Raw genomic sequence first — 57,671 nt, 5'->3', positions numbered from 1 at the left:
TGTAAAAATTGCTCTCTAAAATCAGGTTGTATTTCTGATAATTATAGTAATAGAGGACGATTTATTTATCGTAATCCTTATCAGGATGAAATAGATGAGGTAAAGGTCAGACAGAATAGAATTGATTTTAAGAAAAAACTAATTGAGAGAAAGTGGAAAATAGAAGGTCTATTTGGTGAAGCTAAGGAGAATCATGGTTTACGAGGAGCAAAATTTAGAAGTGTACAGAAAACACAGATTCAAATACTGATGATTGCGATAGTACAAAATTTTAAACGGATACTTAAAATTATTTTTTGGTTTTTTTATCTACTGCTATTAAAGATAAAAAAATATTAAAGTATTTGCAACCTTGTTGATTTTTTCAACAGCCCGTACACGGGCTGTTGAAAAAGTTATAAAAAGAAGTAGAAAAGAGTTAATCTAAGGAATAAGCTGTATTTTTATGCTTAAATGAAGGTGTAAAGATGCAGGGTTATAAGCTTGATCAAAGTGTGAGATGTAATAGCCTTAGCTTAAGGCACATGATACCTAATGATCATTTATTAGTGAGGATTCATGAAGCTAAAGAATTAGAGTTTTCTTTTATCTATGAAATAACTAAGAATCGTTATTGTGCTAATTACGGACGTCCATCAATTGATCCTGTATTATTTTTTAGGATGCAAATAATAAGTTACTTATATGGTATAAAGTCAAATAGACGATTATGTAAAGAAATTCAGTTAAATATAGCATATAGGTGGTTTTGTGGTTTAAGTTTAGAGGATAAAGTACCGGATCATTCATCATTAAGTAGGATAAGAGATAGATTTGGGGTAGAACTATTTCAAGAAATATTTATAAGCTTGATTAAGCAATGGTATGAACTAGATATTATAAAAGGAGAAACAATTATTTCAGATGCCTCTTTAGTTGAATCTAATGCCTCTATGAATAGCCTAATATTAAGAAAAGATCAAGGTGATTCACAAAAGAGAGAATTAAAAAAATATGAACGTCGTTATCATGATTTCCGAGAAGGGAAAAAAGTAAGGAAAATATCTAATCAAACTCATGTCAGTAGGACAGATCCTGATTGTAGTCTTGTATCAAGAACTAATGGTTATAAAAAGCTATGTTATAAGACCCACTACTCAATTGATTCAGATTCACGTATTATAATAGATTGTTATGTAAGTACAGGATCACAACATGAGTGTATTGTACTTCCAAGTAGAGTTTGGAATATATTAAATAATTTTTCTTTTAGAGTAAAAGAATGGATAGCAGACAAAGGTTATGGTAGAGGTCCAACCTATGGATATTTTAAATTACTTGGAATTACAACTTATATACCTTTACATGTAGATAATCTTGGTGAAGGAAAAATAAGTAGGGGGGAATTTCAATATGATAGAGAACAGGATAGATATAAGTGTCCACAGGGACATTATCTTTATCCGTATGATAAATTAGATAAAAAACAAATAAAACGTTATCGTATTACAGGAGGGCATTGTAAAAATTGCTCTCTAAAATCAGGTTGTATTTCTGATAATTATAGTAATAGAGGACGATTTATTTATCGTAATCCTTATCAGGATGAAATAGATGAGGTAAAGGTCAGACAGAATAGAATTGATTTTAAGAAAAAACTAATTGAGAGAAAGTGGAAAATAGAAGGTCTATTTGGTGAAGCTAAGGAGAATCATGGTTTACGAGGAGCAAAATTTAGAAGTGTACAGAAAACACAGATTCAAATACTGATGATTGCGATAGTACAAAATTTTAAACGGATACTTAAAATTATTTTTTGGTTTTTTTATCTACTGCTATTAAAGATAAAAAAATATTAAAGTATTTGCAACCTTGTTGATTTTTTCAACAGCCCGTACACTTGATCTGACAGGTAGAGATTGATTAAGCAGCAAAAGTGCTGTCAGATAAGTAAGAATTAATAGACTTATCTTGAGCAATTTTAATGCTATCCTTGAAAGTTTGCATAGGAGTTTTTCCATAACAGAACTTTCCAGAATGCGGTCTAGTATTGTTATATTTGTTTAAATATTGATCTAAGTCAATCTGTAAATCCTCTAATGAGCTATAAATCTTTTTACGGAAAGCTATATCATAAAATTCATCTTTTAAAGTTCTATGTAATCTTTCGCATATTCCATTAGTTTGAGGAGAACGTGCCTTAGTTTTAGTATGATCAATATTTTCTATAGCCAAATATAACTCAAAAGCATGATGTTCTACCTTACCACAATATTCCGTTCCTCTATCTGTAAGGATTCTCAGTAGTGGTACATCATGATTATTAAAGAAAGGTATTACCTTATCATTTAAAATATCAGCGGATGTTATTGCAGATTTATCAGTATAGAGTTTGCAAATAGCCACTCTAGAATAAGTGTCAATAAAGGTTTGTTGGTATATTCTACCTACTCCTTTCATATTACCGACATAATAGGTGTCTTGTGCACCAAGATAACCGGGATGCTGAGTATCAATTTCTCCATGAGCCTCTTTAATTTGTTTTGCTTTTTTTAAAGCAGATATCTGCTCTTCTGTCAGTAAGATACCGTCCTGTGCAGATTTAGCTTCTAAAGCTTTGAGTCGTTTCTTTAGAGTTTCAAGATCGTTGCGTAGCCAGATAGAACGTACACCACTGGATGACACTATAATACCTTGCTTTATTAGTGCTTGGCTCGCACGAAGCTGACCAAGAGCAGGATTCTCTATAGCAAGATTTATTACTGCTTGTTCTATATGTTCTGATACACGATTCTTTACTATAGGTTTCTTACGACTCATATCCACAAGAGCCGCTTCTCCGCCCATCTCATATAGTTCCTTGAAACGGTAAAAGCTATCTCTTGAATAGCCCATTACTTTACACGCAGTACTAACACTACCTAGTTGTTTTGCAAGTTCTAATAATCCTAATTTAGGTTTGATTATTTTTTGATCATAATTTGACATATTGTTCCTATTAATTGAGTTTTATATTTAGTTCGTGGATATGATAGATAACTCCTTAGTTATCTACATACCCACAAACTCGTCTAATTTCAATCTTAATATGTCAGATCAAATCTGAAGGTTTACAATTTAGACGTCGATCCGGTACTCGTATCCTCACGTACCAAAGCGTACGCTGCGGTACTGCGTTTCGTGTCTCCTTTAAATTCCTCTCTATAAGCTGGTTTGAAAAGATGTCTATTATCTGCAGTTATAATGAAAGGAGCATTACCGCCAAGTTCTAAAGATAAACGTTTTATAGTATTATCTGAATTTTGATATAGAATTTTACCGACATTTGTAGAACCGGTAAATGATAATTTACGAAGCCTAAAATCTTCACAAAAAGCCTTACCTATAATATCCGAATCACCGGTAATTACGTTAAATACTCCGGCAGGCAACCCGGCATCGCTTGCCAATTTTGCAAGCACTAAAGCCGATAAAGGCGTAAGGCTTGACGGTTTTAATATAACGCTGCAACCCGCAGCTATTGCAGGTACTACCTTGCGAGTAATCATTGCATTTGGAAAATTCCAAGGAGTTATAGCCGCAGAAGGTCCAACCGGCTCATATTGCGTAACAATTTTATGAGTTTTACTATTACCGGGTTTGATAGTTGAATGAATATTATGTATAGCATATGTATACCAATCAATAAAAGAGGCTCCGTATAGAATTTCTTTTTTTGATTCGGCAAGTACTTTACCCTGCTCTAGCGTTAATATATGACTTAGCTCATCAATATTTTCGATTACTAAATTATACCATTTTCTAAGAATCGCTATTCTTTCTTCAAATGAACTTTGTGACCATGAAGAAAAACTAGTCACCGTATTATTAATTGCTGAATTAATCTCAGATAATCCCAAATTCGGAACTGTAGCAATTTCTTTTAAGGTCGAAGGATTAATAACGGATATTTGCTTCCCGAACTCTATAAATTCACCGTTTATATAATTCTTTCCCGTAATGTTTTTAAGTAAGTTCATATATTTCTCATGGCATTATTGGGTGGATACTAAAATCGTCATTGCGAGGAAAATTACGAAGTAATTGACGAAGCAATCCAGTTAAAAATGCTAATATTTAGCATTTTTTTAATTTTTTCTAGATTGCCACGCTCCTTTCAGTCGCTCGCAATGACGAAAAAACTATTACAAACTTATCTTAAAATTATCCGGTAATACTAGCAAGAGAAATATAATAATTAAGCTACTTCATCGTAACAACTTCTTACCACGCCGGTAATATCTGTATCAGTCTCCTCTGTTCCAATTGTGAAATGTAATTTCTTTATCGGTATCTACCTTATCTCCAATAAAAACATCACCTTCTTGTACTCGTATTATCAAAATGTCTCAAGTTTGGATTCATCCATTTTATGTTTTATTGGATTTCCACAAGAGAGTTGAATCTCAGCAGTTAATAATTCTTTATTAAATTCAGCTTCTAATCTTATTGTTTCTAAAATTTTAGACAAACCATACTCTGTTATAAGGTCACCATCTACTAACTTATAAAATAACTCTCCTATTGCTATATCTGAAGTATCCGCATTATATAGTTCAGATTCTACTATATTCTCCTTATTATCCTTAAATCAACCACTTTCATCTGAAAGATGAAAGTTTGTTTTATAGCGACTAGAAGTCGCATATGAAGCTAAAGCTTATGCGACCCGTATGTGCAAAATCATGTCTGGCTCATGTGTACCAATATGCCTATTAATCATATAATCGTTACATTACCACTATTAGACCTACAGTAACTTCCTTGCACACACAATGTCTACCACACTGTATAATAGCGACTATAGTAAACAGTACGTAATTTCCTGACGTATTGAACTCATGGTGCTTGTGATGCTAACGCATCATGGCGCACATGGCAAGCTAAAGCTTTTCCATCTGGAAGATGGAGGTTTTAACCACCAAAGGGACTATAAAGCATGTATCACATTCTTCTTTAATTCATCAGGGGATGCTAATAATGTACGAAAATGTTCTAAGTCATTAGAAGTTGTTTTAAAAATGACTTTATTATCAGTTACCTTTGTAACTCCTATCTCTGCTCCTATAGCTTTTAAAAAAATTTCCCATTTTTTCTCTGAAGTTAAGTGCTGGATAGGTATAATTCCTCTCTATTTTATAAAATTAGAAAGAAAAATTATATTGCTATAATTTTCAATACAAAAAAAATTAATAAATTTTTATATGATTATGTCTTTTTTTTTAGGAAATTTATTATTTATTCAAAAATTTCTCTGCCTCAAGAGCCGCCATACAGCCACTACCTGCAGCAGTTACTGCTTGTCTATAAATTTTATCCTGAACGTCACCGGCAGCAAAAACCCCTTCTACGCTAGTTTTAGTCGTACCTGACTTCGTGATGATATAATTATCGTTATCCATTGCAATTTGTCCGGTAAATAGCCCCGTATTCGGTGCATGCCCGATAGCTATAAATACACCACTACAATTCACTAAACTAATCTCTTTGGTGTGAACATTTTGAATTTTAACTCCGGTAACGGATTTTGGTTTATCGCTACCTACAATCTCATCTACTACATGATCCCAAATTACCGATATTTTAGGGTTTTTAAATAATCGATCCTGTAATATTTTCTCAGCTCTAAAACTATCTCTTCTATGCACTATAGTAACTTTACTAGCATGATTGGTTAAGTATAAAGCTTCTTCTACTGCACTATTTCCTCCCCCTACTACCACTATTTCTTGATTCTTAAAAAAGAAACCATCGCAAGTAGCACATGCCGAAACACCAAAACCACGAAATTCCTGCTCTGAAGCTATACCAAGCCATTTTGCTTCTGCACCGGTACAAATGATTATACTTTCTGCTTCATACTCATTTCCTGATCCTGTAAATACTTTAAAAGGCCTTTTTGATAAATCTACCTTTTCTACGTAATCACTAACAATTTCTGTACCGACATTTTTAGCCTGCATAGACATCTGCTCCATAAGCCAAGGTCCTTGCACCGTTTCCGCAAATCCAGGATAATTCTCAACATCGGTGGTAATTGTAAGCTGCCCGCCTGGCTGCATACCATTAATTAATATTGGTTTTAGAGCGGCTCTAGCCGTATAAATAGCGGCACTTAAGCCCGCAGGTCCTGAACCTATTATTAGTACTTTAGTAGTAATTTTCATAATTATTATTTATTAATTTAAATGATTCCTATATCATTCCTGCGAAAGCAGGAATCCAAATTTTTTGCTGTCACCCCGTTGGCTTGACCACGGGGTCCATAAAAACAATAAAAAATACTAATAATTTAGTATTTTAACTGGATCCCGCGATCAAGTCGTGGGATGACAATGAACAAATGACACCTAAGACTTCTTCTCTAACCAAGATTTGACATAGTTAATTTCTTCAGGGTTCATTAGAGAAGGAGCATGACCAGCATATTTTATTTCATAAAGATCAAAAGTTTTTGTTTCTTTCATCTTTTTAACAGTAGATTTTGTTAAAATTTGAGATTTCATCCCATGAATTACTAATATTCTACTACATTTTATTTTATTCCATACGGACCATAGTTTAACACCTTCTTGGTTACTAGCATTTTTCATTCCTTTTGTTATAGCAGGATCATAATTCATTTTATATTTTCCGCCAAATGTAGAAATTACGCTATATTTTGTTAAATAATCCCAATCTTCTTCATCTTTAATACCTATTTGGGCATAAATAAGTTTTAAATGTTCTTTTGCACTAGCCAAATCATCTAAAAGTACCGTTTTTTTAGCATAGCCTCCAATTTTAATTAAAGGAGCAGCATCAATAAATGCCCCTATATCATTTAATATTAAGGCTTTAAAAATATTTTTATATTTACTGGCAAGTACCATGCCTATAATACCTCCCATTGAAGTACCGAGCCAAATAGGTTTTTTAATATTTAGTCTTTTAAAAAAGAATAACGTATCCTTAATATAGGTAGTATAATTATAATGATTAGCTTTTTTAAAATTTTCGCTATCACTGCGACCAGGATAATTTATTGAAATTACTCTATAATTTTTACTCAACTCTTTAGCTATTTTATCAAAATCATGAGCATTTCTAGTTAAGCCGTGAGCACATACTATTATATTTTTATTTTTAGGATCACCGAATTCTACATAAGAAATTTTATGTTTCGGTATATATTGAAGAGGTAATAAATTAATATAGGGACCAATTTTTATTGAATTAATTTTCATATGAACCTATTAATACCAATTTAGAATAAATTTTAAAAAAATCATTGTCATCATGTTATTAATTTAAGTCACTTAAAAATATACTGACCATTGTCGGCATATATATAACTACAAAAAGCAAAGATAAAAACACGGTAGCTGCAACTTTCTCAGGATAAAATTTCTGTAAATTCGCTATAACTATAGTATTTGCTGCGAGTGGTGCCGTAGAAAGTAGTTTTAGGGCATTATAGTAATCATTGTTATACCATTTTGTTACAAAATGATCAAACATGATAAATAACCCTACTCCCAAAGGATAGAATAGAAATTTAGCAGCAAAAGTAGCAAAAGTAAATTTTATATCGACTTCAAATTTTTGTAGAGACGAAAGAGCAAGACCCACCATCACCATACCGAGTATTGAAAAAGAACCTTTCATATTATATATAAAATCATCTAAAAAATCCGGTAAAGTAAAACCGCAAAAACTAAATAAACATCCCAAGAAAAAAGCGTTTAAAATCGGTAATTTTACTACTTTTAATATACTATCGGTGGTATTAGCAAAACTTCGCATACAAATATAAAAGCCGACGGAACATTCATAAATATTAACTCCTATCACCGCCATCATGTAAATACTTAATGTATAATCATCGAAAAGTGCTGCAGCTATAGGCAACATAAAATATCCGCCGTTTGCCGTACCTGCAGATAAAGCTATAATATTACGTGTATGATCCTGCCAAAATTTACCAAAAAAATAATAAGAAAAAAGCGATAAGAGTGTTGCAATTACAAATGTTACGACCGTAACGCTTAATGCCGAAAGTGTTAAGGTTGTACTAGCAGGTATCGTAAAAAATACTATAGGCGATATAAAATAAAATAGTAACGAAGAGATACTATCTCTTTCAACATTTGAATATTTACCTGCTAAAAATCCTATTACTACACTTAATAATACCGAAACGGTTTTAAAAAAAACTATACTAAAGATTATCATGTAATGAGCTAAAGATATAATTACTTATAATATATGAGGTTTTATTTTTTTCACTAAATTTTGTAAAGATTTTTACTTCATCGGACAAAAATAAATTTTTAATTGAAATTTAAAAAATCTTATGTTATTTAAGGTATTTAATATAATATTTTCATATTATTTATGCAAAATCTATTATCCTTATTCATTATATTTTTTTGTTTAAATACCTATTCTAATCCTATGCCCCTTGGTCTTGAATTAAATAAAACTACCAATATAGATCTAACAAAAAAATACAAAATCATCAATAAAGAACCTAATTATTGGCAAGGATATAATTATTATATAGAACCAAATGAAAAAACTATATCTAAAGCTTTAGTGATATGTAATGATTTTAATGTAATAGAAGCCGTTATTTTAAAAATAAATATAGTTTAGAAGAAGAAAATGATAAAGTGGTTACTTTCAAGGATGGTGAATGTTTAATCATACTTGAATCTTCTGAATTAAATCCCGAAATGGAACTTGTATATATAACAAACGGTTTTTATAAAGAATTTTTAAATAAACTAGATAAAGAAGAAAAATTAGAGCAGGAACAGATGAAGAGATTATTGTAGCTACAATCAATCGTCATTGCGAGGAGGCATTGTTACGTGGACCGGTAAAACCCACTGTGTCATACCGTGGCTTGACCACGGGGTCCATAAAAACAATAAAAAATACTAATAATTTAGTATTTTTAACTGGATCCCATGGTCAAGCCACGGTATGACAGAGGTGAAATTGATCCACGCAACAATGCCTTGCGAGGACGATTTATGCAACAATACTTATGCAAGGATAATATAATGAAAAATATGTAGACGAAGTTTAATTTGGAAAAGAGCAAGGACTTAATACGTGAGCACCGCAGTACTTATAGGACGACGTAGCCAATTTTTCAAATTAAACGAGTATACACGAAGCCACTTCGGAAATTATAGGCATCCGTAAATTATATTTTTTTATCAAATCCAAAACTAATTTTAATGCTTCTTTTCCCTCTACTAACTCTTTATATTCTTGTAAAAATTTCTTTTTATCTTTACTAATTCCAAGCTCATAACCGAATTTTGTATTACGTGATCCTAAAGAATAGCAAGTAAGAACTAAATCACCTACTACTCCCGCCTCTAATAATATATTCCCCTCCTCTTGCATACAGCTTAAAGCTTTCGATAAAGTAGCAATTTCTTTTAAGGCAGCTACTATAAGCATTGCTCTTGCATTTTCGCCCTGCTCTCTTGCTAAATCAATCCCGCTTTTAATAGCAAAAATATTTTTTAATACTCCTGCTACCTGTAATGTCACAATATCGCTTGTCACATTAGTAGTAAAAATTTTTGAACTTAGGTTATAAGCTATTTTATTTGCTATATCTATATCTAAACTTGCAATACTTGCTGAAGCCGGTAAATTTTTAGCAAGTTCTCTTGCTAGATTCGGACCTGCAAAAAACGCTGTAGGGCTATGCGGTAATAGAGTTTTAAGTCTATCAGAAAATAGTTCAGTAGGATTACGGGCAAAGCCTTTTGTTGCAATTAGAAGAGTATTAGCTGTAGAAATACCGTGAGTTTTTAATAATTTTATTGAGTAATCAAAAGCGTAAGACGGCACTGCAATAATAATTAGTTCAAAATTCTTAATTATATCTAAGTTTGTAGTAGCCTGTAAATGAGCAGGTAATTTAATATCCCCTAAATATTTTACGTTAGTTTTGTTATGTAAAATTTCTTTTGCTATTTCCTCGTCACGTAAAAATAAAGTAACGTTATTATAGTTTTGTGCTGCTAAAGAAGCAAGGCTAGTACCGAAACTCCCTCCCCCATAAACCGCAATATTTTTAAATTTATTCATGTGCTTATTTTTTCTTTGTCACTTGCAGGCTTGTAGGTATCGTTGCTTGGCTCAGATTCTTCGGTGTCACCCCGTGGCTTGACCACGGGGTCCATAAAAAAATTAAAAAGACTAGATCCCGTGGTCAAGCCACAGGATGACAGTCAAGAAAAAATAACACTACTCCATAGCTTTCTCAAGATTTACTATTATAACGGGTGACTTATTAATTTCTTGTTTTAAGGTTTTACGGATTGTTCCTTTTATTGCCTCGATTACTTGTTCATCCGACAATGCTTTTTTAGCCTGTTTATTTTGAATGGTAACAAGTTCTTTAATGTCGTTTTTAATGAGATTAACTAATGCCATATCCTCTTTCGGATCAAGCAGCCCAGGCATAGACAGCATTGGGTTTGCAGCAAGCAGCCCTTTTTTATTAATTACTACTGATGCTAACACGATACCCGACTCACGCATATGTCTTCTAGCTTTGAAAATCGGGGATTCAACGGGCAGTAAATAATTACCGTCTACAGCTAAATAACCGTTTTCAACCTTTGAAATTACTTTTGCATTATTAGGTTCAAGCAGTACTACACTACCGTTTTCAACCTCTACTGCCTGTTTTATGCCGTTTTTCTTAGCAAGCTTAACATGTTCATGAATATGTACCGGCTCGCCGTGAACAGGTATACAAATATTCGGTCTAATTAGAGAATACATTTTTTGCAGCTCGTCAATCGATGGATGTCCTGAAACATGCACAAAATGGTCTCGCTCGGTAATAACTTCTACACTGGCTTTAACAAATATATTAAATAGCCTGAATATTTTCTTTTCATTACCCGGAATAATTTTTGAAGAAAAAATCATTGTATCCTTAGGAGCAAGCTTTATAGACGGGTGAGAATTACTAGCCAGTTTTGCGGTGGCAGCCATAGGCTCACCTTGACAACCGGTAGCAATTACTAATAATTCTTCTCTTCTAAATCTGCTAACATCACGTTCACTAATTAGAGGAGCAATATCTTTAAAATAGCCGCTTTCCTGAGCAGCAAGCATCATACGATGCAAACTTCTACCGGTTAAAACTACTTTTCTACCAGCAAGCCCTGCTGCATGAATTATTGTATCAAGCCGTGCTAAATTAGAGGCAAAGGTTGAAACTACTACCATTTGAGGACAGCCGGCTATAATATCTACTAAACTTTTTCTAACATCCCCCTCAGAACCCGAGCTTCCTTTATTAAACACGTTAGTTGAATCACAAACAAGTGCAAGAACCCCTTCATCTCCGTAAGATTCTAAAAGCTCCTCATCGGCTTTTTTCCCAAGTACCGGGTCATTATCAAATTTCCAATCTCCCGTGTGTAAAATATTACCTGCATCCGTACGGATCATAATTGCTTGCATTTCAGGAGCCGAGTGAGTCAGCGGCACCATCTCTAAGGAAAAAGGATCTAGATTTATTTTACTACCGGGTTTTACTTCATGAATTTTTATATTTTTAGCAAAATCATATTCATTTAAACGAATCTTTAAAAAATTTGCCGTGAAAGTAGTAGTATAAATAGGACATTTAAGACTATTCCATAAATATTGTACCCCGCCTAAATGATCCTCGTGAGCATGAGTTAAAATCAGACCTACTATATCTTTTTTATATTTCTCGATAAAGCTGCTATCGGCAATTATCATATCAACACCGGGTAAATAATCATCAGCAAAACCGCTACCGCAATCAATCATTAACCATTTACCTTTATAATGGTAAAGATTAAGATTCATACCTATTTCATTAGATCCTCCTAGCGGTACAAATAGCAGATCATTTTTATGATTTTTGATGTTGAATGATGACATAATTTAACTTAATATTTATTTTATTACTTATATTCTTATAACTTATTATTAGCTAAGCGTCTATATATTAAAAAAGAAATTCATATAATGAATATAAATAAAATAGCATTGATTTATAACCAAAATTCCAAACATCTAGCTATTATAGAGGAAATAAGAAAACTCTATAATTATTGTAAAATAGAGGAAGCAGAAGCAATTATCGTAATAGGCGGCGATGGAGAATTACTACATAATATTCACCGCTATATGCATCTTAATATCCCTTTTTATGGAGTTAATTTAGGGAACCTTGGCTTTTTAATGAATCCTTTAGATACCAAGAATTTATTACAAAATATACATGAAAGTACGGTTTCTATCCTAAATCCTCTTCTTATGGAAGTTGAAGATACGAGCGGTCAAATATATACGGCACTTGCTATTAACGAAGTATCGATATTTCGTAAAACTAATCAAGCTGCTAAATTTAGAATAGACGTAAACGGGATAGAGAGAATGAGCGAATTAGTAGCAGACGGAGCTTTAGTTGCAACACCTGCCGGAAGTAGTGCTTATAATTTATCTGCCGGCGGTCCTATTTTACCGCTTGAGTCAAACATGTTATGCCTAACCCCTATCTGCTCGTTTAGACCGCGTAGATGGCACGGCGCTTTACTGCTTTCATCTGCTACGATTAAATTTGAAATACTTAATACAAATAAACGACCGGTAAATGCTACTGCCGACTTTCAGGAGTTTAATAATATCACAAATGTTACCGTTAAATCTACTAAGGATAAGCCTATCAAACTGCTCTTTAATAAAAACCATACGCTGGAAGATAGAATTATTAAAGAGCAATTCGGTGAGTAATTATTAAAAAATATTAATAATTTTTTGACTAAGAATTAAATTAATGTATGATGCCTTGTTAAAAATAACTAGGCATTATATATGAAATCAAAAAAGTCTTCTATTAACTTTTCTGAAAATAACCATATTTTATGGTTACCGCTCGAAACTCGCAATATTCCTTAAATACAAGACCCCTCTTTAGAATTACATAGAGGTCAGAAATTAACAATTTTTAAATATTGTATTAATAAAATATTAATTTTACTTAAAATTATTTTAAAAAAGTAGACTTGTATTATATAGCTAGACCATAGTAAATAGGTACATACTATGCTAATATATATGTTATAAATGATAATAAATAAATTATGGCAAGCAGTTACAGTTACGATTTAAGAATGAAACTATTCAAAGCTCTAGATGATGGGCTCTCAATTGTTAAAGCATGTAAAATATTCAATATAGGTCGTAACACTATATATAGATGGAAAACTCTTAAATGGGAAACAGGAGATATAAAAGCAAAACCTTATGGTCCAGCAAAGGGTTATAATGCAAAAATAAATCTCAAAGAATTTGAAGAATTAATTATCAATAATCATGATAAAACAGCTAAAGAATTAAGTATTATACTAGGTAATAGATTACAAAGAACTAGAATAAATTACTATAGAAAACTACTAGGGTACACTTATAAAAAAAAGTCATCTTCATCCCAGAAGGGATATTGGTTTAAGGAATGAATTTATAGAAAAGATACAGCAAATTTCTAAAGAAACTCTAGTATTCATTGATGAGTCAGGAATAGAAGATAATGCTTGTAGAGAATATGGATGGAGTATAAAAGGTACTAGATGTTATGGAAACAAAGTGTATCAACATAAATCCAGGATCAGTATGATAGCGGGGCTTCGTAATAATCAAATTATAGCGCCAGTAATATTTGAAGGAAATTGTAATAAAGAAATATTTACAACCTATGTAGAGACTATATTAACTAAAGAATTACATCCTGGACAAACAGTAATTATGGATAATATCAACTTCCATAAGAATAATATAATAAGAGAATTAATCGAGTCGGTTGGGTGCAGAATTTTATTCTTACCTACATATAGCCCAGACTTAAATCCTATAGAACATTATTGGTTTAAGATTAAGAACGAAATAAGAAAAGTTACGGGGCAATTCAAGATATCAGTATGGCTGTAGAACACGTACTAAAGTTTATTTAACTGTACCTATTTACTATGGTCTAACTATACATCTCAGTTTACTATAGCTCTACATATTTTGCATCTATCTTAATTTAAAAGATTACTTAAGGATATAGACTCACTTAATGGTTCTAAATTTGAACGTAAAATATAAGCAGCATATTTATCATCACTCAAATTATCATAATAAATTCCACCACCCAATATTTTTTCTCTTTCTCTATCTATATCTCTAGCAAATTGTAATGTGGTTATACTTTTTTCTAAGATATTTGCAATTATTCCTACATGAGGCTTATCTTTATAAAGGCAAATATCTCCTGGCTTTACTAATTCTAATTTACTATCATTTATACTACCATCTAATTTGACAACTAACTCATAACCATATTGACTCCAGTCTTCTTTCATTTTTTGAGTTGATATATCTTTTATTTGTTCAGCCTTTACATAAGTCGCTTTACCTACTGAACTTGAGCAATCCTCTGGAGCGAATACTGACCAATTTTCAAAGTAGTTATGACCGCCAAATTGGTAATCTCCAAAAAGTAATATTCCTTCTTCATTAGCAAAAGGATAATGTTTTGGTACTAAATCTTTTGGTAATTTATATTTAGGATTATAAAATAGATAAAATGTAGCAGCACCTATCATAGTAGGTGTTTCAGCTTTAAGTATTTTAGCAATACTCTTTAATAATACTAAACTAACAGAAGAATTTTCATTACCCCAATACGAGATCCTACTATCCGATTGTAAAACAGGTAATTCATTAGGAGATATGCCATTTGATAGACCATGATAAAATTTCTTTTTTATTATTTGGTCTATTAAATTACCTTTTTGTTGTTTCACATATTCATAAACCATTTTGAGCTGTATATCAGTTTTATTGTATTTTATAGGATATTCTACATCATCTATACTTTGATCTTTTAAGTAATTATTTATTGCTTTACTAGTTTCTAAATATTGCTGTATTTTGTCCTATATTTCTTGCACTAACTCTTCGTTGCTTTTATTAAACTTCTTTCCTCTTTCTTCAACTATAATTTTTTGAATTTTATTTTGTGAATCTCTAATAGCTAATTGTTTTACTCTAATCTGTGCTACCATATTAGCAACCGATTTTGAATTAATTTTAAAATTCTGCATAAAACCTCTTTTGTGATATAGAAGCTTCAGATTAAACATTTTTTAATAAAATTGTCAATTTTTATTAATATTTTACTCAAAAGGTTGGCGTAGGTTAATAGCGGCAGATAAAGTACCTTCGTCTAAATAATCAAGTTCACCTCCGATAGGTATACCACTAGCAAGGCGAGAAATTTTAGCAGGATGCTCTTTTAAATATTCTGTAATAAAATAAGCAGTAGTCTGACCTTCTAAAGTAGAATTAGTAGCAATAATAACTTCTTTAATATTTTCTGCAAAACATCTTTTAAGTAGTTCAGGTAACCGAAGTATGCTAGGGTTTTGTCTACTAGCTGCCGATAAATTATGACCGAGTACATGATATAAACCTTTAAAATTACCGCTACGCTCCATTGCCCATAATTCAGCCACAGTTTCGACAATAGCAATAATTGATTTATCTCTATATTCAGAAGAACAAATATGGCAAATATTTTCCGTATCCATATTACCGCAAATCTTGCATTTTACTATTTTCTTATCTATCTCTACAAGATTATTAATCAGGCTTTTTAACCTTATATCTTTATCTTGTAGTAAGTATAATACTATACGTCTTGCCGACCTACTACCAAGACCGGGTAATTTTGAAAAAAGATACATTAGCTGATCTATATCATTATCATTTGTTTCATTCATAAATATACTCGTTTAATTTGAAAAATTGGCTACGTCGTCTAATAAGTTCGCAGGTAGCCACGTATTAAGTATACGCTCCGCTCCTCGCCTTATAAACTCCTTGCTCTTTTCCAAATTAAACTTCGTCTATTACTTAGGAGTATATTTAAGACTTAATAACGACGGTTCCGGCTATTTTATCATGTAATGCTTGTTTTTTAGAAGAAAAAAGTATGAAAAAAATACCTATAGGCAAAGTCATATATCCTAAAAATCTTTTAATTAACTGCTTTAAAGTCGGACGATTTAATGTTACGGCATCTACGATTTTCATACGTAAAAACATTTTACTAAGCGTTGCACCTTTATAATACCAAAGTGTTATGAAATATGAGCCTATTACTAATATATTAGTAGCAAAAATTGAAATATTAAACAAAATATATTTATTAAAATTTCCTGCTTTAAGATATTCATAAAATTCCTGACTCATAACAGAGTTAAACATTTCATTGGGATTATGAAGATTAATGTTATTGCTAAGGAAATAATCATTAAAGAACAACCATAATAAATTAAAAGAACAAAATTGTGATATTGGGATTGCTATAAAGGCAAATAATGATAAATCAAGTGCCGTAGAAAAAATTCGTGCTATAAAATCAGGATAAATAATTTGCTTTTTCATTGCCGGTTACTTTATTTTGGTGTTAGATAGTAAGGGTTGCCGAAATCGTCATTGCGAGGAGATGCGTAGCATCGACATGACAATCTCAGGAATTTTATATTACTTCATGAGAATTGCCACGCTCCTTATAGTCGCTCGCAATGACGATTAATGCCCCTAATTAAAATTCAATATATTACATTTATGAATCAATTTGAAGCATATAGTTTACTATTTGTTGATAGTTTTGTCTCAAATCTTGTTATCGGTTTTCAGAATGAATTAATATTTCATTCTATGAAAATGTTTGGGGGCTATAATAGTTTAATAATGCTGCTAGTAGCTATTTGTGCTTCTCTTAGCGGTAATGCAGTCAATTATATTTTTGGAAGAATAGTTTTAAATATCTTTTATGCTTCCAAAAATGAACAAAATATCTTAAGACATAAAAATTTAACAAAATTATATTATAAATATGAGATATTTATAATTTTCTTAATGGCCTTTCCTTTTTGGGGATGCTTTATTTCATTATTTTCCGGTTTTTTTAAAACAAAATTTCTAAAATTTTTAGGTATTGGTTGTTTGGCAAAAGCATGCTATTATGCTCTAGAATTGTATATATTTTAACTCATGAAAAAATTAACCAAAACTAATTCTTATAGACAACAAAAATTAGCAAGCATTATAAATGAAGCATTAATCGAAATTCTAAGGCGTGGTAAAATGCTGGATAGCAGACTTTTTGATTGTCCTCTTACTATTACGAAAGTTATAGTTACTGCCGACCTAAAAATAGCTAATTGTTATTTCTTGCCTTTTAATACTAAACTAACAATAGATGAAATTATGGATGCATTAAATAATTCTAAAAATGCTATCAGAAATTTTATTACTAATAAAATAAATATGAAATTCTCGCCTGATATAAGATTTCATTACGATTACGGATTTGATAATGCTATAAAAGTGGAAGAGTTACTAAAAAATATATAGGTGCAGGGGATAAACTCAATCATTGAAAACAATAATTATCCGTTATACTAAAAACGCTTAAAAATTAAGCTTTAGTACAACAACCCCCTAGCATAAATGGACTAAAGGCTATAAATGTTTTGCAATGATGGAGTTTAAACATCATTTACAAAATGATAATATCATAATAATTGAAATAATCAAGATATTTTAGCTATTTTTTAATATTTTTTAAACTTTAAGTATAACTAAAATAAAAATAAATCCTTATTTTTATTAAATAACTTTAAAAGATTATTTTTTTATATTAAGATATAAGAATAATCTTTATAATAAAAATAAATAGAAAATGTCTCCTCAAATAATAGAGTTATTAATTTTTGCCGTTATTGCCTTTTTTATTATTAACAAATTAATTACGACTCTCGGTTCTACTTCAGAAGAGGAACAGACAAAGCAAAAATCTTATTTTGGCGAACCGGTTATTAAGGACGTAACTTACAATACAGTTAAATCTAATAAAGAAGAAAAAAATATTCCAGCCCAAGATATTAAAACTTTTAAAGATATAATAGTGGAACACAATATAACTGCGGTCGTAGATGGAATGGAACAAGTCCATAAACGCCTTTATTCCTTTGATCCGGTTAAATTTATAAATAATGCTAAAACTGCTTTTCAAATGATTATAGAAGCTGCTTATAAAAAAGACACTCAAGAATTATCTGAGCTAATAGATAAAAGATACTTGGAAGAATTTGAAAAAATAACGCCGTCTTACGGTGATTTTTTTGACTCATCGGCTTTAAGTGCAAAATATTCAGAAATTTACATGTTCGGTAATAACATATTTATTAAATTACTATTTCAAGGTAAAAATGTAGTTGACAAAATCGAAGATTTAAAAGAAGAATGGACATTTACACGTAATGCTAATGCCAAAGAAGTTGATTGGTTTTTAAGCAATATTGAGAGAGTGTAAATAAAATTCTAGGTCATTACGAGGAGATGCTACTTGCGTGAACACCAAGTCGTCATTGCGAGGAAATTACGAAGTAATCTCAGGATATTTGACGAGATTGCCACGCAGCCTACGGCTGCAAGGCATTGTTGCGTGAATCGAAAAACGCATTCGGTGTCATACCGTGGCTTGACCACGGTATCCAAAAAACAATAAAAAATATTTAGTATTTTAAACTGGATCCCGCGATCAAGTCGCAGGATGACAGCGGTGGAATTGATACACGCAACAATGCCTGCTCGCAATGACAACTCTAGATCCACGGCATGACACTTAATAAATAACATAACAAACCATTAGTAATGAGCAAAATTTTCTATATTATAGCTACTATATTAATAATAAGTGTCGGTATTTTTATGTTTCAAAAGCAAACGATAATGGATAACAATCAAATAATCCCAAGAAAAGTTTTATTCGGTAACCCTGATAAAGCAAGGGTTTCTCTAACCCACGACGGCAAATATATTCTATATGTTGCACCCAAAGACGGCGTCTTGAATATTTGGCTAGCACCATCAGACGATATTAGTAAAGCAGAATCTATAACTCATGATAAAGATCGGGGAATAAGAGGCTATATGATAGCTTATAATAATAAGAATATTATATATTCTCAAGATCATAAGGGTGATGAAAATTTTAGGCTTTATAGCTATAACCTAGAGACTAAAGAAACAAAGTTACTCACTCCTGAGCGTGATGTTAGAGCTGGTATAGTTGCGATAAGTTATAAAAGCTCTAATGAAATATTAATAGATTTAAATGAGCGTGATCCTAAATATTTTGATGTTTATAAATTAAATCTAGATACTTTAGAAAAAGAGCTAGTATTAAAAAATGAGAAATTTACAGGTTTTATCATAGATAATAATTTACAAATAAGATACGCTGCTGCACCTGATAAAGACGGAGGTACGGAATACTATGAACTAAAAAATGATAAGTGGAAATTATTTACTAAAATATCAATGGAAGATTCAGCGAATACTTCTATTTTAGGCTTTGATGCTAGTGATGAAATTCTTTATATGGTTGATGGACGCAATCGCAATACTTCTGCACTTAAAGCTATAACACTTATAAACGGTAAAGAAAAAATATTAGCCGAAGATGCAAAAGCCGATATAGGCTTATTTACCGTGCATCCTACCAAACAAACTCCTCAAGCGGTATCTATAGATTATGATAGAGTATCATACAAAATATTAGATACAGACATTGAAGATGATGTTAAATATTTGCAAGCTCTTGATCGTGGGGATTTAATTATTAATAGCAGAACACTGGATGATAAAACTTGGATTGTAGCTTATGATAGTGATAATGCACCGGTGAAATATTATAAATATGATAGGGCAAATAAAAAAGCCGAATTTTTATTTACTAACCGTAAAGAACTTGAGCAATATAATCTTGCTAAGATGATTCCGGTAATTATCAAGTCACGTGACGGACTTAATTTAGTTAGCTATATAACTTTCCCAAATGATGTAAAGCTTGATGAAAATAATATACCCGATAGAAAAGTACCTCTAATCTTAAATATTCATGGTGGTCCGTGGGTACGTGATAGTTGGGGATATGATCCTGAGCATCAATGGCTTGCAAACCGTGGCTACGCAGTTTTAACTGTTAATTACCGTGGTTCTAAAGGCTTTGGTAAGGATTTTGTTAATGCTAGTAACCTCGAATGGGGAAGAAAGATGCATTATGATTTACTTGATGGAGTCAACTGGGCAGTTAAGAATAATATCACTGACCCTGATAAAATTTGTATTATGGGCGGTAGTTACGGTGGTTATGCAACTTTAGTCGGTCTTACTATGACGCCGGACGTATTTGCTTGCGGTGTTGATGTGGTAGGACCTTCAAATTTATTAACCTTAATTAAAAGTGTGCCGCCTTATTGGGAACCGGCTTTAAATGAATTTAAAAAAAGAATTGGACCTTGGGGCAACGAAAAAGATATAGAATTTTTAAACGAACGCTCTCCTTTAACATTTGTTGATAATATTAAAAAACCACTTTTTATTGCTCAAGGAGCTAACGATCCTCGTGTAAAACAAACAGAATCCGATCAAATTGTAAATAGCATGAAAGCAAAGCATATACCGGTAGTTTATGCACTTTACAAAGATGAAGGACACGGCTTTGCAAAACCAGGTAACAGAATCTCATATTACGCTCTTGCCGAACAATTTTTAGCCAAGATTTTAAAAGGAAGAGCAGAGCATATAGGAGATGACTTAAAAAATGCTAATCTCATCCTGAATGATAAAGAAAAAATTACCGGTGAAGAGGCAGAAAAGATTATAGATAAGGTGGTTGGGAATTGATATACTACGTCATTGCGAGCGGGGATTGTTGTACGTGGATCAAAAAACGCGTTCGGTGTCATACCGTGGCTTGACCACGGGATCTAGTAAAAATACTAACATGTTCACAAGTTGTTTTCTAGATACCGTGGACAAGCCACGGTATGACAATGCAACCAATTTTGGGGGTATCATGCTAACTTACAAACACTGAAAATTCTTACAGCTTAATTACAAAACTTTTTCACTGGATCATGAGTATTATAGTTATAGTAATGCTCGTTGTCGGTTTCTCAATGGATAATTTCGTAGAGCCTCCTTTAAAATGGCAACTATACGGGATACATGAAGCAACCGGCATAGTTGTTTTATCTTTAGTAATAATAGGCTTTTATGGAAATTCTATAAGCTAAGTTTTGCTACCGGAAAATATGCCGAATTGGCAGAAAAAAACCGCTAATATTAATATAAATTAATGTTATTAATGCTGATAAGCGGCTTTCTAATGACTATTTTATCAAACCATCATATTGATTTTTATGGTTTGTTTACTATAAATTCTTTTGCTCAAGATTTACAATTTGCCAAAATCTTTAAAAAAATCCATAAAAAGGCTGCTTTGTTATTTACTGCTTTAATTATTTTGCATATACTAGCTGCGTTATATCATCACTTTATTAGGAAAGATAACGTACTTAAAAGAGGATGTTGAATGAGTAGCACAATGGTCACCCCGTGGCTTAACCACGGGGTCTCAGGATACAGCCTGTGATACAAGATACCGTGGTCAAGCCACAGTATGACATTAAATAACAAAGAACTCTCTTCTTTACAGCTTAAAGATTAGTTATTATACTGTGCTTTTATTATTTAAATAAATTATTTAAAATGAATATTCATGAATATCAAGCAAAAGAGATTTTAAGAAAATACGGCGTACCTACTTCCACCGGGCTAGTTGTTACGAAAACCGAAAGGATTAATGAAACCATAGATAAATTAAATACGGGAGTATATGTGGTTAAAGCACAAATACATGCCGGCGGTAGAGGTAAAGCAGGCGGTGTTAAGGTTGTTAAGAGTAAAGAAGAAGCCAAAAAAGTTGCTCATGACATGTTTGGTATTAATTTAGTAACGCATCAAACAGGGCCTCAAGGACAAAAAGTAAACCGTCTTTATATCGAATCAGGTTGTGATATTTTAAAAGAATATTATTTCAGTATAGTATTTGATAGATCGGCTAGCTGTATTACTTTCATAGCTTCTACTGAAGGAGGAGTTGATATTGAAGAAGTAGCAGAAAAAACTCCGGAAAAAATTATTAAATTTTCCGTTGATCCTGCAACCGGTTTACAAGATTTTCATATGCGAGGCATAGCTTATGAGTTAGGCTTTAAGGATAACCAAGTCAAACAGATGAAAGAAATAGTAAAATCAGTCTATAATGCTTTTATTGAAACCGATGCAGCACAAATTGAAATCAACCCGTTAATTGTAAATAGCGACGGGAACTTATTAGCTTTAGATGCAAAAATTACTTTTGACGATAATGGCTTATTTAAGCATCCGAATATTACGGCAATGCGTGATCACGATGAGGAAGATCCTTTAGAAACTAGAGCAGCAAATGCAGGACTTAGCTATGTAAAAATGGACGGTAATATCGGCTGTATGGTTAACGGGGCCGGTCTTGCCATGGCTACTATGGATATTATTAAACTTTACGGTGCTTCGCCTGCTAATTTCTTGGATGTCGGTGGCGGGGCCGATCGTGAGCGTGTAAAAGAAGCTTTAAAAATAATTCTATCCGATAAAGAAGTACAAGGGATTTTAGTTAATATTTTCGGCGGTATCATGCGTTGTGATATTATAGCCGAAGGAATTATTGCAGCTGTAAAAGAAATAGACATAAAAGTACCGTTAGTGGTTCGTTTAGCCGGTACAAACGTTGAAAAAGGCAAAGAAATTTTATCAAATTCCGGTTTAGAAATAATACCGGCACATGATTTAGCAGATGCTGCAAGCAAGATAGTTGAAGCGATAAGGTAATACTGCTTGTATTTCAAGAATTGAATTTCATTTTATCAAGGACTCGTGATGCTCACGTACTATATGTACGCTCCGCTCACTTCGCCTATCAAAATAAAATTCAATTCTTGAAATACAAGCAGTATTAAATACAACAAATTTTTAAAATAGCGTATTAAAAATGGCAATATTAATAAATAAAAAAACAAAAGTTATCTGTCAGGGTTTTACTGGTTCACAAGGAACTTTTCACTCTGAACAAGCGATAGCTTATGGCACTAACATGGTTGGTGGTGTTACACCTGGCAAAGGCGGTCATACTCACCTTGATTTACCTGTATATAATACCGTACATGAAGCAAAAGCAAAAACCGGTGCAAATGCGAGCGTTATATATGTTCCGCCCGGCTTTGCCGCTGATTCGATATTAGAAGCAATCGATGCCGAAATTGAAGTAGTAGTATGTATAACGGAAGGAATTCCGGTACTTGATATGGTAAAAGTAAAACGTGCTTTAGTCGGCTCTAAAACTAGATTAATCGGTCCTAACTGCCCTGGGGTTATCACACCGGGTGAATGTAAAATCGGTATTATGCCTGGGCATATTCATAAAAGAGGGACGATAGGTATTGTTTCAAGATCAGGTACTCTAACTTATGAAGCAGTAGCACAGACAACAGCAGTAGGACTTGGACAATCTACGTGTGTCGGTATAGGCGGCGATCCTGTTAACGATACTAATTTTGTTGATTGTATTGAAATGTTTTTGAAAGATGATGAGACAAAAGCAATTATTATGATTGGTGAAATTGGCGGTAATGCGGAAGAAGATGCAGCTGAGTTTATCAAACAATCAAAAATCAAGAAGCCTATTGTTAGCTTTATTGCAGGTATTACAGCACCTCCAGGTAAAAGAATGGGACATGCCGGAGCTATTATTGCCGGAGGAAAAGGAAGTGCCGAAGATAAGCTTGAAGCTCTACAAAGTGCCGGCGTAACTATTACTAGATCCCCTGCCGATATCGGTAAAACTATGCTGGATTTACTGAATAAAGGCTAAATTCGTCATTGCGAGGAAAGTACGTAAGTAATTGACGAAGCAATCTCAGGATGCTTGACAAGATTGCCACGTCGCTTCGCTCCTCGCAAGGCATTGTTGCGTGGATCAATTTCACCTCTGTATCCCGCGTGGCTTGACCACGGCATCCAGTTAAAAATACTAAAATTATTAGTATTTTTATTGTTTTTATGGCCCCCGTGGTCAAGCCACGGGGTGACACAGTGGGTCTTACCGGTCCACGCAACAATGCCTTGCGAGTGACTGCAAGGAGCGTGGCAATCTAGAAAAAATAATAAAAATTCTGATTTACAGAATTTTTTACTGGATTGCTTCGTTAAAACTTACAGTTTTTCCTCGCAATGACAGAAAAACCGATCTACGCAACAATTCTTAAGAACTCTTATTATCCCTAATTTCTTTAACTATATTTAGTAATTGTGGGAAATCTATTAACCCAGGTATTAATTTTGAATCAATTATATACGCAGGTACTCCTTGGATTCTAAGGCTTCTAGCTATTTTCATATTTTGAGTAATTAAATCTTTAATCTCATTGCTATCGGCAATTTCTTCAATTTCCGTAGCATTTAAGCCATTCTCGGTTAATAATTCTTTTATAGATTCCTTAGAAACATCTCTTATTTTTATTAATTCATCATGAACAGCTTTAAATTTACTTGGATTGACCTTATAAACGGCTAAAACTATTCTTGCAAGATATTCGGAAGCATCTCCAAGGATAGGAAGCGATCGTAATATAACTTTAACTTTTGGATCATTTTGCAATAATTCATTTATAGAAACATCACCTTTTTTACAATAAGAACAATTATAATCATAAAAAGCAATTATTGTTACATCACCGTCTTTATTTCCTATAACAGGAAAGCTTGTGCTATCCTCAATACCTAACTTATTATCTTTTAGATAGTTATTAACTTTAGTCTCATTTTCCTGTACTTTACGTTTTTGCAACCCTTCTATTGATTCTATTATTATTTCCGGAGTTTTAAGCAAATAATCTTTGATTATTTCTTGGACTCTTTCCTCTTCACATTTCCTTGCATCCTCGCTTTGTTTAACCTCAACGAAAACCGGATTTGTAGAATAAGTTTTCATTATTTTGAAAACAAATAAAACTCCTATCACAACTACAAATATAACCAATATTTTACCTATAATATGCTGCATAAATACCTTTTTAAAAATTCTAGATTGTTTTTACTTTATTTCAAGAAAGCTGGTTCAATGTCATCTAGCTTAAAATATTAAAATTATTGATATTAAAGTTTATTTTTCTGGATCCCGTGGTCAAGCCACGGGATGACACCGAATACGTCGAACCCACACAACAAAATCCATTACTTCTGTCTTATTAATCTGCTCTGATCTCTTTTCCAGTCTTTTTCTTTAATTGACTCTCTTTTATCATGTAATTTCTTACCTTTAGCAATACCAAGTTCAACTTTCACTTTATTTTTTTTATTAAAATACATAGAAAGAGCTACTAGCGTATAGCCTTTTATTCTAATTCTACCGATAATTTTCTTTATCTCTTTAGTATGCAACAATAATTTACGCAGTCTACGAGTAGAATGATTAAATCTATTCGCTTTTTCATATTCTGCAATATGGCAGTTATACAAAAATACCTCATGTCCGGTATCTGCCGCATGGCTTTCTTCTATAGAAGCTTTGCCTTGACGCAGAGACTGTACTTCACTACCCTTTAATACAATACCTGCTTCTAATCTTTCTTCAATAAAATAATTAAAAAGGGCTTTCTTATTTTGTGCAATAACTTTCTTATATTCGGTCATATTTTTATGGATAGTGATGTTATGATGTTTTCAATTTGTTTTTTAGCACTATCACTTGCTTCAGTTAATGGGAGTCTAATTTCATTTTCACATAAACCTAAATAATGTGCAGCATATTTTATTGGAATCGGATTAGATTCTACAAATAATGCTTTATATAAAGGCAGTAATTTCTGATGGATTCCTAATGCTCCTTTAGTATTATTCTTATACCACTTCTCTAATAGTTCTTTACACATATTGGGAGCAATATTAGAAGCTACGGAAGTCCACCCTACCCCACCTTGAGCGTTAAAAGCTAAGACTACTTCATCATTACCGGTTAAAATGTTGAAATCCTCTTTAACTATTGCTCTAATCCGCAATGGACGTTCTAAATCTACGCCACAATCTTTTAATGCTAAAATACGCAGTAGCTTGCTAAGTTTCAATATTGTCTCATCAGAAAAATCTACTCCGCTTCTAGTTGGAGCTGAATATAACATAATAGGTAGATTACACGCTTCATGCAATGCTTCAAAATGCTTATAAATCCCGTGTTGGGTAGGTTTTACATAAGATGGCGGACTAGCCATAAAACCATCTACACCGATTTTTGTAGATTCCGCTGCAAGTTCTCGTGCATAAGCAGTATTATTTGATGAACACCCGCTTATTATAGGAATACGCTTATTAACGATTTCTACGCTAGTTTGCAGTAATAATTTATACTCTTCAAAGCTTAAACTACTACCTTCTCCGGTTGAGCCTGCAATTAATACTGCATCGACTTCATGCTTTATTTGATATTTTAAAATTCTCTCTAAAGCATATAAGTCTAACTTATTATCTTTAAAAGGTGTTATAAGTGCGGTAATTAAACCTTTAAATATGTTATGCATGATTTTTTTGATTTTAATTGTTTAGCTTATTAAATCGTCATTGCGAGAAGAATTACGTAGTAATTCGACGAAGCAATCTCAGGAGTTTGTTATTATTTGATGAGATTGCCACGCAGTCTACGACTGCTCGCAATGACGACTCGGTATCCACGCACGGGCAATACCTCCTCGCAATGACGTTTCTTCTACTCCCTAACAACACGCCCATACTCTTCTTTCAAACGATCTGCAATTTGATGATCATCGAAAGTAATCTTTTTATTGCCTAAATCTATAGAATCAATATTTTGTACCTCGATTGCCGTGCCTGTAACAAAGCATCCGGTAAAATCCTCTATTTGCTCTAATTTTAAACGCTCTTCTTTTACTTCTAGACCTAAATCTTTTGCAATTTCAATAATAGTCTGTCTTGTTATACCGTTTAAAAACCTATCAGCAATTGGAGTATATAATGTTTTATCTTTAACAAAGAAAATATTTGTTGTAGTGCATTCAGCGATATACCCTTCATAATCAAGTAATAATGCATCATCATAGCCAAGAGCTTTAGCTTCTTTTTTACTCGTTATTGCCATATTATATTGAGCGGCGGATTTAGATTGTACCGGCGTGCTATCAGGCATTGCTTTACGCCAGTGGCTTACATGCAAATTTATACCTTTCTCAAAAGACCTCGGCATAGATGGAATACCGGCAATCAAAAGATTAGTAGATAAATACTGATTAGTGATATTTAGCGACTCGTCTCCACTCCAAATAAGCGGTCTTATATATGCATCCTTAATATTATTTTGTTTTATTACAAGTTCATGAGCTTTCATAATCTCATCAACATTATACGGTACTTTCAAACCTAATGCTTCTGCTGATTTTATTAATCTTTCCGTATGTTCTTTTAGTTTAAAAACTTTGCCGTTATAAGCTCTCTCACCCTCAAATACCGATCCTGAATAATGCAGACTATGAGTTAAAACATGAATCCTTGCAAATTGATAAGGAACTAAATCACCGTTAATCCAAACATGCCAAAAAATTTGCTCTAGTTTTATCATTGTCATTAACCTATATTTATATTAAAGTATTGTCAATCGTCATTGCGAGTAGCGTTGTTGCGTGGATCGAAAAACGCATTTGGTGTCATACCGTGGCTTGACCACGGTATCCAAAAAACAATAAAAAATACTAAAATCATTAGTATTTTTAACTGGATCCCGCGATCAAGTCGCAGGATGACAACAGTGGAATTGATCCACGCAAGCAATACCGGCTTGCAATGATAGAAAAGCTAATACCAATTTTAAACGAGTATGCATACATACAAAGCACATATTTTAATCGTTGATGATGATAGCAGAATATTAGCACTTTTAAAGCAGTTTTTATATAAAAACGAGTTTTTAGTATCAACGGCAAGCTCAGTCATAGAAGCTAAAAATCTATTAAAAACTTCTAATTATGATTTAATTATTTTAGATGTTATGTTACCTGAAATAACAGGGCTTGATTTTGCTACTACTATAAGGGATGCCGGTAATAATATCCCTATAGTTATGCTTACTGCTTTATCGGAAGCCGATGACCGTGTTAAAGGACTTGAAGCCGGTGCCTCTGATTATATAACTAAACCTTTTGAACCGAGAGAATTATTACTTCGGATAAATAACTTAATCAATAATTATAATAACTTTAAAAAAGAAACGAATATAATTAAATTCGGCAATAATTTTTATAATTCCGATACAAAAGAATTTACCAAGAATAATCAAATTATATCTCTTAGCTCTACTGAACAAAAATTACTTGAGATATTAATAAAAAATTCCGGTAAATCTACTAGTCGTTTTGAACTTTCAAAAATAATGGGAGGGCTTAGTATGCGTTCTATCGACGTACAAATTACAAGAATAAGAAGCAAAATAGAAGACAACCCAAAAGAACCGAAATATTTAAAAACCGTGCGTAATGAGGGCTATGCACTTTATATCTAAATTATTACAACATATTTCAAAGAACTTCAGACAAGATGAATTTAAAAGCGAGCATGCACAGCGTATAAAAATACGTGAACACAGGCGAGTCTTGAAAAATTCGCTTGTATCAAGTTCTTTGAAATATGCTTTACCGAGAACATTACTTGTACGGTTTATGTTTATTATAATCATTCCGATTTTAATAGGACAAATCGTTGCTATATTTTTGTTTTACGATCGTCATTGGTATAATGTTTCATATTATACTAGTACTATTATTATCAATGAAATAGAATCACTGATTAAAGAACATAGAAATAATTCAAGAGAGATAACCCATTTATCGGAAAATTATCTTAATTTATCTTATCAATTTCAGCTTAGTAAAAAGTTATCTATAAAACAACCTAAATTAAGTGAGCCTCTAACTATATTTAAAAATATTTTAGCTACAAAAATCCATGAAAAAAATATAGTTAAACTAAATAAAGAAAATAAAATTGAAGTATTTTTAGAATTAAAAGATGGAATATTATATATTACTTTTCCCGCAAAGTTACTACTTAATCCTACAGTATATATATTTGTTTTATGGATTATATCTTTAACAGTTATATTACTTTCTGTTTCTATTATTTTCTCCAAAAATCAAATTAAATCAATACTCACTCTTGCGGATAGCATGGATAAATTTGGTCAAGGTGTTTTAAAAGGCAAAAATTTCAAACCTTCAGGAGCCTTAGAAATAAGAAAAGCAGGGCTTGCTTTTTTAAAAATGAAAGCCCGTATAGAAAAACAAATTACTAAAAGAACCACTATGCTTGCTATGATTTCGCATGATCTTAGAACTCCTTTAACAAGAATGAAGCTACAACTTGAATTGATGGAAGAAAGCGAAGAAATCAAAGGGTTAAAACAAGATATATTAACTATGCAGCAAATGATAAATTCTTATTTAGATTTTGCTAAGGGTGAAAGTACAGAAGAATTTGAAGAAATTTTATTATTACCTTGGATGGAACATCTTTTAAACAAATGGTCACATGTAGATATTGAATTTATAAAATCTATTAATTTAGATAAACTAGAAGTACGAATTAAGCCGAATTCTTTTGAAAGAGCCTTGTCTAATTTAATCGGTAACGCTATAAAATATGGAACTAAAATTAAGATATCTTCAAAAGATAATTCATCTACCGTAGCTATAATTATTGAGGATAACGGTCCCGGTATAGATGATACAGAAAAACACCTTGTATTTAAACCGTTTTATAGATCGGATAAAGCAAGACAGCTTGATAATGCAAGTAACGTAGGACTTGGGCTTGCTATTACTAAAGAAATAATAAACGATCACAAAGGCTCTATTTATTTAGAAGATAGCAAGGATTTAGGCGGACTATCGGTAAGAATCGAAATACCTAAAATATAGCTTTTGTTTTCTCTGTTATCCCGTGATTTATTCACGGGATCTAGGAAAATAAACAAAAAAATAACATTATTAAGTTGTTATTCTGGATACCGTGGACAAGCCACGGTATTACATCAAGTACGTTTTTCGATCCATGCAGCAACATCTAAAATATAAAATAATGACTAACATAAAACATTTAGCAATAATAATGGATGGTAATGCTCGTTGGGCAGATCGGCATAACTTAACAAAATCTGAAGGGCATAAAGCAGGAGCCGATAAAATTCGTGAATTACTCCCTGAGTTTATTAATCTTGGCGTGCCGTACGTAACTTTATATACTTTCTCTTCCGAAAATTGGCAACGTTCAAGCACGGAAGTAGATTTCTTAATAAAATTATTAAGTATTTATTTAAAAAATGAATTAAACAGTTTACATAAAAACGGCGTTAAAATAAAAGTAATAGGTAGGCTTAATTTATTAAGTAGCTCATTGCAAAAACAAATAAATAATGCTATAGAATTAACAAAAAATAATAATAAAATAACGCTTTGTATAGCTTTTAGTTATGGAAGTCGCCAAGAAATAGTTGATGCCTACACAAAAATTATTGCAAGCGGTAAAAAAGAAGTAAGTGAAAGCGATATACAACACGCTTTATATGATCCTGAAATGCCGGATGTAGATTTATTAATAAGACCGGGCGAGGTTTATCGCATCAGTAATTTCTTGCTTTGGCAAGCAGCTTATGCTGAATTATATTTCTCATCCAAATATTGGCCTGATTTTAATAAAGATGATATACTAGAAGCTATAAATGATTACTCAAAAAGGAAAAGAACATTTGGCAAAAGATAAACAAAATATATATTTAAGAATCCTGTCCGGTATAGTTTTAGTTCCGTTATTTGTTATAGCTATATTATGGTTTAAGCCTTTATTCTATATTCTAATGATAATAGTAGGTATGGGAATGTTAAGTGAATGGTATAATATGACCTATTCTTCTATTCCTTTTCTATTAATCGGGCTAATTATTATTCCGATTCCTATAAGCCTATTAATATTTTTAATTATGGAAGATACCAATAGATGGCTTATTATGCTTTATTTTTGCATAATTTGGTCGGTAGATACTTTCGCTATGATTGGTGGCAAAACTTTTAAAGGAGCAAAACTTGCTCCAAAAATCAGTCCTAAAAAAACTTGGAGCGGTTTAGTTACGGGAGTATTATCAGCAGGTTTAGTTGCGGTATTAGTTAGTTTTATACCAAACTTTCATATTGAAAATTACTATTTTTCAAATAAAATTTATTTGTTTATAATTAGTTGTATATTAGCATTAATAGCTCAATTAAGTGATTTATTTATTTCATATTTTAAGCGAAAATTTAATATTAAAGATAGCGGTCATATAATACCCGGTCATGGAGGAATACTAGACAGATTTGATAGTATTATTTTAACTGCTCCGGTATTATTTCTTATGAATATATATTTATGATAATACATTTAAATAATCATTCTAAAAAAATAATTTTAAATATCTTTTTAGCTTTACTGCTTGGATATTTTGTTTTTCATTGCATATATGGTAACAAAGGGATTATTGCATATTTAAAAGTAAATAGGCAGCTTGAAAAAGCTTATGATGAACTAAAAGGCTTACGAGCAGAAAGAGTAGAACTTGAACATAACGTCAAATTACTCCGAACGGAATCGCTAAATAAAGATATGTTAGAAGAACAAGCAAAGAAAGTTTTAGGAGTAGCTGCTCCAAATGAGCAGGTGTTTACAATAAAAGACACACCTAGTCAAAGGTAGGTATCGTCATTGCAAGCAGGAGTTGTTGCGTGGATCGATAAAATCCACTGTGTCACCCCGTGGTCAAGCCACGGGATGACAGAGGTAAAATTGATACACGCAACAATGCCTTGCGAGCAGCCGTAGACTGCGTGGCAATCTCATGAAATAATAACAAACTCCCGAGATTACTTCGTCAAAACTTGCAGCTTTTCCTCACAATGACGGGAAAACGAACCACATAACAACAAAAGGAATTAAAAATCATTTATGACTATAAAAATTTATCAAAACGACCTACCTAATAATTTTGAACTTGAAGGAGATCTAGCTATAGACACCGAGACAATGGGGCTAAATCTACATAGAGATAAACTATGTTTGCTACAATTTAGTAACGGCAATGGTGAAGCTCATCTTGTTCATTTTACAAATCAAGATTATATAGCTCCTAATTTAAAAGCATTATTACTAGATAAAACTAGATGCAAGATATTTCATTTTGCTAGATTTGATCTAGCATCCATAAAAAAATATTTAAGTATAGATTTAGAAAATATCTTTTGTACTAAAATATCTTCAAAACTAGTTAGAACTTATACCGATAGTCATGGGCTTAACGATTTGTGCCGAGAATTGCTTAATATAAATATTTCAAAACAACAACAATCTTCCTATTGGGGTGCTGACAATTTATCTTCAGAACAAAAAGAATATGCAGCAAAAGATGTGCTTTATTTGCATCAGTTAAAAGATATTTTACAAAAAATGCTACTTAAAGAAAATAGATATGAACTTGCCCAAGATATTTTCCGTTTTTTACCGACAAGAGCTAATTTAGATTTACTCGGTTGGAATGAAATCGATATTTTTATGCATTAATTTAAATTAAGATAAGTTAATAAAATATTAAATTATTAACATAATAAATTGACTTCAGATATAAAATCCTGCACTCTATTTAAGAGGCTAATTGATTTTTTTAAATTACTTAGCCTACAATAGACTTATTGCATAATGTAGCTAATAAGGAAGAATTTGAAGGAAACACGGAAGTGCTTACCTGCCACAGTGTACCTAAAAGTACGTGAGGATGCGAGTACCGGATTGACATACAAATTTACCCTTAGAAGCAAGTTATATAAAAAGTTTAATTAATTAGTAACTAAAAAGGGGATCTTTATGACTAATAGAAAAAAATAGACGTGCTAGATTCAGAGTCAGATTTAAATTTAAATCTAAGTCTAGATAGTATAGCAAACCTCTGTTATCCTAGGGTTATAACTTGTGAAACAGAAGAAGACACTTTAAGTATTGATGGCGGTGTTTTTGCCGCATTTTGGTGGGCAGCCAATTATATAATAGATAAAGTATTAATGCCAATAACAGACAATATTTACTATTACCTTAGAGAAGATCTAGGGTATATGAAACTTCATCTTATCAGAGTTATAAGGGTGCTTCAAAAGGTACTTACCATAATAATTGCAGTAACTTTATAAATGAGACGAAGCATTATGACTCTTCATTAGATAAACATGAGCAGGTACTTTTTTTGGGTTAGTATGGTGGTAATGCAATAAAAGTATGCTAGGTGTCATACTGCGGCTTGACCACGGTATCTAGAAACAACTTAAAGTACTAAATTTAGTATTTTAGCTGGATACCATGGAAGGACCATGGTATGACATTCTGACTAGTTTTTAATCCCCACAATCTTTCACTTCAAACAATAATATTCACAATTTTACGAGGAACGAGGATAATCTTCTTCAGTTCTTTTCCCTCTAAGAACTTTTGTACCTTTGGCAGACTGACGGTAATTTGCTTTATTTCATCTTCACTTACGGAAGTTTTAAACTCATAGGTATCACGGAGTTTGCCGTTAACCTGCACTGCCATAATATATGTATCTAACTCTAGCATTGATTCATCAAATGCAGGAAAAGACGAATTATATAATCGCTCTTTATTGCCAAGCTTCTGCCAAATTTCTTCCGTAATATGCGGGATAAAAGGATTTAGTAGCTGTACTAAAACATTAAAGCCATGCCTTACGGTTTCAACATCAATTTTATCTTTGGATATTTCAGCAGATATAGCATTAGAAAGCTCACGCATACGTGCTATTGCTCTGTTTAGGGCAAAATGCTTTATATCTTCGGCGACATGCTTTATTGTAAAATATACTAATCTATTTAACTCTTTACTAATTTCAGTTATATCATCTTTTAAAGAATCTATCGCCTTAAACATATGCTCAAGCCTATTAATAAAACGTGAGCAGCCTTCAATACCGCTTGCCGACCATTCTAGATCTTTCTCAGGCGGACTATCGGACAGCACAAAAAACCTAATCGCATCTGCCCCGTATTGCTCTTGCATTGTCTCAAGATCGATGAGGTTCTTTTTAGATTTACTCATCTTCTCAATGCGTCCCTGCACTACTCTATTATTGCTTTCTTTATGAAAAAATTCATTACCTTTTTTAACTACTTCTTCAGGATATAACCAATTATTATGCTCGTCTTTATAAGTAGCATGTAGCACCATCCCTTGAGTAAACAATCCTTTAAAAGGCTCACGAACGCTTACGTAATTCTGTTCGTTCATTACCTTAGTGAAAAACCTTGCATATAATAAATGCATTACCGCATGCTCTATGCCGCCTATATATTTATCGACCGGTAGCCAATAATCACAAGCTTTTTTATCGGTCATATCTGTAGCATTGCTATTGCAATATCTCGTAAAATACCAAGATGATTCAAAAAATGTATCAAAAGTATCGGTTTCACGAACAGCGGGCTTATCGCATTTCGGACAATTAACATGTTTCCAACTAGGATGATGATCAAGCGGATTACCGTGACCGTCAAAATTTACGTCATCAGGTAACGTAACGGGTAAGTCTTTGTAAGGTACGGGGACTATGCCGCAAGCTTCGCAGTGAATCATAGGAATAGGACATCCCCAAAAGCGTTGACGAGAAATCCCCCAATCTTTTAGACGATAATTTACGCTGCGTTTACCTATACCTAGTTTCTCAAATTCCCTAATGATTTTTTGTTTTGCTTCATTACTAGTTAAGCCGTTTAGAAAATCTGAGTTAACCAAAATTCCATCTTCCGTGTAAGCGGTCTTTTGTACATCAATATCTGCTTTTATTACTTGTTTAATAGGTAAATTCATTTTAACGGCTAATTCATGGTCACGTTCGTCATGAGCAGGACAACCGAAAACAGCACCAGTGCCGTAATCCATTAACACGAAATTCGTAATAATAACCGGCAATATTATATTAGAGTCAAAAGGATGAATGACATAAAGACCGGTAAACACTCCCTCTTTTTCAGCCTTTTCTAGTTCGCTACTTCCTGTAATATGTGAACATTTAGTTATAAAAGCTAGTATCTCAGGTGTTTTGGAAACTAACCGTTCTATTATCGGATGATTAAAGGCAATTCCTATAAAGCCAGCTCCGAAAATAGTTTCAGGTTTGGTTGAGAATACTTCTATAGTAGTATCTTCATTATCCTTAATTTTGAAATGAAAGTTAGCACCTATCGATTTACCTATCCATTTCTCTTGCATAGACCGAATAGCTTCAGGCCACTCTTTTAAATTCTGAATTTCGTTTAATAATTCTTCAGCATAATCGGTGATTTTTAAGAACCATTGCTTTAAATAGCGTTTCTCAACAATTGCACCTGAACGCCAACCACGCCCGTCTACAACTTGCTCATTCGCAAGAACGGTATTATCAACCGGATCCCAATTAACAAGTGATTCTTTTTGATAAGCAAGATTTCGTTCATAAAGCTCTAAAAAGAATTTCTGCTCATGTTTATAATACTCAGGATCACAACTATTTATCTCTCTAGACCAATCATAAGAAAAACCCATAGATTTTAGCTGCTTTTTCATATTCTCGATATTAGAATAAGTCCAATCTTTCGGATGAGAATTATTTTTTATTGCGGCATTTTCGGCAGGTAGCCCAAAAGCATCCCAGCCCATCGGATGAAGCACGTTAAAACCTTGCATAGTCATAAACCTTGCAATAACATCACCTATAGAATAGTTGCGTACATGACCTACATGGATTTTACCGGAAGGATAAGGCAACATTTCAAGTACGTAATATTTTGGCTTGCTACTCTCGTTTGATACTTCAAAAGCTTTTTCTTCTTGCCAAATTTGCTGCCATTTTTGTTCTATTTGGTTCATATTTTTTTATAATTTATATGCTGCATCGTCATTGCGAGCAGTCGTAGACTGCACGGCAATCTCATCAAATATCCTAAGATTGCTTAGTCAATTGCTATGCAATTACCTCGCACTATTAATATATATATCTCTAGCTTTTCTTAAAATTTTATCTTCAAGTGTGATAGCAAGATTTGAGGTGTTTTCATTAAGTACCCATTGTTTATTTTTAAGCATTTCTTCAAATACTTTCACTTCAATTGAATCAGGGCTTATTACATCGTCTTTAATAAATATATTTATTTTAAATCGAAAATTAGGATTAGAGCGTGGGCTATACCATTCCGTAATAATCACGCCGCCGTTTGAGTCAGCTGATGCAAGAGGAGCAAAACTTATAGTCTCTAATGCTGCTTGCCAAAGATATTTATTAACAGAGCCTCCTACAGCTTTAGTAGATTCGTTTTTTACCCTGCCCGGTCTAAAAACTAATCCTTCTTCACCTGCTATAGAACCTACTTCGTCCCATTTCTGCTCTCGTTCTGTTTTTGGATAATCATCCGCTAAGATACTAGTACTTATTGCACTAAGTATAATTACAAAAAATAATCCGATAATTTTCTTCATAACCAATATTTAATTAGTGTGCTTGAGGGAAATAATAGAGAAGCTTTGGCTATTAGTCAAAAATTATTTGAACATAACTAATATGTCATTCTTGCGTGGACCAGTAAAACCCACTGTGTCATACCGTGGCTCGACCACGGTATGACGACAGAGGTAAAATTGATCCACGCAACAATGCCTTCTCGCAATGACGGGAAAACTGATCCATGTAACAAGACTACACCTTAACAGGCATGACGACAAAAATATCTTTAGGATTCTCAGGAAATTTAATAAGTACCGGTGCTGAAACATCTGAAAAATATAATTCTACTAAATCCGATTTCACTGCTTTTAAGACATCTTCCAAATATTGCGGATTAAAGCCTATAGCTAAAGACTCATCACTATTATATTCATAAAAACTTTCCTTATCTTGTGAAGAATTAATAACCTCTTTTGCGTTACCTCTTGCTTCACCGACGGCACTAATCTCTAAGGTTTCACGAGATAACGATAATTTTACCGCTCTAAATTTTTCAACGGTTATTATCGCTATCCTTTCTATACTATCTGCAAATATTTTTCGATTAATTACTAATTTTGAGCTACTGCTTTCCGGAATAAAAGCACTATAATCAGGGAAAATACCGTCTATAAGCTTTGATAGCATAATAGTATTTTCGTTACATATAAACTTAATCTTATTGCTACTTAATAAAATTTCTATATCTTCATTTATATTTTTAGGATCTTTAACTATTTTTAAAATTTCCTCTGCACTTTTTTGCGGTAATATAACTCCAAAATTCTTTATTTGTTTTTCTAATGTTACCCATGAAACCGAAAGTCTATGCCCATCGGTACTTGCCGAACAAAACTCTTTGTCTTTTATGTGTAAATAAACACCGTTTAAATTATAACGAGTTTCATCTAAAGAAATCGAAAATTTTGTCGATTCGATTATTTTAGCAAAATCCGTGCAGGAAATTTTAAAACTTGCTTCAGGATTAATACTATCCATTGCAGGAAAAGAACTAACCGGCAAAGTAAATAAATTAAATTTACAATTTTTTCCTTTGATCTCAAGTCCCGTTGTACCGAGATCTGTTAATGTAAGCTCGGAATCCGGAAGTTTTCGGACTATATCATTTAGAGTTTTCGTAGAAACGGTAAGTTCGCCTTCACTTACTACCTGTACTGCTATTTTTTGACTTAAGTACAAATCCATATTAGTAGAACTAAGTTCCAGATTGCCGTCTTTTGCCGATAATTTAATGTTTGCATATTCAGGTATTATATTACGTTTTTCAACAACGGAACTTGCAAACCCTAGGGACTGAACTAACGTTTTTGTTTCAACTATTAATTTTAACATATTGTTATTCTCTTAATGTTCCTTGAAATTTTTGCGAGATGGCAGCAATTAAATCTTTACTGAACGAATTTAAATCAGTATCAGATAACGTCCGATCATCCGCTTGTAGCTCTATTTTAACCGCTATAGATTTTTTACCTTCAGGTAATTTATCACCGCTATAAATATCAAATAATATAACTGATTTGACAAGCTTTTTATTAAAATTATTTATATATGATATTATTTCACCGACTCTATGATCTTGATCAACAATAAATGCGTAATCTCTAAAATTAGATTGAAAATCCGATACTGCAAATTCGTCTCTTTTACCGAATTTAGCTTTTATCAACGGCAAATTTGTAATATTTAGCTCGAATGCGAATATTTCCTGATTAATATCGTAATATTTCAAGATTTTAGGGTGTATCTGCCCAAAATGACCTAATAAATTTTTACCAAGCCCTATATTTACTGCTCTGGTTGGATGATAATATTGTGGCAATGCTGCCCCATTTGTTGCTATACATTTATCTATAGATAGTCCTGCATAATCAACTACCAGCTCTAAATCGCCTTTAAGATCAAAAACATCATAGCCCCGTCCAAGCGAATGAGGATTTTTATTATTATATGAACCGCTTATAATTGCCGTCAAATAAGTTGCTTCCGTATTTAAATCTACAAAACTCGGCCCAACTTCAAAAAAAGCCATATCTTTTATAGAGCGTGCTAGATTTTTACTTACTATACTTAACAAATTTGGTAGTATAGTAGGACGCATATAATTGTCTCCTATGCTAATAGAATTAAGCAAAAATAACTCTTCTTTTAATTCAGCAAACAACTTTGCATCTTCGCTACTCATAAAAGAGTTAGTTACTACCTCATCATAGCCTTTGCTTGCTAATATCCTTTTAAAACTAGATATTCTTTTATGCTCTCTTAGCTTATTATTATCTTGGTCTAGTTCGGGTAATTTTATACTCTCTATTTTATCATAGCCGTAAATACGAGCGATTTCTTCAGCTATATCTTCTAAAATAGTTATATCGTGACGCCAAGAAGGAGCTATTACCTTTATAATCTCACCTTTAACATCCGTAATAAATCCTAGTTTATTTAACATAGCTTCTATCTCTTTGATATTTAATTTAATTCCTGTAATTTTTTCTAAATAGCATGCTGAAAAATCTAAAGATTTTTTTTGTGACTCTTTTTCACCGACTTTCACTACTTCCGACACTTCACCGTTTCCGCATATTGACAAAATAAGATTAGTTGCTATGTCCAAAGCCTTTTCCGTAAAATTTCTATCGATATTACGCTCATTACGATATCTAGCATCCGTATCAATTTGGAATCTTCGCCCGCTAGTTGCAACCATTTTAGCATTAAAACAAGCAGCTTCGAGTATTATATTATTCGTACTATCAGTACAACTACTATCAGCCCCGCCAATGACACCAGCCAGACCTTGAATACCGCTTTCATCTTTTATAACTAAATCATTTTTGGTAAGTAAATATTCTTTGCCGTTTAGGGCGTGGAAAGTAACTGCGTCATCCTTGTCATACCGTGGCTTGTCCACGGTATCCATAGAACAACTTACAGCACTAGTAATTTCATTGGATCCCGCAGTCAAGCCGCGGGATGACAATTGTTTTTCCTCGCAATGACGATTACAATGACGTGCTACAGTAATCTCTCCTTTTATCCTATCCGCATCGTAAGCATGCATAGGCTGCCCGAAGCTATAGGAAATATAATTTGTTACATCCACTAAGCTTGAAATAGTTTTTACCCCGACATTTTTTAATAATTTCCGTAACCAATCAGGGCTTGGTTTATTTTTTAAATTTCTTATTTCTCTAAAAGTAAATAACGGGCAGGCTTCTTTATCTTGCACGTTAAGCTTCATTTTAGAAATGAATGTACTCTTTATTTCCGAAATTTCTAGCTCTTTAAGTATTCCTATTCCTTTAGCTGCTAAATCTCTTGCAATGCCATAAACTCCAAGTGCATCACCTCGGTTAGGAGTAACGTTAGTAATAAATACCGGATCATCTAAACCGTAATATTTAGTAAAATTCTCTCCAACCGCAGCATCTTCAGGTAGCTCTATAATCCCTTCAGACTCTGAAGCTAGCAGTAATTCCTCTTCAGAGCAAAGCATACCACAGCTTTTTTCGCCTCTAATAACAGATTCCTTAATCTTAAATTTACCGTTTGGTATTTCTATTCCGATATTTGCAAGTACTACTTTTATACCTGCTCTTGCATTACTCGCACCACAAACTATTTGTAGCATACCGCTTTTAGTCTCAACATCACAAAGCTTTAATTTATCAGCTGACGGGTGAGGTTTAGTACTTGCTATATATGCTACTTCAAATTTTTGTAACTCCCCTGCCTTATCTATCACCTCTTCTACTTCAAGGCCGATAGCTGTTAGGGCCTCGGCAATTTCAATAACCGAAGCCGATGTCTCTAAAAATTGTTTTAACCATGATAAAGTAAATTTCATTTTGTTAACCCCATTGCTAAATTCGGTATATCAAATGAGGTAAAGTTATAATGTCTAAGCCAACGCATATCACCTTCAAAAAATTGTCTTAAATCTTTAATATTATATTTTAGCATCGCAAAACGCTCTATTCCAAGCCCAAAAGCAAAGCCTTGATACTCACTGCTATCGATTCCAACATTCTTAAGTACGTTTGGATGAACCATCCCGCACCCTAGCACCTCAAGCCATTTATCGTTTTTATTCATCCGAATATCAACTTCAGCAGAAGGTTCGGTAAATGGAAAAAAGCTGGGTCTAAAACGTAATTCAATATTAGAATTTTCAAAAAAGCTTTTTATAAATTCCGTGATAACATATTTTAAATGTCCCATATTGATATTTTTATCAATAACAAGCCCTTCTATTTGGTGGAACATCGGCGTATGCGTCATATCCGAATCCGATCTATAAGTCCTACCCGGTGCTATAAACCTAAAAGGCGGTTTGCCGTTTTTCATAGCTCTAATCTGCACTGTTGAGGTATGAGTACGTAATAACAGCGGCTTATTATTTTCCTGACCTTTCAAATAAAAAGTATCATGCATTTGCCTTGCGGGATGATCATCTTCAAAATTGAGAGCGGTAAAATTATGAAAATCATTCTCGATATTCGGTCCGTTTTCTATAGTAAAACCAAACTGCGAAAATACTTGTATTAACTCCTCACTACATTGTGTTATTGGATGAATAGAACCTTGTTTATATCTTCTTGCAGGGATTGTTAAATCAATTTTATCGGCAGCAAGTTTAAAATTTAGTTCCTGCTCCTCTAAAATTTCTTCTTTTGCTTTTATTATATTCTGTATTTTATCTTTTAATTTATTGATTTTTAAGCCAAATTCTTTACGTTCCTGTTCATTTAAACTACCTAATTTTTCAAGCTCACCGGTCACTATACCGTTTTTGCCTAAAAATTCTACTTTATATTCTTGCAGATCTTTTAAGCTTTGTACTAATAAGATTTTTTCCTCAGCAAGCCTTAATATTGTTTCTATATTTTCCATGATTTTCTTTATTTTATGTTAACACTGTCATCCTGTGGCTTGTCCACAGGATGACACCGAAAACGTTTTTTGATCGACGCAAGCAAACCTCATGAGGGAATGACAACGCACCTCATATACCCCTCTTCTATCCCCACCAACTTCGCTTTAAATATCTGCCCTATTTCTAAAGGTTTATCTAGCTTTACCGGAATAAAATTCTCGGTATGAGCAATATTATTATTCTCTACTAATAACTCCACTTTCTGCCCTATATGTTTTTTAAAGAATTCGGTCAACTGGTTTTGCCCTTCTTGCCTTAAAATTTCTGCCCTTTCTTTTCTTATATTTTTAGGTACTTGCGGCATACGTGCTGCAGGCGTCCCTTCTCTTTCCGAATAAGGGAAAACATGTAAATATTGTAATTCCGCTTCTGAAATTAATTTTCTTGTATTTTCAAACATTTCAGGGGTTTCCGTCGGGAAACCGGCTATAATATCCGCACCAAACGATACTTCCGGTCTTATTGCCCGCAGCTTTCGACAAAACTCTATTACGTTTGCTCTATTATGGCGTCTTTTCATACGTTTTAATATCATATCGTCGCCTGCTTGCAAGCTAATATGAAAATGCGGCATTATGCTTTCACTATAAGCTATAAGCTCAAAAAGTTCATCATCTATTTCAGCCACATCTATCGAAGATAATCTAAGCCTCTTTAATTCAGGGACTAAATTCAAAACTCGTTTAATCATTTGTGCGAATGTTGGACTTCCCGGCAAATCACTACCGTAAGCCGTAACATCGACACCGGTAAAAACTACTTCTTTAAAGCCGTTTAATACTAAATGCTTTACCTGCTCTGCTATAGCTCCTATTGCTACTGATCTACTTTTACCTCTACCGTAAGGGATAATACAGAAAGTACAAAAATGATCACAACCGTTTTGTACCTGAATAAAAGCACGAGATTTACCGTCAAAGCTACTTACTAAATGACTTGCCGTCTCTTTCACCGACATTATATCATTAACTGTTATTTTTTCATCGGTAATTTGGTAGTAATTAGGTAATAACTTCTCTTCATTACCTATAACTTTGTCAACTTCCGGCATATTACCGTACATTTGCGGACTTGTTTGAGCGCTACAGCCGGTAACAATAATTTTTAAATCAGGATTATTTTTTTTAGCCTTGCGGATAGCTTGTCTTGCTTGTTTCTCAGCTGCTTTAGTTACCACACAAGTATTGAATATTGCCACATTATCGATACCCGACAATTCCAAGTTTTTTCGTATTATCTCACTTTCATAAATATTAAGTCTACAGCCAAATGTTACTACTTCTTGTCTTAAATTATTGCTCACAATAATATTCCCCACGTGTTACAAGCGTAGCTGCCCCTTGCATTATTATATTACCGTTTTCTTCTTTCATAGTAAGGTTACCGTGCTTAAATACTACCGTACTTGGTGAATGGATAAAACCGAGCTTTAAACCGGCAGCAAAACTACCGCAAGCTCCGCTTCCGCAAGCAAGCGTTAACCCTGCCCCCCGCTCCCAAACAGATAAATAGATTTTATTATCTTTTACTTCAGCAAAATTAACGTTTACCCCATCTGCGAATAATTCCTTAGCCTGCAATTTTTCACCGACAATTTTTTGATCTTGAGGTTCTAACTTACTAAAAATAATCAAATGCAGATTACCTATATCAACGCAAATAGTTTCCTTTAAATCAATCATATAACGCTCTGCAAATTCCCAAAGTCTATCACGGCTTGGCATCCAAGCTTCATTAAAACTAACGCTTCCTACATTAACGCTAATATTATTTTCATCATTGACATTACATAGCAATTTTTTATTGCCTACCATTACGGTAATATCTTTCTTTCCCGTATCAAGATAAATTAAGTTGGCTAAACATCTTGTAGCATTACCGCATAATTTAGCACTAGAGCCATCTATATTATAGATAATCATCTCATAAAAATCATCATGCTCTTCATAAATAATAAACTGATCACAACCTATACCCGTATGACGATCAGCCATATTTTTTGCTAACTGCGATAAATCATGTGAACTTGATAAATCTCGTTTGTTAACAATAACAAAATCATTACCGAGACCATGCATTTTTACAAAATTAATTTTACTAATCATAATGTTTTACATATTAGGAAATTGTATTATAGCAAATTTCTTGGAATTTGCTATAATGAAGTGATGATATATAAAAATATAGACTATTATACTAATTTACGTTTCTTAGACCCTAAAAATAACTATGCATTTTTAAAAATTTTCGGTACGGGAAAAATAAGGATATACTTATTCATTTTCTAAATGACATTTTAGGTTATACGGGAAAAGAAGTAATTACCGAAGTTACTTTTTTTAAAAACAATTCAAGATCCCGATATCGCTGCTTATAGACAATCTATAGTTGATGTATTATGTAGAGATAAATACGGTACTCAATTTATTGTAGAGATGCAGGTCAGCAAACATCCAGGTTTTGAAAAACGAGCTCAGCTTTATGCAGCAAAGGCCTATTCAAGACAAATAATAAAAGAAGATGAAGATCATAAAAAAAATGGCAGTATATGCAAAACTTCGAGGAGTAATATTCTTAGCTATTACCGATTTTATTTTATTTCCCGATAAAAAAGATTGGAGATCAGATCATAGATTACTTGATACTAAAACTTATGAGAACGACCTACAAGATTTTTATTTTATCTTTTTAGAGCTTGAGAAATTTAATAAAGAATTAGATCAATTAGAGAACCTTCAAGAAAAATGGGCATATTTCTTTAAACATGCACATGAAAGCACTCTAGAAGAAATGGAGAATTTGATAGGTCATGATTTTATTATTAAAAAGCTTTTTATGCTTTGGATCAAGCTAGTTGGTCTGAAGAAGAGTTAAATACTTATGAAAAAATGATAAAAACCGAAATGGATAATCTAGCCGTAGAAGGGCAGAAAATTATGGATGCTGAAGCTAAAGGGGAAGCCAGAGGAGAAGCAAGACAAAAAATTTCTATAGCTAAAAAAATGCTAGCAAAAAATAAACCTTTAGATGAAATTATAGATTTTACCGGTTTAACAGAAAAAGAAATCGAACAATTAAAGTAATGAAGATCCTTAATATTATGCTAAGTCGTGACCTTGGCGGCATTCAACAAGCATTTTTAGATTATAACGCAGCTCTTGGGATGCAAAAAATTGAGGTTATAAATATCACTTCTTACAAGGCAAAAATAAATTCCTTTCTACACAAACAAAACTTAAAACTACCTAATATAGTACCGTTTGATTTACTCTCGGTACTTATTCTTAAATATATAATTCATAAGACTAAGCCCGATATAATTATAGCACACGGTAATAGAGCAATAAATTTTAGTAAATTTGCTAAATCACAAAATATAAAATTAATCGGTATCGCTCATAATTATAGTTTAAAAGGACTACGTAAATGTGATTTTGTTATTGCCTTGACGCATCATATGAAAGAATTTTTACTAAAAAATAACTTTGCCGAATCTAGGATATGCATCCTACCGAATATGATAAATATTGCTAAAGACTTCACTCCAAATAAAACATATAGAAAACCTATCGTAATTGGTGTACTAGCAAGATTTGTAGCTAAAAAAGGTGTTGATGTTTTTATTAATGCTATAAAAATTTTAAAAGAAAAAAAATATGATATTCAAGCTGTTATAGGTGGAAGTGGCGAGGAAAAAGATAATTTAATTGCTTTAGCACGTAAACTTAATTTACAAGATCAAATATCATTTACGGGATGGGTTAACGATAGAGATAAATTCTTTAAACAAATAGATATTTTTTGTTTACCGTCTCTTCATGAACCGTTTGGAATTATAGTGCTTGAAGCAATGGAGGCAAACGTGCCTATCGTTAGTACGGATACTGAAGGACCTGCAGAAATTCTAACACACCTACAAGACGGGCTTATTTGTAAAGCCGGCTCTAGCGAAGATTTAGCAGAAAAAATTGTCTATCTAATAGAGAACCCTATAAAAGCAAAAGAATTTTCTAAAAACGCCTACCTTACTCTCAAACAAAATTATGACATTAAAGTTGTTTCTGAAAAGTTACAGCATATTTTAGAAAGCTTCAGATAAGATGAATTTAAGGAGGAGCCTGCACAGCGTATAAAAATACGTGAGCACAGGCGAATCCTGCAAAATTCGCTTATATCAAGCTTTCTAAAATATGCTGTAGCAACATTATTACGTAATTATAAAAATAGTTAGTTGAAAAAATAATAGTCTATATTGACATAGCGGTTTAAAGATTCATAATTAATATTAAATAATATTAATTTATTTTAATGAATCTACTGAAGAGTTTTATGTCATTCCTGCGTGGATCAAAAAAAGTACTCGGTGTCATACCGTGGCTTGACCACGGTATCCAGAAAATAACTTATTATATACGTTGTTTTAGCGTTTTTAACTGGACCCCGTGGTCAAACCACGGGGGGTGATATGGAAACAAAGTGTATCAACATAAATCCAGGATCAGTATGATAGCGGGGCTTCGTAATAATCAAATTATAGCGCCAGTAATATTTGAAGGAAATTGTAATAAAGAAATATTTACAACCTATGTAGAGACTATATTAACTAAAGAATTACATCCTGGACAAACAGTAATTATGGATAATATCAACTTCCATAAGAATAATATAATAAGAGAATTAATCGAGTCGGTTGGGTGCAGAATTTTATTCTTACCTACATATAGCCCAGACTTAAATCCTATAGAACATTATTGGTTTAAGATTAAGAACGAAATAAGAAAAGTTACGGGGCAATTCAAAGATATCAGTATGGCTGTAGAACACGTACTAAAGTTTATTTAACTGTACCTATTTACTATGGTCTAGCTATACCTTTTATACTCCATCCATATTCTCTACAAGCATTATCTTCTATTCCTGACTCATCAATGAATACTAGAGTTTCTTTAGAAATTTGCTGTATCTTTTCTATAAATTCATTCCTTAAACCAATATCCCTTCTGGGATGAAGATGACTTTTTTTTATAAGTGTACCCTAGTAGTTTTCTATAGTAATTTATTCTAGTTCTTTGTAATCTATTACCTAGTATAATACTTAATTCTTTAGCTGTTTTATCATGATTATTGATAATTAATTCTTCAAATTCTTTGAGATTTATTTTTGCATTATAACCCTTTGCTGGACCATAAGGTTTTGCTTTTATATCTCCTGTTTCCCATTTAAGAGTTTTCCATCTATATATAGTGTTACGACCTATATTGAATATTTTACATGCTTTAACAATTGAGAGCCCATCATCTAGAGCTTTGAATAGTTTCATTCTTAAATCGTAACTGTAACTGCTTGCCATAATTTATTTATTATCATTTATAACATATATATTAGCATAGTATGTACCTATTTACTATGGTCTAGCTATATCTGAGTTTCAATATTATCGGTGTAGCACTTATACTTGGACTTCCTATTGGATATGTCGCTTATAAATCAAGATGTTGTGGTATAGTAAAAACTATACAAGAATTAAAATGTTTGGGAAATGATGGAGGGGGTGATAGCACGAGTATTAATTGTGAATAAAGATGTATTACTATTGATTACTTTTCTTTATATATTCCTTTGGAATATATTGTTCAATATAATCAAAATCAGATGCTTTTTGTAATAAAAATTTTAACGATTCTTTACCACTTTTTTTAGCCAATAAATAAGTAATACATATACTAGCATCGCTTAACTTGTTACATAATTCTTTTGTTTGATCTGTAAGCTGTTGCTTTGCTGATTCAACAACTTTTAATGCTTCTAATACCTGGTCTTTTGTTTCTGCTATCTCATAGGCTTTTTAAGTTTTTTTATAACATCTAATTTCTTTGCTAATTCATTTATTTCAATAACAATAGGGTTTTGAAGGCCTTTTATAGAGGTAAGACTAGCAGTACTTGCTGAAAGTTTACTTTTCATAATATACCTATTAATAAAAAGTAAATTATTGTTATACCATGGCTTGACTATTTCATCCCGTGGTCAAGCCACAAGATGACAGCAAAGAAGTCTGGATTTCTGCGATCAACGGAATAATATATATTATATCGAACAAGCATTACTGCCGTTATCATCATCTTCACGGATAAATTTTTGCTTTACCTTAGAATTATTATTATACGGCTTACTATTTTTTACCGGTGGATAATTTACAGGCTCATAATTCGTAACGGGCGGTGCATAATTTTGGTTTACCGTAGCATTTGGACAAGTATATTTTGATATATCACGCTTAGTTTCTCTAAGCATTGCTTTTATCTGATTTAATTCCTCTTGCATCTTTTTTTCTTTATCGCTATCGTCTTTTCTAACCTTTTTATTCGCTCTACTTAAAGTCATATCATCATCGGATTCAGCGAAGCCGGCTTCTGCTTTTTGCCTTGCTATATCCCTTTTAATCATCTTAAGATACATTTCACGATTTCTCTTTACAGGATCGATTCTTTCTCCTCTTAAAGGACTATCATAGTCATCATCATCGTCGTTATCATAATCAAGATTATCTTCTACTATATTCTTTTTAGCCAAAGTAATATATTTATTATTATATACAGGTTTTCTCTTGCCGCCTTTAGCACCTTTACTATCAACCAATCTATTATTTGCGGATCTTTGAAAATAGCTTCTAAAATTATCTGTACAAGCTGAAAGTAAAAACATTCCTAAAAATAATATTATAATTTTTTTTAACATATATTTATATTCCAAAACTTTTATTAGACTTCCTGTATAACGTAGCTAATAAGGAGGAATTTGTAGGAGACACGGAACGCAGTACCGCAGCGTACGCTTTGGTACGTGAGGATACGAGTACCGGATCGACGCACAAATTACCCTTAGAAGCAAGTTATGCAGGAAGTCTAATATGATTAATGCCACATAATAGCCAAACTTGCAAGAATAAAGAGCCGGACTGCTTATTGTTATTCTGAGGTATTTTTGGTCTTGTTGTATGTCTCCCACCCCATCATTGCGAGCGACTAAAAGGAGCGTGGCAATCTCAGGACTTTAGCACGAGATTGCTTCGTCAAAACTTACAGTTTTTCCTCGCAATGACGGAAAACAAAACTTAAATCACCTCTTCTATTAGGTTACTTAATAGCTTATGCCCTTCTTTTCTTCTTTTTAATAAATTTTGTGAAGCATCCTCTAATATCTTAGGATTACTTATCAAATCGAGTATTTTATCTGCTAATTTTCCTGCAGAAATATTATTCTGCTCTAAACACCATCCTGCTTTTTTATCTTCCAATAATTTTGCATTGTAGTATTGATGATTATCCGCAGCACTAGGCAGTGGAATAAAGATTGCCGGCAACCCTATATAGGTCAATTCTTCTATAGTAGATGCTCCTGCTCTTGAAATCACTAAATCGGCTTCTTTATATTGCAATGCCATATTCTCAAAAAATTCGGCAAATTCATAATTAATGTTTAATTTCGAGTATATATCTTTTATTTTTACTTGATCATCTAATGCTGCTTGCTGGATTATATTTAATTCAAGACCTGGCTGTTTTTGCATTAAAATTTGGATACTTGCAGGTATCAGCTCTGAAAATAACTTAGCTCCTTGACTACCGCCAAAGATGAATATAGTAAAGATATTATCAGTGGAAGGCTTGTCACCCCGTGGCTTGACCACGGGGTCCAAAAAGTCTTTAATAAAACCACTGGACCACGTGGTCAAGCCACGGGGTGACATTATATCCCTAATATTCTCTCTAACTACCCCACCGGTAACTACTATTTTACTTTTTGCAAATTCCGGTAAATTCTTTATTTTTTCATAAGAAATAGCTATCTTTTTAGTAAAGCTTGCAAAAAATTTATTAACTTTTCCAAGGTAAGAATTCTGTTCATGAATTATAATCGGTACTCTTAAAAAAATTGCCGCAAACATTGGAGCTATAACAGGATAACCGCCAAATCCTATAATAGCTGAAGACCTGATATTATATAATAATCTAATAGCCTTTAAAACTGCAATTGATAACCTAGGTAAAAACAAGAAAATATTACCTGAGCGTTTTAAATCTAGGATATGAAAAATTACTTTCATATCCTGTTTTATATATTTTTTGCATCTTAAATCAGTAATAAAATGAACTTCATACCCACGTTTCACTAACTCTTCCCCAAGAGCGACTGCCGGAAAAAAATGTCCCCCCGTCCCTCCTGCTACCAAAATGATTTTTTTCATATTTCAATATTACGAATTTTGTACGAATTTAACGGCGTTCGGTGTCTTGTAAAACCAAGAAGCATACCGGTAGCGATAGCTATTGCAAGCGTTGAAGAACCACCGTAACTAATAAACGGCAATGTCATACCTTTAGTAGGAAGTAAATGTAAAGTCACACCCATATTAATTATTGCCTGAAGCCCTAATTGTGCAATTATACCGCTAGCAGCGAATTGTACAAATTTATCTGTTTCATTTAATAACTTAATAAGACTTCTTAATACTATAAAAGCAAATATACCTATAACAATCAGGCAAATAATAGCCCCAAACTCCTCACCAGCTACGGCAAAAATAAAGTCCGTATGGGAATCGGGTAGTACCTGCTTTACTGCTCCTTCCCCTGGACCGCGTCCATATAAACCGCCATGCTCAAAAGCCTTAAGAGACTTACTAACTTGATAATTCTCACTACTATCGGGATCTAAAAATGAATTAATTCTTTGCGTTACGTGAGGTAACCAAAAATAAGCAATAATTACTCCTATCATTCCTAAAAAACCCGCTAGAACAATCCAAAATATCGGCATACCTGCAATAAACAGCTGAATACCAAAAACTGCCGTAATCATTACAAGCATTCCAAAATCCGGCTGAATAATTAAGAGAATAGCAACAATAGAATAAAGTATTACACAAATCGTAAAACTTGGAAAATCATCATTAAATTTTAGCGATAATATCCAGCCCGTAACAACTGCAAAAAACGGTTTGATAAATTCCGAAGGTTGAATAGATAGACCTAGAATATTAATCCATCGCACTGCTCCTTTTACTTCATAGCCAAAAAATTTAACTGCTACTAATAAAACTATACTAGCAATAAACCCAACTATTGCAAAACGCCTTAACCATTTCTTATTAAGACATGAAAATAATAATATAAGCCCTGAAGCGGCAGCTAAATAAAATATTTGTCTAGATGCAAAATAACTTTCTTCAAGACCTATTCTACTTGCTACTGCTGAACCTGAGGTAGTAACAAGCATTAGACTAAAAGCAAATAAGATAATTAAAGAAATTATTATTTGCCTATCGGTACTCCGCCACCATAATTTTATAAAGTTATTAGATATTTCGTTATTCAAATTTTCCCTATTCTTTTATGACTATATTGATGATGTTATTGCATGGATCGGAAAATACACTCGATGTCATACCGTGGCTTGACCCCGTGGTCAAGCCACGGGGTGACAGTATACTACACAATTTTATAAACAACTCTCCACGCTCTTCAAAATTTTTAAACTGATCATATGAACTACAACTAGGTGCTAACAAGATATTTTTTACCTCCGCATTATCACCTATTGCATCCTTATAAGCAAGATCGAAGGCTTGCTCAAGATCATCACATATTACAAAATCTACTATATTCTTAGCAGTATTTGCAAATATTTCTTTAGCTTGACCATAAAAATAAGCTTTCTTAATTTTACTGAAATAAGGCTTTATTTCCTCAATACCACCCCCTTTAGGGGTTCCTCCAGCAAGCCAGTAAATATTATCTAGTGCTTTAATTGATTGCACGGCAGATATGGCATTTGTTGCTTTACTATCATTGTAAAAACTTATATTATTTATACTACCGATATATTGCATTCTATGAGGTAAACTTTGAAAACTACTTATAGACTCAATTATTTTTTTAGGTTCTACTCCTATTATTTTAGCTACTGCATAACTTGCTGCAATATTCTCATAATTGTGAAGTCCTTGCAAATTTTTATTAAACGATAATTTATAACTTATATCATTATCTTTAATTTTATCATCAACTACCAAAATACCGTTTTCAAGAATTTTAGTAACCGAAAAAGGAATTAGTTTTATACGCTGCTCTTGCTGTAATAGCATAAAAATCTTACGACAATAATCATTATCGATATTAATTACTGCATAACTCTTTTTATCCATTCGATCGAAAATCTTAGATTTTGCTGCAATATAACCGGTCATGTCTTGATGTCTATCCAAATGGTCGGGAGTTATATTAAGAAGCACTGCTATTTTAGCTGTAAAGGTTTTTACTAGATCTAGCTGAAAAGAAGACAATTCAAGTACATACCCATCCTTACTTGCTTTAGCTTGCAAAGCAGAAACTCCAATATTACCGGCAACCGGATAGTCTAAACCGTTACTATTTAAGATATGGTTTATTAAAGCAGTAGTAGTACTTTTACCATTTGTACCAGTTACGGCGATAAAGTTTAAATTTCTTGATTTTTCAAATAATAAGTCTATATCGGAAGTGATTGGAATATTAAAATTTTTTGCAATCTTGACTATCTCATGCGTTAAAGGAATTCCAGGACTTAAGACAATTTTATCTAAATTTTGCCATCTTGAATCAGATAAAGCAGCAATAGCGGTTTTACTATATAATTCTTCAAATATATCTCTATTTGCTTTTAAATCATCATAAACAATTACATCATATTTATTTTGCAATTCCTCGTAAACTGATATACCGGTTTTACCAAGCCCAAAAACACCTATTTTCTGTTTTTTATGAGAATTCATGAGTAACTTATATGTCATTCCCGCGAAAGCGGGAATCTAGAAAAAATAACCTTAATATTGATACAAAATTTATATATTTGATAAAATAAACCTATAAAAAACTTGTTTTTTATAGGTTTTGCTGGATTCCCGCCTTCGCGGGAATGACATCGAGGTCTTTTTAAAAACTGTCCACTATAAACAAACCACGGGATGACATGACTCAGAACCTTAATCCATGTCCTGCATTAATGCTTGTTCACCTTCATTAAATTCACCTTGTCCTTTTATATTATTATAAGTTGGTTTACTATTCCCAGGATCAGGTAAATAATAATGAGGCGGAACTTCTAGTGCTTTAGCACGCTGTACTTGATACTCATTAGGTCCGGCTGTTGATATACCTACGGTTTCTTTTAACTTTTTACTACAAGCAGAAGTAATTAATAAAACAGTAAATAATAAAAAAATCTTTTTCACTTAAACACCTATAAATTAAAATTATATTAGACTCCTTGCAAAATGAACTTCTAGAGGTAATTTGTACGTCAATCCGGTATCGAATCCTCACGTAGGTCTACTACGCTACGGTTCTGCGTTCCGTGTTTCCTTCAAATTCCTATCTATAAGTTTAATTTTGCAAGGAGTCTATTTTATCGTTACCACCCTTATCGGTATTACGAATTTTTTCAGCCATAGCTTCAATTTGAGCATTATCATAATTCCCTTTAGCCTTTTCTTCAATAACTTTTTTAGTACTATAATAATCTTCTATTAAGATAATTACTCCTATTGTAATAAAGCAATCAGCTAAATTAAATACGGGGAAGCTATAATTCTGATAATGAAAATGGATGAAGTCAAAAACTGCTCCTCTAAAAAATCTATCAATTAGATTACCAACAGATCCGCCGATTACAAAGCTATAACCGGCAAAGCTTCCGATCGTTTTTGAACGTATCATCAAATAATATAAATAACAGACAATAATCGTGTTCGTTATTAAGAAAATAGCATTGCTATATTGATAATATTCACGCATTAGACCAAAGCTAATACCGTAATTCCAAGTATAAACCATATTTAAGAAAGAAGTAACCTTAAGCATTAAGCCCGGCTTCCATCTCAAATTATCAATAAACCACCATTTACTTAACTGATCAATAATCACTAAGGTTATTATTATACGACTACTACGAGCGAATGTTAGATATAATTTTTTTAGGAGTAGGGACATAGATGTTTTGTGAATATTTTTGCGTGGATACCTAATCGTCATTGCGAGAAAATTACGAAGTAATTGACGAAGCAATCTCAGGAGTTTGTTATTATTTCATGAGATTGCCACGCAGCCTACGGCTGCTCGCAATGACGACTATCCTACAATGAAACTGTGGCTGCTTTCTCTACTTGCAATTCCTTATCAAGCTTAACATTTAAAGTTTTTATTTCTTTTTTAAATTGTTTAAATTTCTCTAAATTTTTTCCGTTTAATTCTATACCCGGTGTTGTTTTAACTGACATAGGATTAACATGTTTGCCGTCAATTTTAACTTCATAATGTAAATGTGGACCTGTAGCTCTGCCGGTACTTCCGACATATGCGATGATTTGTCCTTGTTTTACGATACTTCCCACTTTTAAATTTTTTGCAAAATTTGAAGCATGAGCATAAGCAGTAGATAGCGTACCGCTATGTTTTACCTGAATAAAATTTCCATAACCCGACTTCCAACCTATTTCCGTTATAACTCCGTTTCCTGCGGAATATATAGGCGTACCGGTTGGAACTGCAAAGTCAACTCCCTTATGCATTTTAGTATAACCGAGTATCGGATGCTTTCTATTACCGTAATGTGAAGAAACTTTTATAACTTTTAGCGGAGTTTTAAGTAAGCTTCTTTTTACGCTTTTACCGTCTTCGGAAAAAAATGCATGATTATTTGCGTTATTGTCATGGGAATAACGATATATATTATATTCTTTCCCTGAAAGATTTAATGAAACATATAGAATTTTACCGTGGTGGGAAAATTTACCGTCTTCCGTTACGTATTTTTCCGTTATTACGGTTGCGGTATCACCGCTTTTTATTTGACGCTGAAAATCGATTTGATAAGCATAAGCATTAATCAGCTCTATTATACTATTATTCGATAAGCCCAGTTTTTTAAGGGCTGACATAAAATTTGATTCAATACTTACCGACGATTTGGCAACTTTTTTACTTAAAGGTACTACAATTTCTTCAACTTTAAAATTATCACCTTCTCTAATTACTTCAATAGTTTTTAGCTTATCGATAATTATAACGATTTTATTTAAGAATGTTACCTCTGAGGTTAAATCTTCATCTTCATTTTCGGTAATTTTTGTTTCATATTCAAAAGTAATTTGCTGCCCTATTTTAAGAGCAGAAGATAATTTACCTTCTTTTACTAAACTTACAATTTTTTCTATTTCATTTTTAGGGATATTTTGTTCTATCAAAATTGACTTTATAGTATCGCCTTTTTTTACTACTACTTCTTTAAAGGAAATTGTTTCTTCTTCACTATTATCAGGTTGTACTAAAGTTATGGATAAAGTGTCGTTAACATAATTATTAACAGCAAAAGAGACAAAAATAACTAATGCTATAAATAATAATAAGGAGGCAGAGGTGAGGATTTTCCTGAGACGTGCACTAATAAAAGATGATGGTAATATGCCATTAAAATCATAAGATAGTGCAGTATCATTCATTAAAATTGCTCTGAATATTATTTGAATCAATTTTTCATTACTAATAATAATATGAACTATATACGAACAAATTACAATAGAAAATTGTAAAATTTTGTTTTATTAGTTTTTTATTGCTTAAAACTAAATTTTTTATATAAGTTAATTTTCGTTAACTTATATAGATGAAGATTATGCCTAGACTTTTCCTATTTTTATTAATTTTTATAAATCTTATGTCCTGCTCATCTAACCATAATGCTGTCAAATTACCCAAAATAGAATATTATGAGAATATTTCTTTAAATAAAAACTGTCCTATAAATAGTGAAATAGTTCTAGTAGGCGGTTGTTTTGATTTATTACATTACGGTCATATAGAATTTCTACGCAAAGCTAAAAAACACGGTAAATACTTAATCGTTGCTTTAGAGCCGGATGAAACAATTATTAAATATAAAAAACGTCAACCTATCCATAATCAATTACAACGAGCAAAAATTTTAAGTTCTTTCACATTTGTTGATAAAGTACTTATATTACCTAAACTAAAAGAGATTACGCTCGGTTAGTGCAAAATATTTGTCCTTCTGTAATCGCTGTAACAAAGCACGATCCTCAGTTAATAAATAAGCAAATTCAAGCAAAAATAAATGCGAAAGTAATAGTAAGTTATTGACTTACTGCAACATCCTAATTTTCTAGCTCAAATATTATTAATTATTAAAAATATGTAGTTTTTACAAAAATTTATCGATTTTTACTTTAATAAAACTGTATATACATTTATATTAATATATAAATAACTTTATATGTGCTATGAAAAATATTATTAGACATCTTTCCAAACGAGGATTTAGAGAGGAATTTAAAGAAGACACTTCACCTCGAACCGCAACGTACACAAGCGTACGTGAGGATTCGAGTACCGGATCGACGTATAAATTACCTCTAGAAGCGAAGTTTGGGAAGATGTCTATTGCTTTAATTTGTTTTTTGATTGTTAGTAGTAGCTGCTTTGCTTCCGAGCCGTTACCTTGGCAAGTAACGTTCCAGCCGCCGGCAAGTCCGATTATGGAGGAATTACATCATTTTCATAATTTTCTGCTTTATATCTCAACAGCTATTGTTTTATTCGTTGCCGGATTACTTGGCTTTGTATGCATTAGATTTAATGCAAAAAATAATCCCGTACCGGCAAAATTTTCACATAATGTTTTAATAGAAATAATTTGGACTGTAATACCTATAATAATTTTAGTTATTATTGCAGTGCCGTCTTTTAGAATATTGCGTCATGCCGAAAAAATACCCGAAACGGATTTAACTATTAAAGTAGTAGGTTATCAATGGTATTGGCATTATATATATCCTGATCATGATAATTTAGAATTTGATAGCGTAATGATCTCTGATGAGAATTTAAAACCTGACCAAAAAAGATTATTAGATGTTGATAATCGAATTGTTATCCCTGAAAATGCTACCGTAAGGTTTCTCATTACCGCAGGTGACGTAATACATAGTTTTGCCGTTCCGTCGCTTGGGTTTAAAATAGATGCAGTGCCTGGAAGAATTAATGAAACGTGGACAAGAGCTGCCAAGAAAGGTGTATATTACGGACAATGCTCCGAACTATGCGGTATCAATCACGGCTTCATGCCGATTGTTATAGAAGTAGTAAGCAAAGAGGATTTTGACAATTGGGTTGCAAATAAAAACAAGGTTGCCGAGAATAACGGGAATCAGAAATTGGTTGCTAATTAATTATATGATAATGAGTGAGGAAGAATATAGAAATCAACCGGATGTAATTGATCTACCTGAATGGGAAAAAACTTTTTATTATCTTATATAGGTAGGACATTATAAGGATTATGACGATGCACTAGACATTCTAACACAAAATTTAAGAAATCCGGAAGAATTAATACAAGTTGCAGCAGTTGAAGCTATAGGTCGTTTGGTTGAAAGATTTTATAATATTAAAGAAGATTTAATATTGCCTTTATTGTTTGAAAATTTGAAAAGCACCAATGAAAAAATTTTAAATGCAACTAATTTAACATTATTTAGCATTGTTATTTGTATACCAAGATTAGAAAGAAAAGTTTATTTAGAATATTTTAAAAATAATTTGAAATTTTTAAGCCATAAAAAATTAAAAATATTTATAGATAAAACATTAATAAATTCTTTAAAAAATGAGAAAGAAAAAATAGAGTTTATTTTAGGCTTTTGTCAAAATTCTTTAAATTACCAAGAAGCTTTAGAAATTTGCTTATACTTTCTTAAGAAAAATGAAAGTACAGAAATAAACAGTGCTGCTTTTGTTGGGCTTACTTATATAATAGCAAGATTTCAAAAAATAGAACTTAAAGCTATATTACCTTTTATCACAAAATATTTAAAACATTCTTCTATAGGTTCTGATTTATGGATGGATGCACGATCTTTATTAGGGAACATTGTAACTATGATACCATTTTGAAAAAATACTATTCTGTTCACTTAAAGACTCCGTCAATTATAGAGTATATTAATGACTAAAAATAAACCAAAGAATCAAATAAAGCTTGAG

The 57,671-nt window shown here is 32.5% G+C and carries 63 protein-coding genes and 9 pseudogenes (1 of these 72 only partly in view); 39 read left to right on the top strand and 33 right to left on the bottom strand.

Features of this window, described 5'->3' with window-relative positions:
* Together REIP_RS03720 and REIP_RS03715 are read left to right on the top strand one after the other, a co-directional pair.
* On the top strand, positions 1-339 hold the 3' portion of the coding sequence (locus tag REIP_RS03720) for a transposase (RefSeq protein ID WP_172686766.1). Its footprint begins 975 nt before the window's first position; 339 of the gene's 1,314 nt are visible here — the last part of the coding sequence; its start codon lies beyond the left edge, outside the window; its stop codon occupies positions 337-339.
* A 185-nt stretch (positions 340-524) separates the two neighbouring features.
* Positions 525-1,838 (top strand): transposase, encoded by a 1,314-nt coding sequence (locus REIP_RS03715; protein WP_172686766.1) that lies wholly within the window; start codon positions 525-527, stop codon positions 1,836-1,838.
* A 64-nt stretch (positions 1,839-1,902) separates the two neighbouring features.
* On the opposite strand, the gene REIP_RS03710 is transcribed toward REIP_RS03715, so the two are convergent.
* The 3 genes and pseudogenes from REIP_RS03710 to REIP_RS13400 form a co-directional block, all read right to left on the bottom strand.
* Positions 1,903-2,967, bottom strand: coding sequence for an IS481 family transposase (locus tag REIP_RS03710; protein WP_045803566.1), 1,065 nt, complete (start codon positions 2,965-2,967; stop codon positions 1,903-1,905).
* 239 nt (positions 2,968-3,206) lie between these two features.
* Positions 3,207-3,998: pseudogene (locus REIP_RS03705) on the bottom strand (aldehyde dehydrogenase family protein); the annotation flags it as partial.
* Between the two features lie 37 nt (positions 3,999-4,035).
* Positions 4,036-4,139 (bottom strand): annotated as a pseudogene (locus REIP_RS13400) (lytic transglycosylase domain-containing protein); the annotation flags it as partial.
* Between the two features lie 732 nt (positions 4,140-4,871).
* Here REIP_RS13400 and REIP_RS10860 point away from each other — a divergent pair.
* The gene (locus REIP_RS10860; RefSeq protein ID WP_156147414.1) at positions 4,872-5,189 is read left to right on the top strand and encodes a hypothetical protein; all 318 of its coding nucleotides are present in this window, start codon (positions 4,872-4,874) and stop codon (positions 5,187-5,189) included.
* A 63-nt stretch (positions 5,190-5,252) separates the two neighbouring features.
* Here the strand turns inward: REIP_RS10860 and trxB are convergent, their stop codons facing one another.
* The 3 genes from trxB to REIP_RS03685 form a co-directional block, all read right to left on the bottom strand.
* Positions 5,253-6,185 (bottom strand): thioredoxin-disulfide reductase, encoded by a 933-nt coding sequence (trxB, locus tag REIP_RS03695; RefSeq protein WP_045803863.1) that lies wholly within the window; start codon positions 6,183-6,185, stop codon positions 5,253-5,255.
* A gap of 183 nt (positions 6,186-6,368) precedes the next feature.
* Complete coding sequence (locus REIP_RS03690; protein ID WP_045803862.1) at positions 6,369-7,244, bottom strand: alpha/beta fold hydrolase; 876 nt, start codon at positions 7,242-7,244, stop codon at positions 6,369-6,371.
* Positions 7,245-7,302: 58 nt separating this feature from the next.
* Positions 7,303-8,232, bottom strand: coding sequence for an AEC family transporter (locus REIP_RS03685; protein ID WP_023507849.1), 930 nt, complete (start codon positions 8,230-8,232; stop codon positions 7,303-7,305).
* 162 nt (positions 8,233-8,394) lie between these two features.
* Here REIP_RS03685 and REIP_RS03680 point away from each other — a divergent pair, with 162 nt between their 5' ends.
* The 3 genes and pseudogenes from REIP_RS03680 to REIP_RS13645 all read left to right on the top strand — a co-directional run.
* Positions 8,395-8,655, top strand: coding sequence for a hypothetical protein (locus REIP_RS03680; protein WP_023507848.1), 261 nt, complete (start codon positions 8,395-8,397; stop codon positions 8,653-8,655).
* A gap of 17 nt (positions 8,656-8,672) precedes the next feature.
* The gene (locus REIP_RS11615) at positions 8,673-8,837 is read left to right on the top strand and encodes a hypothetical protein (RefSeq protein ID WP_197069198.1); all 165 of its coding nucleotides are present in this window, start codon (positions 8,673-8,675) and stop codon (positions 8,835-8,837) included.
* A 17-nt stretch (positions 8,838-8,854) separates the two neighbouring features.
* Positions 8,855-9,033 (top strand): annotated as a pseudogene (locus REIP_RS13645) (tRNA(Ile)-lysidine synthetase); the annotation flags it as partial.
* A gap of 132 nt (positions 9,034-9,165) precedes the next feature.
* Here REIP_RS13645 and REIP_RS03675 read toward each other — a convergent pair.
* The gene (locus tag REIP_RS03675; RefSeq protein WP_045803861.1) at positions 9,166-10,116 is read right to left on the bottom strand and encodes an NAD(P)H-dependent glycerol-3-phosphate dehydrogenase; all 951 of its coding nucleotides are present in this window, start codon (positions 10,114-10,116) and stop codon (positions 9,166-9,168) included.
* Positions 10,117-10,158: 42 nt separating this feature from the next.
* Between REIP_RS03675 and REIP_RS12370 the strand changes: the two genes are divergently transcribed.
* Positions 10,159-10,317, top strand: coding sequence for a palindromic element RPE4 domain-containing protein (locus tag REIP_RS12370; protein ID WP_231569208.1), 159 nt, complete (start codon positions 10,159-10,161; stop codon positions 10,315-10,317).
* Here REIP_RS12370 and REIP_RS03670 read toward each other — a convergent pair.
* Positions 10,276-11,958 (bottom strand): ribonuclease J, encoded by a 1,683-nt coding sequence (locus tag REIP_RS03670; RefSeq protein ID WP_045803860.1) that lies wholly within the window; start codon positions 11,956-11,958, stop codon positions 10,276-10,278. The genes REIP_RS12370 and REIP_RS03670 overlap by 42 nt on opposite strands.
* An 87-nt stretch (positions 11,959-12,045) precedes the next feature.
* On the opposite strand from REIP_RS03670, the gene REIP_RS03665 reads away from it, so the two are divergent.
* Entirely contained in the window at positions 12,046-12,813 is a 768-nt protein-coding gene (locus REIP_RS03665) for an NAD kinase (RefSeq protein WP_023507843.1), read from the top strand.
* Positions 12,814-13,163: 350 nt separating this feature from the next.
* A pseudogene (locus REIP_RS09340) lies at positions 13,164-14,030 on the top strand (IS630 family transposase).
* Between the two features lie 69 nt (positions 14,031-14,099).
* On the opposite strand, the gene REIP_RS03650 reads toward REIP_RS09340, so the two are convergent.
* From REIP_RS03650 to REIP_RS03640, 4 genes are all read right to left on the bottom strand, one after another.
* Positions 14,100-14,867 carry a hypothetical protein gene (locus tag REIP_RS03650; RefSeq protein WP_197069197.1) on the bottom strand — a complete coding sequence of 256 codons (768 nt, stop codon included), beginning with the start codon at positions 14,865-14,867 and terminating at the stop codon, positions 14,100-14,102.
* A 132-nt stretch (positions 14,868-14,999) separates the two neighbouring features.
* Complete coding sequence (locus REIP_RS08485) at positions 15,000-15,167, bottom strand: hypothetical protein (protein WP_023507841.1); 168 nt, start codon at positions 15,165-15,167, stop codon at positions 15,000-15,002.
* Between the two features lie 72 nt (positions 15,168-15,239).
* Positions 15,240-15,845: a recombination mediator RecR gene (gene recR, locus REIP_RS03645; RefSeq protein ID WP_023507840.1), complete on the bottom strand. Its 606-nt coding sequence runs from the start codon at positions 15,843-15,845 to the stop codon at positions 15,240-15,242.
* 145 nt (positions 15,846-15,990) lie between these two features.
* Entirely contained in the window at positions 15,991-16,512 is a 522-nt protein-coding gene (locus REIP_RS03640) for an RDD family protein (RefSeq protein WP_045803859.1), read from the bottom strand.
* A gap of 183 nt (positions 16,513-16,695) precedes the next feature.
* Between REIP_RS03640 and REIP_RS03635 the strand changes: the two genes are divergently transcribed.
* The 11 genes and pseudogenes from REIP_RS03635 to REIP_RS11610 all read left to right on the top strand — a co-directional run bounded on the left by REIP_RS03635 (position 16,696) and on the right by REIP_RS11610 (position 24,154).
* Complete coding sequence (locus tag REIP_RS03635; RefSeq protein WP_045804299.1) at positions 16,696-17,121, top strand: YqaA family protein; 426 nt, start codon at positions 16,696-16,698, stop codon at positions 17,119-17,121.
* Positions 17,122-17,124: 3 nt separating this feature from the next.
* Entirely contained in the window at positions 17,125-17,487 is a 363-nt protein-coding gene (gene rbfA, locus REIP_RS03630) for a 30S ribosome-binding factor RbfA (RefSeq protein WP_045803858.1), read from the top strand.
* A gap of 328 nt (positions 17,488-17,815) precedes the next feature.
* Complete coding sequence (locus REIP_RS03625) at positions 17,816-18,448, top strand: Tim44 domain-containing protein (RefSeq protein ID WP_045803857.1); 633 nt, start codon at positions 17,816-17,818, stop codon at positions 18,446-18,448.
* A gap of 33 nt (positions 18,449-18,481) precedes the next feature.
* Positions 18,482-18,643: a hypothetical protein gene (locus REIP_RS13640; RefSeq protein WP_410525690.1), complete on the top strand. Its 162-nt coding sequence runs from the start codon at positions 18,482-18,484 to the stop codon at positions 18,641-18,643.
* A 146-nt stretch (positions 18,644-18,789) separates the two neighbouring features.
* Complete coding sequence (locus REIP_RS03620; protein ID WP_045803856.1) at positions 18,790-20,826, top strand: S9 family peptidase; 2,037 nt, start codon at positions 18,790-18,792, stop codon at positions 20,824-20,826.
* A 34-nt stretch (positions 20,827-20,860) separates the two neighbouring features.
* Positions 20,861-21,019: a palindromic element RPE4 domain-containing protein gene (locus REIP_RS10850; RefSeq protein WP_231569207.1), complete on the top strand. Its 159-nt coding sequence runs from the start codon at positions 20,861-20,863 to the stop codon at positions 21,017-21,019.
* A gap of 40 nt (positions 21,020-21,059) precedes the next feature.
* Positions 21,060-21,281: pseudogene (locus REIP_RS09325) on the top strand (cytochrome b).
* On the top strand, positions 21,281-21,517 hold the full coding sequence (locus REIP_RS03615; protein ID WP_082068223.1) for a cytochrome b: 237 nt from the start codon (positions 21,281-21,283) through the stop codon (positions 21,515-21,517). The pseudogene REIP_RS09325 and the gene REIP_RS03615 overlap by 1 nt, the downstream one beginning before the upstream one ends.
* Positions 21,518-21,693: 176 nt before the next feature.
* Positions 21,694-22,854: an ADP-forming succinate--CoA ligase subunit beta gene (sucC, locus tag REIP_RS03610; RefSeq protein ID WP_045803855.1), complete on the top strand. Its 1,161-nt coding sequence runs from the start codon at positions 21,694-21,696 to the stop codon at positions 22,852-22,854.
* 160 nt (positions 22,855-23,014) lie between these two features.
* Entirely contained in the window at positions 23,015-23,893 is an 879-nt protein-coding gene (gene sucD, locus REIP_RS03605) for a succinate--CoA ligase subunit alpha (protein WP_008579810.1), read from the top strand.
* A 54-nt stretch (positions 23,894-23,947) separates the two neighbouring features.
* Positions 23,948-24,154, top strand: coding sequence for a hypothetical protein (locus REIP_RS11610; protein WP_197069196.1), 207 nt, complete (start codon positions 23,948-23,950; stop codon positions 24,152-24,154).
* Positions 24,155-24,283: 129 nt separating this feature from the next.
* On the opposite strand, the gene REIP_RS03600 is transcribed toward REIP_RS11610, so the two are convergent.
* The 4 genes from REIP_RS03600 to REIP_RS03585 all read right to left on the bottom strand — a co-directional run bounded on the left by REIP_RS03600 (position 24,284) and on the right by REIP_RS03585 (position 27,652).
* On the bottom strand, positions 24,284-25,084 hold the full coding sequence (locus REIP_RS03600) for a DsbA family protein (protein WP_045803854.1): 801 nt from the start codon (positions 25,082-25,084) through the stop codon (positions 24,284-24,286).
* A 170-nt stretch (positions 25,085-25,254) separates the two neighbouring features.
* On the bottom strand, positions 25,255-25,713 hold the full coding sequence (smpB, locus tag REIP_RS03595; protein ID WP_045803853.1) for an SsrA-binding protein SmpB: 459 nt from the start codon (positions 25,711-25,713) through the stop codon (positions 25,255-25,257).
* Positions 25,710-26,594: a 4-hydroxy-tetrahydrodipicolinate synthase gene (gene dapA / locus REIP_RS03590; protein WP_045803852.1), complete on the bottom strand. Its 885-nt coding sequence runs from the start codon at positions 26,592-26,594 to the stop codon at positions 25,710-25,712. The genes smpB and dapA overlap by 4 nt, the downstream gene beginning before the upstream one ends.
* Positions 26,595-26,779: 185 nt before the next feature.
* Entirely contained in the window at positions 26,780-27,652 is an 873-nt protein-coding gene (locus REIP_RS03585) for a branched-chain amino acid transaminase (RefSeq protein ID WP_045803851.1), read from the bottom strand.
* Positions 27,653-27,703: 51 nt separating this feature from the next.
* Between REIP_RS03585 and REIP_RS13635 the strand changes: the two genes are divergently transcribed.
* The 9 genes and pseudogenes from REIP_RS13635 (at position 27,704) to REIP_RS03550 (ending at position 33,284) form a co-directional block, all read left to right on the top strand.
* Complete coding sequence (locus tag REIP_RS13635; protein ID WP_410525709.1) at positions 27,704-27,871, top strand: hypothetical protein; 168 nt, start codon at positions 27,704-27,706, stop codon at positions 27,869-27,871.
* 30 nt (positions 27,872-27,901) lie between these two features.
* The gene (locus REIP_RS03580; protein ID WP_045803850.1) at positions 27,902-28,582 is read left to right on the top strand and encodes a response regulator transcription factor; all 681 of its coding nucleotides are present in this window, start codon (positions 27,902-27,904) and stop codon (positions 28,580-28,582) included.
* Positions 28,566-29,996 carry a palindromic element RPE3 domain-containing protein gene (locus REIP_RS03575; RefSeq protein WP_197069194.1) on the top strand — a complete coding sequence of 477 codons (1,431 nt, stop codon included), beginning with the start codon at positions 28,566-28,568 and terminating at the stop codon, positions 29,994-29,996. Before REIP_RS03580 ends, REIP_RS03575 begins: the two co-directional genes overlap by 17 nt.
* A gap of 133 nt (positions 29,997-30,129) precedes the next feature.
* Complete coding sequence (uppS, locus tag REIP_RS03570; RefSeq protein WP_023507825.1) at positions 30,130-30,837, top strand: polyprenyl diphosphate synthase; 708 nt, start codon at positions 30,130-30,132, stop codon at positions 30,835-30,837.
* A complete protein-coding gene (locus REIP_RS03565; RefSeq protein WP_008579819.1) occupies positions 30,797-31,483 on the top strand; it encodes a phosphatidate cytidylyltransferase in 687 nt (228 codons plus the stop codon). The genes uppS and REIP_RS03565 overlap by 41 nt, the downstream gene beginning before the upstream one ends.
* The gene (locus REIP_RS03560; RefSeq protein ID WP_008579820.1) at positions 31,480-31,803 is read left to right on the top strand and encodes an FtsB family cell division protein; all 324 of its coding nucleotides are present in this window, start codon (positions 31,480-31,482) and stop codon (positions 31,801-31,803) included. Before REIP_RS03565 ends, REIP_RS03560 begins: the two co-directional genes overlap by 4 nt.
* Before the next feature lie 249 nt (positions 31,804-32,052).
* Positions 32,053-32,664 (top strand): ribonuclease D, encoded by a 612-nt coding sequence (locus REIP_RS03555; RefSeq protein WP_023507823.1) that lies wholly within the window; start codon positions 32,053-32,055, stop codon positions 32,662-32,664.
* Between the two features lie 119 nt (positions 32,665-32,783).
* A pseudogene (locus REIP_RS13630) lies at positions 32,784-32,938 on the top strand (palindromic element RPE1 domain-containing protein); the annotation flags it as partial.
* 49 nt (positions 32,939-32,987) lie between these two features.
* Positions 32,988-33,284: a hypothetical protein gene (locus REIP_RS03550; RefSeq protein ID WP_045803848.1), complete on the top strand. Its 297-nt coding sequence runs from the start codon at positions 32,988-32,990 to the stop codon at positions 33,282-33,284.
* Between the two features lie 223 nt (positions 33,285-33,507).
* On the opposite strand, the gene leuS is transcribed toward REIP_RS03550, so the two are convergent.
* The 8 genes from leuS to dapF all read right to left on the bottom strand — a co-directional run bounded on the left by leuS (position 33,508) and on the right by dapF (position 43,678).
* Positions 33,508-36,012, bottom strand: coding sequence for a leucine--tRNA ligase (gene leuS, locus REIP_RS03545; protein WP_045803847.1), 2,505 nt, complete (start codon positions 36,010-36,012; stop codon positions 33,508-33,510).
* Positions 36,013-36,114: 102 nt separating this feature from the next.
* The gene (locus REIP_RS03540; protein WP_008579838.1) at positions 36,115-36,618 is read right to left on the bottom strand and encodes a DUF3576 domain-containing protein; all 504 of its coding nucleotides are present in this window, start codon (positions 36,616-36,618) and stop codon (positions 36,115-36,117) included.
* Between the two features lie 77 nt (positions 36,619-36,695).
* On the bottom strand, positions 36,696-36,833 hold the full coding sequence (locus REIP_RS10830; RefSeq protein WP_156147411.1) for a hypothetical protein: 138 nt from the start codon (positions 36,831-36,833) through the stop codon (positions 36,696-36,698).
* Between the two features lie 2 nt (positions 36,834-36,835).
* Positions 36,836-37,975: a DNA polymerase III subunit beta gene (gene dnaN / locus REIP_RS03535; protein WP_045803846.1), complete on the bottom strand. Its 1,140-nt coding sequence runs from the start codon at positions 37,973-37,975 to the stop codon at positions 36,836-36,838.
* Between the two features lie 4 nt (positions 37,976-37,979).
* Positions 37,980-40,484 (bottom strand): phenylalanine--tRNA ligase subunit beta, encoded by a 2,505-nt coding sequence (gene pheT, locus REIP_RS03530; RefSeq protein WP_045803845.1) that lies wholly within the window; start codon positions 40,482-40,484, stop codon positions 37,980-37,982.
* Complete coding sequence (gene pheS / locus REIP_RS03525; protein WP_023507817.1) at positions 40,481-41,530, bottom strand: phenylalanine--tRNA ligase subunit alpha; 1,050 nt, start codon at positions 41,528-41,530, stop codon at positions 40,481-40,483. Before pheS ends, pheT begins: the two co-directional genes overlap by 4 nt.
* A gap of 89 nt (positions 41,531-41,619) precedes the next feature.
* The gene (mtaB, locus tag REIP_RS03520; protein WP_045803844.1) at positions 41,620-42,891 is read right to left on the bottom strand and encodes a tRNA (N(6)-L-threonylcarbamoyladenosine(37)-C(2))-methylthiotransferase MtaB; all 1,272 of its coding nucleotides are present in this window, start codon (positions 42,889-42,891) and stop codon (positions 41,620-41,622) included.
* On the bottom strand, positions 42,866-43,678 hold the full coding sequence (gene dapF / locus REIP_RS03515; protein WP_045803843.1) for a diaminopimelate epimerase: 813 nt from the start codon (positions 43,676-43,678) through the stop codon (positions 42,866-42,868). Before dapF ends, mtaB begins: the two co-directional genes overlap by 26 nt.
* Before the next feature lie 243 nt (positions 43,679-43,921).
* On the opposite strand from dapF, the gene REIP_RS13395 reads away from it, so the two are divergent.
* The 6 genes and pseudogenes from REIP_RS13395 to REIP_RS03500 all read left to right on the top strand — a co-directional run.
* Positions 43,922-44,182 carry a PD-(D/E)XK nuclease family transposase gene (locus tag REIP_RS13395; protein WP_082068222.1) on the top strand — a complete coding sequence of 87 codons (261 nt, stop codon included), beginning with the start codon at positions 43,922-43,924 and terminating at the stop codon, positions 44,180-44,182.
* Positions 44,094-44,447 (top strand): PD-(D/E)XK nuclease family transposase, encoded by a 354-nt coding sequence (locus REIP_RS13390; protein ID WP_331385727.1) that lies wholly within the window; start codon positions 44,094-44,096, stop codon positions 44,445-44,447. The genes REIP_RS13395 and REIP_RS13390 overlap by 89 nt, the downstream gene beginning before the upstream one ends.
* A 14-nt stretch (positions 44,448-44,461) precedes the next feature.
* Positions 44,462-44,656 carry a hypothetical protein gene (locus tag REIP_RS13385; protein ID WP_331385726.1) on the top strand — a complete coding sequence of 65 codons (195 nt, stop codon included), beginning with the start codon at positions 44,462-44,464 and terminating at the stop codon, positions 44,654-44,656.
* Complete coding sequence (locus REIP_RS03505) at positions 44,656-45,672, top strand: glycosyltransferase family 4 protein (RefSeq protein WP_045803842.1); 1,017 nt, start codon at positions 44,656-44,658, stop codon at positions 45,670-45,672. Before REIP_RS13385 ends, REIP_RS03505 begins: the two co-directional genes overlap by 1 nt.
* Before the next feature lie 209 nt (positions 45,673-45,881).
* Positions 45,882-46,037, top strand: coding sequence for a hypothetical protein (locus tag REIP_RS12360; RefSeq protein WP_231569206.1), 156 nt, complete (start codon positions 45,882-45,884; stop codon positions 46,035-46,037).
* Positions 46,038-46,415, top strand: a pseudogene (locus tag REIP_RS03500) (IS630 family transposase); the annotation flags it as partial.
* Positions 46,416-46,443: 28 nt separating this feature from the next.
* Here REIP_RS03500 and REIP_RS03495 read toward each other — a convergent pair.
* The 3 genes and pseudogenes from REIP_RS03495 to REIP_RS03485 all read right to left on the bottom strand — a co-directional run.
* Positions 46,444-46,924, bottom strand: a pseudogene (locus REIP_RS03495) (IS630 transposase-related protein); the annotation flags it as partial.
* A 479-nt stretch (positions 46,925-47,403) separates the two neighbouring features.
* Positions 47,404-47,538: a hypothetical protein gene (locus REIP_RS13165; RefSeq protein WP_269429008.1), complete on the bottom strand. Its 135-nt coding sequence runs from the start codon at positions 47,536-47,538 to the stop codon at positions 47,404-47,406.
* A 123-nt stretch (positions 47,539-47,661) separates the two neighbouring features.
* Positions 47,662-48,312: a hypothetical protein gene (locus REIP_RS03485; RefSeq protein ID WP_008579795.1), complete on the bottom strand. Its 651-nt coding sequence runs from the start codon at positions 48,310-48,312 to the stop codon at positions 47,662-47,664.
* Between the two features lie 8 nt (positions 48,313-48,320).
* On the opposite strand from REIP_RS03485, the pseudogene REIP_RS09285 reads away from it, so the two are divergent.
* Positions 48,321-48,479 (top strand): annotated as a pseudogene (locus REIP_RS09285) (palindromic element RPE1 domain-containing protein); the annotation flags it as partial.
* A gap of 209 nt (positions 48,480-48,688) precedes the next feature.
* Here the strand turns inward: REIP_RS09285 and murG are convergent.
* The 6 genes from murG to REIP_RS03455 form a co-directional block, all read right to left on the bottom strand.
* The gene (gene murG, locus REIP_RS03480; RefSeq protein ID WP_045803841.1) at positions 48,689-49,822 is read right to left on the bottom strand and encodes an undecaprenyldiphospho-muramoylpentapeptide beta-N-acetylglucosaminyltransferase; all 1,134 of its coding nucleotides are present in this window, start codon (positions 49,820-49,822) and stop codon (positions 48,689-48,691) included.
* The gene (ftsW, locus tag REIP_RS03475) at positions 49,819-50,952 is read right to left on the bottom strand and encodes a putative lipid II flippase FtsW (protein WP_045803840.1); all 1,134 of its coding nucleotides are present in this window, start codon (positions 50,950-50,952) and stop codon (positions 49,819-49,821) included. The genes murG and ftsW overlap by 4 nt, the downstream gene beginning before the upstream one ends.
* Positions 50,953-50,959: 7 nt before the next feature.
* On the bottom strand, positions 50,960-52,387 hold the full coding sequence (gene murD / locus REIP_RS03470; RefSeq protein WP_231569205.1) for a UDP-N-acetylmuramoyl-L-alanine--D-glutamate ligase: 1,428 nt from the start codon (positions 52,385-52,387) through the stop codon (positions 50,960-50,962).
* A 210-nt stretch (positions 52,388-52,597) separates the two neighbouring features.
* Positions 52,598-52,846 carry a DUF3035 domain-containing protein gene (locus REIP_RS03465; protein ID WP_008579791.1) on the bottom strand — a complete coding sequence of 83 codons (249 nt, stop codon included), beginning with the start codon at positions 52,844-52,846 and terminating at the stop codon, positions 52,598-52,600.
* A gap of 151 nt (positions 52,847-52,997) precedes the next feature.
* Positions 52,998-53,603 (bottom strand): signal peptidase II, encoded by a 606-nt coding sequence (gene lspA / locus REIP_RS03460; RefSeq protein WP_045803839.1) that lies wholly within the window; start codon positions 53,601-53,603, stop codon positions 52,998-53,000.
* A 143-nt stretch (positions 53,604-53,746) separates the two neighbouring features.
* Entirely contained in the window at positions 53,747-55,111 is a 1,365-nt protein-coding gene (locus REIP_RS03455) for a M23 family metallopeptidase (protein WP_045803838.1), read from the bottom strand.
* A gap of 173 nt (positions 55,112-55,284) precedes the next feature.
* Here REIP_RS03455 and REIP_RS03450 point away from each other — a divergent pair, with 173 nt between their 5' ends.
* From REIP_RS03450 to REIP_RS10825, 3 genes are all read left to right on the top strand, one after another.
* Positions 55,285-55,662: an adenylyltransferase/cytidyltransferase family protein gene (locus REIP_RS03450; protein WP_023507804.1), complete on the top strand. Its 378-nt coding sequence runs from the start codon at positions 55,285-55,287 to the stop codon at positions 55,660-55,662.
* A gap of 247 nt (positions 55,663-55,909) precedes the next feature.
* Positions 55,910-56,857, top strand: coding sequence for a cytochrome c oxidase subunit II (gene coxB / locus REIP_RS03445; RefSeq protein WP_045803837.1), 948 nt, complete (start codon positions 55,910-55,912; stop codon positions 56,855-56,857).
* Between the two features lie 235 nt (positions 56,858-57,092).
* Positions 57,093-57,581: a hypothetical protein gene (locus tag REIP_RS10825; RefSeq protein WP_156147410.1), complete on the top strand. Its 489-nt coding sequence runs from the start codon at positions 57,093-57,095 to the stop codon at positions 57,579-57,581.
* Positions 57,582-57,671: the final 90 nt, after the last annotated feature.

It is taken from the genome of Rickettsia endosymbiont of Ixodes pacificus, assembly GCF_000965155.1.
In the GTDB taxonomy this organism is placed as follows: Bacteria; Pseudomonadota; Alphaproteobacteria; order Rickettsiales; family Rickettsiaceae; genus Rickettsia; species Rickettsia tamurae.
Note: the sequence above shows the minus strand (reverse complement) of the source record. Positions and strands in the feature narration are given on the sequence as shown.

Bases quoted from the DNA above. Each gene is read 5' to 3' on its own strand.
- REIP_RS03450 (WP_023507804.1), top strand. From the start codon at position 55,285: ATGCCTAGACTTTTCCTATTTTTATTAATTTTTATAAATCTTATGTCC.
- REIP_RS03560 (WP_008579820.1), top strand. From the start codon at position 31,480: ATGATAATACATTTAAATAATCATTCTAAAAAAATAATTTTAAATATC.
- REIP_RS03620 (WP_045803856.1), top strand. From the start codon at position 18,790: ATGAGCAAAATTTTCTATATTATAGCTACTATATTAATAATAAGTGTC.
- REIP_RS03685 (WP_023507849.1), bottom strand. From the start codon at position 8,232: ATGATAATCTTTAGTATAGTTTTTTTTAAAACCGTTTCGGTATTATTA.
- sucC (WP_045803855.1), top strand. From the start codon at position 21,694: ATGAATATTCATGAATATCAAGCAAAAGAGATTTTAAGAAAATACGGC.
- coxB (WP_045803837.1), top strand. From the start codon at position 55,910: ATGAAAAATATTATTAGACATCTTTCCAAACGAGGATTTAGAGAGGAA.
- REIP_RS03485 (WP_008579795.1), bottom strand. From the start codon at position 48,312: ATGTTAAAAAAAATTATAATATTATTTTTAGGAATGTTTTTACTTTCA.
- trxB (WP_045803863.1), bottom strand. From the start codon at position 6,185: ATGAAAATTACTACTAAAGTACTAATAATAGGTTCAGGACCTGCGGGC.
- REIP_RS10860 (WP_156147414.1), top strand. From the start codon at position 4,872: ATGCTAACGCATCATGGCGCACATGGCAAGCTAAAGCTTTTCCATCTG.
- REIP_RS12360 (WP_231569206.1), top strand. From the start codon at position 45,882: ATGAATCTACTGAAGAGTTTTATGTCATTCCTGCGTGGATCAAAAAAA.
- REIP_RS03675 (WP_045803861.1), bottom strand. From the start codon at position 10,116: ATGAATAAATTTAAAAATATTGCGGTTTATGGGGGAGGGAGTTTCGGT.
- REIP_RS03670 (WP_045803860.1), bottom strand. From the start codon at position 11,958: ATGTCATCATTCAACATCAAAAATCATAAAAATGATCTGCTATTTGTA.
- dapF (WP_045803843.1), bottom strand. From the start codon at position 43,678: ATGATTAGTAAAATTAATTTTGTAAAAATGCATGGTCTCGGTAATGAT.
- REIP_RS03680 (WP_023507848.1), top strand. From the start codon at position 8,395: ATGCAAAATCTATTATCCTTATTCATTATATTTTTTTGTTTAAATACC.
- murD (WP_231569205.1), bottom strand. From the start codon at position 52,387: ATGAATTCTCATAAAAAACAGAAAATAGGTGTTTTTGGGCTTGGTAAA.
- REIP_RS03455 (WP_045803838.1), bottom strand. From the start codon at position 55,111: ATGAATGATACTGCACTATCTTATGATTTTAATGGCATATTACCATCA.
- pheT (WP_045803845.1), bottom strand. From the start codon at position 40,484: ATGAAATTTACTTTATCATGGTTAAAACAATTTTTAGAGACATCGGCT.
- REIP_RS03575 (WP_197069194.1), top strand. From the start codon at position 28,566: ATGCACTTTATATCTAAATTATTACAACATATTTCAAAGAACTTCAGA.
- REIP_RS08485 (WP_023507841.1), bottom strand. From the start codon at position 15,167: ATGCAGAATTTTAAAATTAATTCAAAATCGGTTGCTAATATGGTAGCA.
- REIP_RS03690 (WP_045803862.1), bottom strand. From the start codon at position 7,244: ATGAAAATTAATTCAATAAAAATTGGTCCCTATATTAATTTATTACCT.
- dnaN (WP_045803846.1), bottom strand. From the start codon at position 37,975: ATGTTAAAATTAATAGTTGAAACAAAAACGTTAGTTCAGTCCCTAGGG.
- REIP_RS03580 (WP_045803850.1), top strand. From the start codon at position 27,902: ATGCATACATACAAAGCACATATTTTAATCGTTGATGATGATAGCAGA.
- REIP_RS03540 (WP_008579838.1), bottom strand. From the start codon at position 36,618: ATGAAGAAAATTATCGGATTATTTTTTGTAATTATACTTAGTGCAATA.
- REIP_RS13390 (WP_331385727.1), top strand. From the start codon at position 44,094: ATGAAGATCATAAAAAAAATGGCAGTATATGCAAAACTTCGAGGAGTA.
- uppS (WP_023507825.1), top strand. From the start codon at position 30,130: ATGCAGCAACATCTAAAATATAAAATAATGACTAACATAAAACATTTA.
- REIP_RS03565 (WP_008579819.1), top strand. From the start codon at position 30,797: ATGATTACTCAAAAAGGAAAAGAACATTTGGCAAAAGATAAACAAAAT.
- REIP_RS03585 (WP_045803851.1), bottom strand. From the start codon at position 27,652: ATGACAATGATAAAACTAGAGCAAATTTTTTGGCATGTTTGGATTAAC.
- REIP_RS03635 (WP_045804299.1), top strand. From the start codon at position 16,696: ATGAATCAATTTGAAGCATATAGTTTACTATTTGTTGATAGTTTTGTC.
- REIP_RS03625 (WP_045803857.1), top strand. From the start codon at position 17,816: ATGTCTCCTCAAATAATAGAGTTATTAATTTTTGCCGTTATTGCCTTT.
- REIP_RS03505 (WP_045803842.1), top strand. From the start codon at position 44,656: ATGAAGATCCTTAATATTATGCTAAGTCGTGACCTTGGCGGCATTCAA.
- smpB (WP_045803853.1), bottom strand. From the start codon at position 25,713: ATGACCGAATATAAGAAAGTTATTGCACAAAATAAGAAAGCCCTTTTT.
- REIP_RS03615 (WP_082068223.1), top strand. From the start codon at position 21,281: ATGTTATTAATGCTGATAAGCGGCTTTCTAATGACTATTTTATCAAAC.
- murG (WP_045803841.1), bottom strand. From the start codon at position 49,822: ATGAAAAAAATCATTTTGGTAGCAGGAGGGACGGGGGGACATTTTTTT.
- REIP_RS03710 (WP_045803566.1), bottom strand. From the start codon at position 2,967: ATGTCAAATTATGATCAAAAAATAATCAAACCTAAATTAGGATTATTA.
- leuS (WP_045803847.1), bottom strand. From the start codon at position 36,012: ATGAACCAAATAGAACAAAAATGGCAGCAAATTTGGCAAGAAGAAAAA.
- recR (WP_023507840.1), bottom strand. From the start codon at position 15,845: ATGAATGAAACAAATGATAATGATATAGATCAGCTAATGTATCTTTTT.
- pheS (WP_023507817.1), bottom strand. From the start codon at position 41,530: ATGGAAAATATAGAAACAATATTAAGGCTTGCTGAGGAAAAAATCTTA.
- REIP_RS03555 (WP_023507823.1), top strand. From the start codon at position 32,053: ATGACTATAAAAATTTATCAAAACGACCTACCTAATAATTTTGAACTT.
- REIP_RS13165 (WP_269429008.1), bottom strand. From the start codon at position 47,538: ATGAAAAGTAAACTTTCAGCAAGTACTGCTAGTCTTACCTCTATAAAA.
- REIP_RS03640 (WP_045803859.1), bottom strand. From the start codon at position 16,512: ATGAAAAAGCAAATTATTTATCCTGATTTTATAGCACGAATTTTTTCT.
- dapA (WP_045803852.1), bottom strand. From the start codon at position 26,594: ATGCATAACATATTTAAAGGTTTAATTACCGCACTTATAACACCTTTT.
- REIP_RS13385 (WP_331385726.1), top strand. From the start codon at position 44,462: ATGATAAAAACCGAAATGGATAATCTAGCCGTAGAAGGGCAGAAAATT.
- REIP_RS03715 (WP_172686766.1), top strand. From the start codon at position 525: ATGATACCTAATGATCATTTATTAGTGAGGATTCATGAAGCTAAAGAA.
- sucD (WP_008579810.1), top strand. From the start codon at position 23,015: ATGGCAATATTAATAAATAAAAAAACAAAAGTTATCTGTCAGGGTTTT.
- REIP_RS03600 (WP_045803854.1), bottom strand. From the start codon at position 25,084: ATGCAGCATATTATAGGTAAAATATTGGTTATATTTGTAGTTGTGATA.
- rbfA (WP_045803858.1), top strand. From the start codon at position 17,125: ATGAAAAAATTAACCAAAACTAATTCTTATAGACAACAAAAATTAGCA.
- lspA (WP_045803839.1), bottom strand. From the start codon at position 53,603: ATGTCCCTACTCCTAAAAAAATTATATCTAACATTCGCTCGTAGTAGT.
- REIP_RS03665 (WP_023507843.1), top strand. From the start codon at position 12,046: ATGAATATAAATAAAATAGCATTGATTTATAACCAAAATTCCAAACAT.